The following is a 46,787-nucleotide window of genomic DNA, read 5'->3' as shown; positions in this document are numbered from 1 at the left end:
CAGCAAACAAACACCAAGATATTCGTGCTGCTTTATGTTGGACGAAAGAAATTGCGGAATTAGCGCGTCAACATAATGATGCAAATATAATTTCTATTCCGGCACGTTATACATCTATCCAACAAGCTGTGGAAATGGTAGCTACTTTTTTAAACACCGATTTTGAAGGCGGAAGACACGCAAATAGAGTAAATAAAATTGCTTGTAAATAATGTTTTTTAAAAATTACTTTTAGGAATTCCGTCAGTATTGGCGGAATTTATATTTTATATTATTTTTTTCAATGACCGCAATCCAATTCATACAGAACCAAACCAAAATTGCTGTAAAAAGCATTGAAGTTACCATACAATTACTTTCAGACGATTGTACGATTCCGTTTATTTCTCGTTACCGAAAAGACCAAACTGGAAATTTAGATGAGGTGCAAATTGAAACCATTTCAAAATTAAACAAGCAATTTATTGAAATTGTAAAACGAAAAGAAAGTGTTTTAAAATCGATTGAAGAACAAAATGTCCTTTCACCCGAATTGAAATCTAAAATTGATGCTAGTTATGATTTACAAGAAATAGAAGATTGGTATTTACCCTACAAAAAGAAGAAAAAAACCAAAGCAGATACCGCGCGTGAAAACGGATTGGAGCCATTAGCGAAAATAATTATGTCTCAACGAAATGACGACATTGAATTTTTAGCATCGAAATATTTAAACGAAAAAGTTATTAATGAAGACGAAGCCCTTCATGGCGCTCGAGATATAATTGCCGAATGGATAAACGAAAATATTTTCATTCGAAAATCGTTACGAAGAACCTTTCAGCGTAAAGCCGAAATTACCACTAAAGTAGTAAAAACCAAAAAAGACGATGAAGCAGCTCAAAAATTTAATCAATATTTTGATTGGTCTGAAAACGTAAGTAAAGCACCATCACACCGATTATTAGCGATGTTACGTGCTGAAGCTGAAGGTTTTATCAAGTTGAATGTCGGTTTAAATGACGAAGACAAGAAAGAAGTAATTCGTTTTATGGAAGACAATTTAATTAAAACTAATAACGAAAGCGGCGAACAAATTGAAAAAGCCATAAAAGACAGCTATAAAAGATTATTAGAACCCGCTATTTCAAACGAAACGTTGCAAGAAGCAAAAACCAAAGCCGATATAAAAGCGATTGATGTTTTTGCAGAAAATTTACGTCAGTTATTATTGGCGCCGCCTTTAGGAGAAAAACGTATTTTAGCCATTGACCCAGGTTATAAAAGCGGTTGTAAATTGGTTTGTTTAGACGAAAAAGGCGATTTATTAAATAACGAAACGGTTTATCCGCACGCGCCACAAAACGACAGCGCTATGGCGATGAAAAAAATTCGTTCGATGGTAAATGCGTATAATATTGAAGCTATTTCAATTGGAAACGGTACAGCATCACGCGAAACAGAATTTTTCATCAAGAAAATTGCTTTCGACAAACCACTTCAAGTGTTTGTGGTTTCAGAAGCGGGCGCCTCAGTATATTCTGCGAGTAAAATTGCGCGTGACGAATTTCCAAATTATGATGTAACGGTTCGTGGCTCGGTTTCTATTGGAAGACGACTTTCAGATCCGTTAGCGGAATTAGTAAAAATCGATCCCAAATCAATTGGAGTTGGGCAATACCAACACGATGTGGATCAAATCAAATTAAAAGAGCAATTAGACGCGGTGGTAATGAGTTGTGTAAACGCTGTTGGCATTAACGTAAACACCGCCAGTAAATCGTTGTTGAGTTATGTTTCTGGAATTGGTGAAAAAATGGCTGAAAACATTGTGGCATTTCGCACAGAAAAAGGTCCTTTTGAAGACAGAAAACAACTAAAAAAAGTGCCGCGTTTGGGCGAAAAAGCGTACCAACAAGCCGCCGCTTTTATCAGAATTAAAGACGGAAAAAACCCGTTAGATAATTCGGCAGTGCACCCAGAAGTCTATGCAATTGTTGAAAAAATGGCTAAAGATTTAGGTATAAAAACAAACGAATTAGTTGCGAATAAAGAAAAAATAGCACAAATTTCTCCTGAAAAATACATTACTTCTGAAATTGGAATTTTAACACTTAAAGACGTTTTAAAAGAATTAGAAAAACCAGGATTAGACCCAAGAAAAGCCGCTAAAGTTTTCGAATTTGACCCGAATGTTCGAACAATAAAAGATTTAAAAACAGGTATGATTTTACCTGGAATAGTAAATAATATTACTGCTTTTGGCTGTTTTGTGGATATTGGCACAAAAGAAAGCGGTTTGGTGCATATTTCGCAATTAAAAGCAGGTTTTGTTTCCGATGTAAACGAAGTTGTAAAACTACACCAACACGTGCAAGTAAAAGTCGTTGAGGTAGATGAGGCCAGAAAGCGAATTCAGTTGACTATGATATTTTAAAAAAAAAAACCAAATTCTAATTTTACTTGGAATTTGGAATTTTTATATTGGAATTTTTTAAAATTTATTCTTTTGTTTCTTCTTCTTTTTTAGCTACTGGCGTTTCGTCTTCACCTTTTGCTGCTTTTTTAAATTCCTTGATACCACCACCAAGTCCTTTCATTAATTCAGGAATTTTTTTACCTCCAAAAAATAAGACAACAACAGCAATAATAATAATCCACTCCGTTCCACCAATGGCTCCTAAAGTTATATATAAAGAATTCATGTTTTTAAATTTTAAATTTATACTACAAAGGTACATAAAAAATTAAAACACAAATAAGATTATTCTTTTTTTATCGGCGCATTTACTAATTGACAAATTGCCTAATTGTATTATATTTGTATAAAATCAAGAGATATGTCTCAAAAAAGGTTAAAATTTCAGGCGCTAAAACAAAAATTAGTAAGCAAAAGACGTTTCATTATTTATAATGAAGACACTTTAGAAGAATCATTTTCATTAAAACTTACCTTAATGAATGTATTTGTAGCGTCTTCTTTAAGTGCTATTTTAATTGTTTTTGTCACTACATTCATCATTGCTTTTACACCTTTACGGGAATATATTCCGGGTTATGCTTCTACACAATTAAAAAAACAAGCTGCGGCTTTAACCATAAAATCAGATTCGTTACTAAAAGTTACAAAAGCAAATAACGCATACATTCAATCTGTTAAATCTGTTTTAAATGGCGATTTAGAATATGCCAAATTAAACAAAGATTCCATTAAAGTGGCAGCAAATGCTACAGAAAAAGTTGATGTAAAAGTCTCGGAAAAAGAGTTGCGACTTAGAAATGAAGTACAAAAACTCACTCCAAAAAAAGCTAAAAAATAAATCCGACTATTATGTCATTAAAAGCAGTTGCAGCTAAAATACTCGCCAGATATTCGCACTTTCAAACTCAAAAATGGGCAAATTCTCCTGTTGCTACTCAAGAAAAGGTTTTTCAATCATTATTAAGTCAAGCGAAAAACACGCAATTTGGAAAAGATCATGATTTTTCTAATATCAAATCATTTGAAGATTTTGCCAAACAAGTTCCAGTTCGAGATTACGAACAATTTAAGTCGTATATTGATAAAGCTGTTGCCGGCGAATCGGATATTTTATGGATTGGAAAACCTTTATATTTTGCCAAAACATCTGGAACCACATCTGGCGCTAAATTCATTCCGCTAACAGCAGAATCGATGCCTTTTCATATTCAAGCTGCTAAAAACGCTATTTTAAGTTACATTCACGAAACAGGAAAAGCTGATTTTGTGGATGGAAAAATGATTTTTTTACAAGGAAGTCCAGAAATGGAAGAAAAAAACGGAATCAAATTAGGTAGACTTTCCGGAATTGTTGCGCATTATGTGCCCAAATATTTACAAAAAAACCGATTACCAAGTTGGAAAACCAATTGTATTGAAGATTGGGAAACAAAAGTCGACACGATTGTAGAAGAAACACTTCATCAAAACATGACGGTGATTTCAGGCATTCCAAGTTGGGTACAAATGTATTTTGAAAAGTTAAAAATAAAATCGAATTTGCCTGTTGGCGAGTTGTTTAAAAATTTCAATTTATTCATTTATGGCGGCGTGAATTATGAACCTTATCGTGCTAAATTTGAACAATTAATTGGCAGAAAAGTAGATTCAATTGAATTATTTCCTGCTTCCGAAGGGTTTTTTGCCTATCAAGATTCGCAAACCGAAAAAGGCATGTTATTATTATTGAATTCAGGAATTTTCTACGAATTTATTAAAGCAGACGAATTTTTCACCGAAAACCCTAAACGCCTCACAATTAGTGAAGTAGAAATTGGTGTAAATTATGTTTTAATTATTTCTACCAACGCCGGACTTTGGGCATACAATATTGGCGATACAATTGCGTTTACTTCTACAAAACCATATCGCATTATTGTTACCGGAAGAATCAAACATTACATCTCTGCTTTTGGCGAACATGTGATTGGAAAAGAAGTGGAAAACGCATTGCAAAATGCCGTTTTAGGAACAAACATAAGCGTAAACGAATTTACCGTAGCGCCACAAATTAATCCAAAAAGCGGTTTACCGTATCACGAATGGTTAATCGAGTTTGATTCGGAACCAGAAGATTTGGAAACTTTTGCATTAAAAATTGATACAGCAATGCGCCAACAAAATGTGTATTACGACGATTTGATAAAAGGCAACGTGTTGCGAACAATAATAATTACGAAAGTGGCAATAAACGGTTTTCAAAACTATATGAAATCCATCGGAAAATTAGGCGGACAAAACAAATTACCTAGATTAAGTAACGATAGAAAAATTGCTGATTTTTTAACGATGTAAATGAAGAAATTATTAACTTTCTATACACAAAAAGCGAACGAAAACGGACTAAAGAATAAATTTATTACCTTTGTTGGTGATATAATAGAAATTAATGAGAGACATTAAAAACATTTCGCGTTCTCGGGCGCAAGAATCGTCGGCTGCTATCGAACGATTGTACATTACCATGCGGCACTTATTTAACAGAGGTTTTTACAAACCAATGGGTGTTTCAGGCGAAACTTTACGTGAAGCCTTATTATCCTTACGACCAGAAATTTACGGATCCATTGCAGAAGAAAAAGTAGAGTTAAACGGATTATTATATGTGATAGAGCGGTTACCAATTGGCATAGAGCAATGTCGTTATATCAATTTAACTTCGGATGAAGGGTATGCGAATTCGCACTTTAAAGCCATCGTTCCTCCAAAAAGAAGAAGAAATTGTTATCGTATTGACGACGAACAAATGAATATTGAAATTACTCGAGGACGTTCAGACATTTACGATATTTTAACGCATTTAACGTTTATTTTCATCGAATCGCACAAAATTAAAGACCGTGTTTTAATTGACGATGAAGGCATGGTGTCTCGCGATTGGCAAAAATTAGCTCAATTTGCACTTCAAACTAAAAAATTAACGCAAGTTGAAAGAGAAATTGCAATATCGCACGCGGCCAATGTGTTAGGAAGAACCTTTGCAGAAGTCCAAGACATTTATGAAGGTTTTGCCACAACTGAAGCACCAGAACGTTTTTTACAAATTATATATTGGCTAGGAAAAATTGCAATTGAAGAAATTGTAGATAATAACAAACGCACCATTACTTTTAGTCCGATTTTAAGAGAACGATTAGGACATCATATTTATGGTGAAATTTGGGCCAACAATATCAAACAAACGCTTAGTAAAAACAATTTATTAGAAAGACCTATTCATGTGATTAGTGCAAATATGCATAGTGTGATGAATTCGATTTTTGCACCTGCAGTTTTGGCTACAAAATATAAAGGAAAAGAAGCGTTTCAAATTTATGAAGATTTAAGTTCGTCTTCACACAAAGACTTACGAAAAAAAGTAGAGGATGTGGCTTTGCAAAATGGCATGATTTCATTGCCAGACACTTCAGGAACCAATATTGATGTACAAATTTTTGATACCGCAAAATTTGATTGGAAAAAAACAGCCTTTCCAACAGTTGCTTCAAAAGAAAATCCCGTTCTTATTGTAATGGATTATGCTTTTGGCGAACAGGCGTACGAAACTATCGACGAACTTTTAAAACCTTATAAAGTTAATAAAACCAAGACATTATTAAATGTAGAATCGGTTTCTATAATGGGTAAAGCCGGAATTTTAGAAGGCGGCAAAGGAGACATTATGATTCCTAACGCACACGTAAATGAAGGCACAGCAGATAATTATCATTTCGAAAACCAACTTACAAAAGAAATGTTCGAAGGAAATGGAATACCTGTTTTTTCAGGCCCAATGATTACAGTTTTAGGGACTTCTTTACAAAATAGAGATTTACTAAAATTTTTCCACGAATCCACTTGGGAAGCCATTGGTTTAGAAATGGAAGGATCGTATTATCAAAAAGCCATTCAATCCGCTTCAAGAATTAGAAAAAGCATAAACACAAATGTAAAAGTAAGATATGCCTATTACGCCTCAGACAATCCATTAGAAACAGGAAGCACATTGGCTTCTGGCGGTTTAGGAACTACTGGCGTAAAACCAACATATTTAATTACCATTAAAATATTAGAACAAATTTTTAACGTAAACTAAGAACATGAGCACAAATTCTCAAGAGCAGGAAATTGATTTAAGCCAAATCGGAAAAAGTATTTCAAAAGGGCTTAAAAAAGTAATAAACAAGTGTTTCGACTTGTTATTTTTTATACAAAAGAAACTACTAATTGTATTTGTTTTATTAGTTATTGGTGGTGGTTTAGGTTTTTATGTAGACAAAGAACCTAACTATACAAGTGATGTTGTGGTGATTCCTAATTTTGGGAGTAACGATTATTTGTACAATAAAATAAATTTAATTTCTTTAAAATTAAAAGAAAAAGACGAAGCCTTTTTTACTAAAATAGGAATTAAAAATATTGAAGATTTTATCTCTATTGAAATTGAACCCGTAAACGGAATTTATAATTTTATTAATTCAGATAGTCAAAAAAACAATTTTGAACTCGTTAAATTAATGGCAGAAGATGGCGATTTAGAAAAAATTATTGAGGAAGAAACTACAAGTAAAAACTACTATTTACATGGCATAAATATTAAAACCGCTATAGCTTACCAGCAAAAAGACTTAATTGATCCTTTATTAAATTTTTTACAGCAGTCGGAATATTTTATTAAACTTCAGAAAATTCATCAAAATAATTTAGAAGAAAAATTAGCATCTAATAAGTTATTAATCACTCAGATTGATCAAATTATTTTAAGCTTAAGTCAAAACAAAACAGGAAGCAGTGTTTCAATATCTGAAAACACAGGTATAAATGATCTTATTCAAAAAAAGGACAATTTAATTTTTGAAAACCAAAAATTAGCCACCAACCGATTGGAATTTGAAAAAATAATTAAAGATCAAAATATAATAGGAAACCAAATGAACAATAAAGGTGCAAACAATAAAATGAAATTTATTTTACCAATATTGTTTGTTTTGTTTTATTTATTAGGGCACTGGTTTTCAAAAGCATATAAACAACAAAAACAACGCATTCAAGCATAATGAAAAATATTTTAGTTACAGGCGGAGCCGGATTTATTGGAGCGAACTTTGTTCCTTATTTTATAGTAAATAATCCGGATTATCATTTAATAAATTTAGACGCATTAACTTATGCAGGAAATTTAGAAAACATATCAGAAGTGGAAAATCATGAACGTTATACCTTTGTAAAAGCGGATATTGTAGATGGAGAATTCATAAAAAACCTATTCGATAAATATCAATTTCACGATGTAATTCATTTTGCCGCAGAAAGTCATGTTGATAATTCAATTTCTGGTCCAGAAGCGTTTATTAAAACCAATGTTTTAGGAACATTTAATTTATTAGACACAGCCAGAAAACTTTGGATGACAGCACCTAATCAATACAACCCAGAATTTGTAAACGCCCGTTTTCATCATGTTTCTACTGATGAGGTTTATGGAACATTAGGCGAAACAGGTTTATTTGAAGAAACTACGCCTTATGCGCCAAACAGCCCATATTCAGCATCAAAAGCAGGTTCAGACATGATTGTTCGAAGCTATTTTCACACCTATGGAATGAATGTGGTAACCTCAAATTGTTCCAATAATTACGGTCCAAAACAACATAACGAAAAGTTAATTCCCACTATTATTCGTAAAGCATTAGCTGGAGAAAACATTCCAATTTATGGAGACGGAAAAAATGTACGCGATTGGTTATATGTTTTAGACCATTGTAAAGGAATTGAATTGGCTTTTAAAACCGGAAAATCTGGAGAAACGTATAATATTGGAGGAAGAAACGAACGTAATAATTTACAAATCGTAGATACTGTTTGTACTATTTTAAACGATTTAAAGCCTAAAGCAACAGGAAAATATCAAGATCAAATTACATTTGTAACAGACCGACCAGGACACGATTTACGTTACGCAATTGATGCTACAAAAATTGAAACCGAGTTAGGTTGGAAAGCAGACGAAAACTTTGAAACAGGAATTAAAAAAACAATTGAATGGTATCTTGGTAAATTTGCCAATTAGCCGATTCATCAATGTGCCAATTCTTTAAGTAGAAATTAATGGCAAATTGACACATTGAATATTGAAAATTAACTATAAAAGCCATGATAACATTTAGAGAAAAGTACCACAACAATTTAATTTTATTGAAAACTTTTGATTTTGCTAAGAAAGTTGTTCAATATACAGAAAAACTAGAAGGACAGAAAAGATATGTAATTGCAAATCAATTATTAAAATCAGGAACTTCTATTGGAGCCAATATAAAAGAAGCTCAAAGCGCGGAAAGCAAAGCAGATTTTATTCATAAAGTTAAAATTGCTATGAAAGAAGCAGACGAAACAGAGTTTTGGTTATTTTTATGTAATGAATTAGAAAATTATCCAAAATCTGACGAATTATTGAATGATGTTTTGAAATATTAAAGATTACCAATAAGATAATTGCAACATCTAAAAACAAATAAATTAGCCGATTAATTGACTATTCGAAAACATTGGCTTATTGAATATTTACAAATTGATAATTAAATTGGCACATTGGATATTGCCTAATTGACAAATTAAGATTATGAAAGGAATTATACTAGCCGGTGGCTCAGGAACACGTTTACATCCTTTAACTTTAGCGGTAAGTAAACAATTAATGCCAATTTACGACAAACCCATGATTTATTATCCATTATCAACTTTGATGTGGGCAGGAATCAACGAAATATTAATTATTTCTACACCGCACGATTTGCCTTTGTTCCAACACTTATTAGGCGACGGAAGTAGTTTAGGATGCAAATTTGAATACGCAGTACAAGAGCATCCTAACGGTTTAGCCGAAGCATTTATTATTGGAAAAGAATTTGTGGGTAACGATAAAGTAGCTTTAGTTTTAGGCGACAATATTTTTTACGGAACAGGATTGGCCGAATTATTACAAGCAAACAATAATCCAGACGGTGGAATTGTTTACGCTTATCATGTACACGATCCTGAACGTTACGGCGTAGTAGAATTTGACACAACCGGAAAAGTGCTTTCAATTGAAGAAAAGCCAACAAGGGCAAAATCAAATTATGCAGTTCCGGGGATTTATTTCTACGATAATTCTGTAATAGAAATTGCGGCAAATATACAACCAAGTCACCGAGGCGAATTAGAAATTACCGACATCAATAAAGCCTATTTAGAACAAGGAAAATTAAAAGTTAGTATTTTAGACAGAGGAACTGCTTGGTTAGACACGGGAACATTTCAGTCGTTAATGCAAGCCGGACAATTTGTTCAAGTGATTGAAGAACGCCAAGGATTAAAAATCGGAGCCATTGAAGAAGCAGCATATAAAATGGGCTTTATCAATGCAGATCAGTTGAAAAAACTAGCCGAACCTTTATTGAAAAGCGGTTACGGAACGCATTTAATGAGTATTATTTAATTCTCAATTTGTCAATTAGCGAATATGTCAATTAATTAGTTGTACGTGAACATTGGCACATTGAACATTGACACATTGAACATTGACACATTGAACACATGAAATTTATAGAAACAAAATTAAAAGGATGTTATGTCCTTGAGCCAAATATAATAAAAGACGAACGCGGTTACTTTATGGAAAGTTTCAATGAGAAAACATTCTGCGAAGGCGTGGGTCAAAAAGTAACTTTTGTACAAGACAATCAGTCGTTTTCTACAAAAGGCGTGTTACGGGGTTTACATTATCAAACCGGAGAACACGCGCAAGCTAAATTAGTACGCGTTTTACAGGGTGAAGTATTAGATATTGCGGTTGATTTAAGACCTAATTCACCGACTTTCGGACAATATGAAACGGCGTTTTTATCTGGAGAAAATCAAACTCAATTTTTTATTCCACGAGGTTTTGCCCATGGTTTTTTAGTTTTGAGCGAAACAGCGACTTTTTTTTACAAATGTGATAATTTTTACAATAAAGAAAGTGAAGGCGGATTGATATACAATGATGAAACCGTAAATATCGATTGGAATTTTCCAATCGAACAACTAATTATTTCAGAAAAAGACCAAATATTACCCACTTTAGTTAACGCAAAAAAAGCATGGTAGTTTTAGTAACAGGCGCAAATGGACAATTAGGACAAGCTATTCAGTCGATTGTAGGTAATTATCCTTCAGTTGACTTTGTGTTTTGTTCGTCAGTAGAATTAAATATTACTGATAAATCCAATTGTGAAGCTGTTTTCGAAAAATATAAACCACAATTTTGCATTAATGCGGCGGCTTACACAGCTGTTGATATAGCGGAATCAGAACCAGAAAAAGCATTTGTTATAAATGTAACTGGTGCACAAAACCTAGCGGAGGTTTGTAAAACGCATGACACCATTTTATTACATGTTTCAACCGATTTTGTTTTTGACGGATTAGCAACTCAACCTTATTCAGAAGAAGCCATTCCTAATCCAACAGGTGTATATGGAGTAACCAAATTACAAGGCGAACAAGCCATACAAAACACTTGGGAAAAGCATTTTATAATAAGAACCTCTTGGGTATATTCTCAATTTGCCAATAATTTTATGAAAACCATGTTGCGATTGGCATCAGAAAGAGATAGTTTATCTGTAGTTTCAGACCAAATCGGAACACCTACAAATGCTATAGACTTAGCGGAAACTTTAGTAAAAATAATACAATATTGTCATGCTGAACTTGTTTCAGCATCTAACTACGGAATTTACAACTTCAGTAACGAAGGTCAATGTTCTTGGTACGATTTTGCCAAAGAAATATTTAAAGTGAATAACATTTCCATAAATTTACAACCTATATCAACATCCTCATATCCTACACCTGCTAAAAGGCCAGCATATAGTGTTTTGGACAAAAGTAAAATAAGAAGTGTTTTTGGTATTAAAATTAAGAATTGGGAAGCAAGTTTAGCGTCAATTAGCAGTTAAAAACATAATAATTCGTCGTTACATTATCAAAAAAACATAATAATTAGTTATTATATTATCAAAAAAACATAATAATTTGTTATTTATAAAAAATTAATCTACATTTGTCGTAAATTTTTGCAATAATGATAGTTAGACAAATTGAAAACCAGGTAAAAGACAAACTTTTTAATAAAAAAGCAATTCTAATTTTTGGTGCCAGACAAGTTGGTAAAACATCATTTATAAAAAAAATTGTAAATGAGGAAAAGCATATTTGGTTGTCTGGAGATGAGCCAGATGTACAACAACTATTAGAAAACATCACAAGTGAACGAATCAATCAATTAGTTGGCACAAACAATATTTTAGTGATTGACGAAGCTCAAATGATTTCAAATATTGGCTTGTTAATTAAACGAATTGTTGACAATTCTAACCACATTCAGGTAATTGCCACAGGAAGCAGCGCTTTTGAATTAGCCGATAAAACCAAAGAATCTTTAATAGGCAGAAAGTTTGAATTTCAGTTGTTTCCGATATCATTTAGTGAAATGGTGCAGCATTCTGATTGGTTAACGCAAAAAAGAACGGTACAACATTATTTAGTAAATGGTTTATATCCAGAAGTAATAAACGAAAAAGGAAACGAAATAGCAGTATTAAAAGATATTTCAGAATCTTTTTTGTTTAAAGACGTATTAAATTTTGAAGGCATAAAAAAATCTAACCTCATTTATCGTTTAACTCAAATGCTAGCTTTTCGTATTGGTTCTGAAATTAATTATAGTTCTTTGGCTACAGAATTAGGAATAAACAAATTAACAGTAGAAAAATACATAACTATTTTAGAACAAAACTTCATTATTTTCACCTTACATTCTTTTAGTAATAATTTAGATAATGAATTAAAAAAAGGCAAAAAAATATATTTTTGGGACGTAGGAATTAGAAATGCTTTGATAAAAAACTTCACTCCAATAGAATTAAGAAACGATGTTGGTGCCTTGTGGGAAAATTTTGTAATTGTAGAAATGATAAAACAAAATCGTTATCAGAACAAACATTCCGAATACTATTTTTGGAGAACTACTCAACAACAAGAAATAGACTTAATTGAAGTAAACAATCAAAAAATTGTAGCTTACGAAATAAAATATAATCCCAAACAAAAAGCCAAATTTTCTAAAACCTTTATTAATAATTATAAACCAACAGAAAGTAAAGTAATTAATTTCGATAATTTTTTTGAGGTTATCATGTAATCACCTAAATTTACAACCCATTCCAACATCCGCATATCCCACACCCGCAAAAAGACCAGCGTATAGTGTTTTGGACAAAAGTAAGATTAAAAGTGTTTTTGGTGTTGATGCGAAAGATTGGAAGGAAAGTTTAATAAAAGTAAAATGAAAATAGTAGTAACAGGAGGAGCAGGCTTTGTAGGTTCTACATTATGTTTGCAGTTAAGAGAGAAATATCCACATTACGAAATTGTGGCTTTTGACAACTTAAAAAGAAGAGGTTCAGAGCTAAATTTAATTGATTTTCAAAAAAATGCGATTGATTTTATTCATGGAGATATTAGAAACAACGAAGATTTGCACGCTTTGGGAAGTTTTGATGTTTTAATTGAAGCTTCCGCAGAGCCATCTGTTACGGCAGGATTGGATTCGGACCCTACTTATGTTATTAATAATAATTTATATGGTTCCATTAATTGTTTTAATGCTTGTATAAAAAATAAAGCAAAATTAATTTTTCTATCTACAAGCCGAGTGTATCCCATTGAAACGATTGAAAACGCACTTTTTGATGAAGAAGCAACTAAATTTTTATTTAAAGATAGTCAAATAATAAAAGGTATTTCTTCCAAAGGTATTTCTGAAGAATTAGCTCTTGAAGGCGCACGTTCTTTTTATGGAACAACCAAATTAAGCTCAGAATTATTTATACATGAATACGCCGCATTTTACGGATTAAAAGCAGCTGTAACTAGATTTGGAGTGATTGCTGGCCCAAGACAAATGGGAAAAACAGACCAAGGCGTTGTTACGTTGTGGATGGCAAAACATTATTGGAAACAATCGTTAAAATATATTGGGTATGGAGGCAAGGGCAAACAAGTTAGAGATTTATTACATGTGGATGATTTAGTGGAACTAATTGATTTTCAAATTCATAACATTGAAAAATTTGTTGGAAAAGTTTATAATGTGGGCGGCGGATTACAAAACAGCGCTTCTTTACAAGAAATGACAGCAATTTGTGAAAAAATCACAGGGAATAAAATTAAAATTGACGAAGTTGCCGAAACCAGAACCGCAGATTTAAGAATTTTTATCACAGATAACACAAAAATTGAAACTGAAATTGGCTGGAAACCAAAAAAATCAGTGGAAACTATTTTTAAAGACATTTATCTTTGGATTCAAGAAAATGAAAAACAGTTAGAATCAATTTTGAAGTAAGATGAAAAATAAGATAAAATATTGTCTAGTATTTGTTTTTTTTATAATTAAAACATCGTTTTCTCAAAACACAAACATTGTAAACTGCTCATCAGTTTATTCTAATATTGTAGAATACAATACAGGAGAAATTTTTGTTGTATATAATTTTAGTTCTAATCAAGTTACTTCTAAAATTGTTGAGAATACAGAAAACAATAATTTATTAGATGTTTTTGCAAAAGTAAAAATATATCCAAATCCAACGGTAAGTGTAATATACTACAGTTTACCCAATGGTTTTTCATTTGAAAAGCTTGAATTACATGATCAGTATCAAAAAATTATTTTTTCATCAACAGAAAATACAAAACAAATATCATTGGAAAATTTCCCTTCAGGGATTTATTATATTATGTTTAATGGCAACAAAGAACACAATTATAAAATCATAAAAAATTAAAATGATGAGAAAATTAATTTTATTTCTTTTATTTTCAGTAATTACTTATGCTCAAGTTCCTCAAGGAATGAGCCATAGGGGAATAGCTTACAATACAAGCGGAGTAGTTTTACAAAATACTAATGTTGCAATTAGAGTTAGAATTTTAGAAGGAAGTGCTTCAGGAACAATTGTTTATGAAGAAAAACACAATAAAACTACTAATGGGACCGGGCAATATAATTTTAATATAGGGCAAGGCACACAACAAGGCACTAATACTTTTAGCAGTATTAATTGGGGTGTTATTACTAAGTTTTTACAAATTGCGATTGATCCAAACAATGGCACAAATTATTCTGTTGTTGGCACTAGTCAATTAATGAGTGTTCCTTATGCTTTGTATTCTGAGAAATCAAATGTAAATAAGAGTATTGGAACTGTTAAAACAATTCAAGAATTAAAGAGTTTTGTAGATTTTAATCCACAACAAGACTCTCCAGTTGTTTTTGTTCAAGGTTACTCTTCACCAAGTGATGGCGGTGGAGGAATGTTTATTTATAAAAGATATTCCGAAATGGGTTTAAATCCGGCAAATGCTCCATTATATACTAACGACCCAAGAAAACCGTTAAATGATGACGGAATTTTTGTTGATTCATATCATGGTAGCTTTAGCCCAAAAGGAATTTGGATTAGACAATTTAATGGAGATATTGATATAAGGTATTATGGTGCTTTTCCCGGTGGAGCAGATATAACTACAGAAATTCAGAAAGCGATTAATTATGCTGGAAAATCAACACAAGATGTATCTACTAGACCGTATGGCTATGGAAATGGAAATACTGTTTATATACCGAATGGTTCATATCTGGCTAGTCAGATAACATTAAAATCCGGTGTTAATTTAAAGGGATCTTCAATGTTTGAAACTACAATTGTTAGTGCAAATGATAGTAATGGAGCTTTGTTTATTAAAGAATCTGGTTATTTAAGAAATATAAACATTTCAAATTTGACAATTTTAGGAACTGCAATAAATTATAATGGTGGTGGTTTTAATATTAAATCGTGTTTCAATTTTGATTCTGAAAATCAATTGGGTGGAATTTGGGATTCTACATTTAAAAATTTAACAATTCAATTCTTTACAGGGCATTCATTTTATTTTTCTGCCGGAGGGGCTGGTAGTTTCCAATCAGTAAATCAGTTTATAACAATGGAGAACGTTAGTGTTGAAAGCGTTGGACAAATAAAAGCGGTTGAAACAAATTTTAATAATCAATATCATGCATTAATATTAAGGGGTTCAACTAATCAGTTTTTATTTAATAATTGTAGGTTTGATGGAGGTTCTTATTTATTTGGGAATGGTTCTCAAACACCCCTTTATAAAGTTAATGGTATAGTAGTTTATATTGGTGGAATTGAAGGAACATTATTTAATCCAGGGATAATTAAATTTAATACATGTACAATTCAAAATGGTCAAGAAGGTGTATTTATACAATCTTCAAATAATATTAATCTAGATACATGTTGGTTCGAATTTTTTGAAAGAGCAGTAGTTGTAAAAGGAGAAAACAGGGTTTCTAAAGCTATTAATATTTCAAATTGTTCTTTTTTAAATTCATCGGGGAGATACGGTGTCTTACCAGCTGATTCTGGGTCATTGTTAATTGTAAACAAATCAAAAGTTAACTTTACTAACAATTATATTGTTAACAGTAAGAATCCATATGAAGATTATACTAATGATCCATCAAATGAAAAACATAAATTGATAACTCTAGATCCATATCCTTCTGATAATTATGGGATAAATTCTTCAGGAAATTATTTTGAAGACACAAGAGCTAATGCTGATAGTAAAGAATTAGGAACAACATTTGGGGTAAAAAAGGATTTAGATGTAACAAATAGTTCTTCTAATTTAATTGATATTGAAGGAGCTAAAGCGATATATTTAAAAAACACTTCAGGTTCATTAAAAACCATTAAAGAAATTAAATCATCCATTTCTGCGGGTGAAATTTTCTTTATCAGAGCAGATCAAGGATCAATAAAACTTGATGAAACAAAAAATATTTATTTAGGTAACATGAATGGTGTTGCTGGGGGAAACAATACAGGTTCATTAACATTGTCAAATGGTAGTGTGGCTTTATTTATTAAGATTGATGAAATAGTTACAATAAACGGGGTTACTTATAAAGAAACATATAATTTGGTTTCTTATAAAATGAAAAATTAATTTAATATTATTATGAGGAATAAATTTATTATTGTTGACTTTTCTTTAGCAATCCTATTTATAATATATTTTTTTTACATTTTTGTTGGAACTACATCTAATATTCCAATTAATGATGATTATTCGGTCTTGGATAACTTTACCGATATTGTAAACGCAGATTCTTTTTTTGAAAAAATAAAACTGTTTTTTAAACAGCATAACGAACACAGAATTTTATATGATAAATTATGGTTTTTCATCGATTATAAATTATCTCAACAGGTAAATTTCAATCATTTATCATTAATTGGTAATTTATCATTATTGGGTATTTTTATTTTCTTCCTATTAAAGTTTAAAGAAAAAGCAGAAAACACAATTTATTTGTTTCCATTAGCAGTTTTGATTTTTAATTTTTCTTTTCATGAGAATCTTACTTTTGCAATGGCAAATTTATCTAATTTTACAGTTGTTTTATTCTCATTACTATCTCTACATTTTATAACTAAACCCAACATTACCAAAAAGAATTTTATCTTAACTATTTTATTTTTAATACTTGCTATTTTTACTCAAGGCGCTGGTTTGTTTCTTATTTTAATTTTGTCAGTTATCTTGTTTTTAAATAAAGAGAAAAAATATTTATTTCAGTTTCTAATTATTTCGGCAATATTAATTGTAATTTATTTTATCGATTACCAAAAGCCACCTAATAGTCCAGAAATAATAGAAACTTTAAGAAGTTTTAAGTTCAGATCTTTTTTATTCTCATTTTCATTTTTAGGTAACATCTTCGCCAAAAATTTAATTTTCACTAATGATATTAACGAATCATTAATGATTTCTACCGGTGTAGGCTTTTTGTTTTTTGTTTTTTATCTTTACTTGATTAAAATAAAATACTTTAGAAAAAACCTTTTTGTTTTTTCAGTAATGTCTTTATTTATTTTGATTTCATTTGTTACAGGAATAACTAGATCTCAGCTAGGTATTGATATGTCTATAGCTTCAAGATACAGAATAAATAGCTGTATTTTTTTAATTTGCATGATTTTCTTTTTTATTGAAAATACTCCAAAAACGAAGATTAATTTATGGTACTTAAATTCGGTTTTATTAGTGTTTACTACTGGATATTTTTTCGCAATGAGTTTTCCACAGCAAGAATATTTAGAATTTAGAAAAAAGCAGAATTATTATGGAGTGTTAAGCTACTATAACAGGAATCACAAAAATTTAAATGGTTTTGAACAAGATTATTATAAAAACGTATTATTAAAAGCTAATGCTTCAGAAACTTATTTTTTACCAACTGAAGATTTAGTAAATAAAGAAATAAATTATTCTAATAAAATAGATGTAGACCTAAATAATTATGAAAGCAATTCTGTTTCGGGTAATATTGATAAAATTGAAAAATTACAAAACTCAGTTTATATTGAAGGGTGGGCTTTCATTGATAGTTTAAACACCAAAGACCAAGAAATAACCTTAGCTATTGAAGATACCATTCAAAACAGAAAAATATTTTTTAAAGGACAAAAATTTAAACGATATGATTTGAACCCATATTTTAAGAAAGCTAATTTAGAAAGTGCCGGATGTATTTTCAGGATTAAAAACCAAGATTTACCAGTTAACTATAATAAACTATATTTGCTTGTAGATAATAAAGGAAAAAAAAGAATTTTTAATTCAAAAAAAATTACACAATAATGAATATTTGTATTATCACCGGTTCTTCTGGTTTAATTGGCAGCGAATCTGTAAGTTTTTTTGCAGAAAAATTTGACAAAGTTATTGGAATAGACAATAACATGAGAGCCAAATTTTTTGGCGAAGACGCTTCTACGGAATGGAATACCAAAAGATTAATTGACACCATTCCTAATTTTGAACATCACCACGCAGATATTCGTAACATTGATGAATTAGAAACTATTTTTTCAAAATACAATTCTGATATTAAATTGGTGGTTCATACCGCCGCACAACCCAGTCACGATTGGGCCGCAAATGAACCAATTACCGATTTTACCGTAAATGCAAACGGAACATTGAATTTGTTAGAAATGACCAGATTGCATTGCGAAAAAGCAGTTTTCATTTTTACGTCCACTAATAAAGTATATGGCGACACACCAAATTATTTACCTTTAATTGAGTTAAACAAACGTTGGGAAATTAACGAAAAGCATGTTTATTTCAAAGAAGGAATTGATGAAAACATGAGTATTGATCATACGAAACATTCCTTATTTGGCGCTTCAAAAGTAGCCGCGGATGTTATGGTTCAAGAATATGGCAAATATTTTGGAATGAATACGGGTGTTTTCAGAGGTGGCTGTTTAACAGGACCAAATCATTCAGGAACACAGTTACATGGTTTTCTTTCTTATTTAATGAAATGTGCTATTACAGGAGATAAATATACCGTTTTTGGATACAAAGGCAAACAAGTTAGAGATAACATTCACAGTTGGGATTTAGTAAATATGTTTTGGCATTTTTATCAAAACCCACAACAGGGCGAAGTATATAACGCTGGTGGAGGAAGACATTCTAACTGTTCTATGGCAGAAGCCATTGAAATGTGTGAAAAAATTACAGGCAAACCAATGAATTATGAATATTCTGAAACGAATAGAATAGGCGATCATATTTGGTGGGTAAGCGATGTAAGTAAATTCAAATCACATTATCCAGAATGGAATTGGAAGTATGATATTACTGATATTTTAACTCAGATATACGAAAATATGTCTAAAAGAAATCATTAGTCTATGAAACTAAGTATTGTAATACCCGCATACAATGAAGAAGAATCGATTTCTGAAACTATAGAACAAATTGAAGCAGCCTTTTCAAAAGTAACTATTGAGCACGAAATTTTTATTGTTAACGACAACTCTAAAGACGGAACTTTAAAAGTTTTAGAAGCGTTAGCACAAAAATATCTTGCAGTTAAATACGAAACCAATTTAGGACCCAATGGTTTTGGATATGCCGTTCGTTATGGATTAGATCGTTTTTCTGGGGACTGTGTGGCAGTTATGATGGCGGATTTATCCGATTCTCCAAATGATTTAATACTATATTACAACACAATGGTAGAAGGAAATTATGATTGTGTGTTTGGAAGTCGCTTTATAAAAGGTGGTAAAGTGGTTGATTATCCATGGGTTAAAAAAATTATCAATAGAGTTGCTAATTTTATAATTAAAATGGTAATGCGAATTAAGTATAACGACACTACAAACGCATTTAAATTATATAAAAGAGAAGTAATTGAAGGCGTAAAACCAATTTTATCACCTCATTTTAACTTAACAATAGAATTACCTTTAAAAGCAATAATTAGGGGGTATACCTATACGGTAGTGCCCAACTCATGGACCAACAGAAAATATGGAGAATCTAAACTTAAAATAAAAGAAATGGGAAGCCGTTATTTTTTTATTTTAGTATATTGTTTCGTTGAAAAATACTTTTCAAGAGGAGATTTTAAAAGAAAATAAAATATTTTAATAAAAAACGCGTTATATTTAAAATTACATTTTTAAATTTGCAAAAAAACAATTAATATGAAAACAAAAATTATAACTATTTTACTAGTAGTAAGTACAATATTCGGTTGTAAAAACGAGAGTAATAATGAGAAATCCAATGTTGATAATAATAAAACAGAGATTAATAAAAATTTTAAAGTTACTTTAAATGTAGTAGTAAAAAAAGATGATAGTTTTCAGGTTTATTATACTGAAAAATCTTCAAGTGATTTTAACGAGAAAGAGTCAGTTTGGGTTGAAGTTAAAGGAGGTGAAAACCCACAGGATATAGTTTTCAATATACCAGAAGATGTTATTCCGACTATGTTTAGATTAGATTTTGGTGTTAATGATAACCAAGAAGATATAAAACTTAACGGTGTAAATATTGAATATTTAGGGAAATCATTTAAATCAGAAATTCCTCTATTAGCAAATTACTTCAGACCGGCAGAACTTTCTACTTCAGTAGATTTTAAAACGGGAATTATAAAAGCAATATTTAAAGACGGAAAAAGACAAGAACCAGCTTTATACCCTCACGAAACGGTATTGCAACCAGAAATTGAAAAATTAGTAAAATAATAACATACATTTAATATTGGTAATGCTATTCTTAGAAATCAAGAATAGCATTATTATTTAATAAAAACATTTATTTATGCGTAGAATAAAAATATTGTTTTTTTGGATTTTTATTAATAAAAACAATGTTAGTTTTTTCGAATTAATAAAATTTTTATTTAAGCCAAAAGTTGCTACTATTGCTAGTAAATTTATTAAAAAAATTACTCATAATGAAGATTTCGAAATCACTTTTACTAATTTAAATAAGAAGTTATTTTGGCCTTCTAAGTTCTCTATATCAAGGCTAAATCAAGTAGTTGCAGAATCATTTGATGCCGAAGATTGGCATTATTATCAAAAAGAACATACCGAAATTAATACCGGCGAAATTATTTTAGATATTGGCACCGCAGAAGGACTATTACCTATATCTGTTATTGATAAATGTGAATATATTTACATGATCGAACCTAGTAAATTGTTTTGTAATTGTTTGAATAAAACATTTTCTGAGTACAAAGGAAAAACCACTATTTTTAATGTAGCTGTTGGAAATAGTGACGGGACAATTAATTTTGATGAAAATTCATTAGATGGCATGATATCAAATGTAAATTCAGCCACTACTCAAGAAATAGCAATACATAAAATTGACACGCTTTTTAATAAAAACCAACCAATTACTTATTTGAAAGCGGATATTGAAGGTTTCGAGTTAGAAATGCTAAAAGGCGCAGAACAGACAATAAAAAATAACAAACCAAAAATCGCCATTACCACTTATCATACTCAAAACAACCCAAAAGAAATAATAGATTTAATTAAAAGTTTTGTCCCAGAATACAACTATTACGTGAAAGGAATTTATGAGCAAACGCCAAAACCAGTATTAATTCATTTTTGGATATAAAAAGTATGATTAAGAACAAGCTCACATCATTCATTTTAAATAAAAAAAAAACCAACTTTTTTATTTATGGATTTGGACAAGTTTTTAATCTCTTAAGTCCACTTGTAGTAGCGCCAAAAATTATTTTAATTTGCGGCGAAGCCGGATTTGGAAAAGTAGGATTAGCATTTGCCTTTTGCTTATTTTTGATGCTAATTGTAGACTATGCTTTTGATATAAAAGGCACTAAAGAAGTCTCCGAAAACAGAAACAGCTCACAAAAATTACAAAAAATCTTAAATACTGCAATTTTTACAAAGTTAATTTTGTTTGTGTTTGCATTACTAATTTCTGTGGCACTTATTTTTTCTATTGATTTTTTTAATCAAGAAAGAGATTTGTTTTTATTTGCCTTAACCATTGTTTTTGCACAAGTTTTTAATCCAGTTTGGTTTCTTCAGGGTATAGAAAATTTTAAGTTAGTTAGTTTTTTAAACATATTTTCCAAAACCATTTATGTTATTCTGGTTTTTTGTCTTGTAAACCACAAAAACGATTATATTTATGTAAATTTTTTCCTTGGAATTAGTTCCTTCATATTCAATTTTTTTGGACTACTACTCATCAAGAGAAAATATAATTTTCAAATTGTTTTGCCAAATTATTTAGTGGTTAGGAAAATAATTCAAAATGACTTTTCGTTTTGTGTTTCACAATTGTTTTTATCAGTCAGACAATTGTCCCCGCTAGTACTTACTAGTTTTTTTCTAGGGTTCTCCATTGCAGGACAATACAAAATCATGGAACAAATCATTAGTTTATGTAGAACTTTTTTACAAGTTTTCTTAAAGTTTTTTTACTCAAGTGCTTGTTTAAAATACATAAACAACCCACAAAATGGTTTGATGTATTGGAAAAAATACAGTCTGATTTCTGCCTCCATAATAAGCTTTTTTTTGCTTGGCATTTTTCTTTTTTCAGACCAAGTGCTTCGTTTTTTTCAATTATCAAACACAGCAATTTTCCAATTAAGCACATTGTTTAAAATTTCCTTGCTTGTTTCTTTATTAATGTCTGTAACACTTCCATTAGAACAATTAATGTTTATAAAGGAAAAACACGCTAAATATATTAAAACGACTATCTTTGTTACTTTAGTTAATATAGCTTTAATAGTGTTTTTTGTATATCAATTTCAGTTAAAAGCCATTGTTTTTTCTCTTATTATTGCAGAATTACTATTTATACTATTTTATTATATATTTACAAAGGCAACATTAAAGTCAAAATTTTAATAAAACAGTCAATACTTATTCCCTAACATGAAAATTGATAAAGATTTTACAAGTAAAATTTTATTTTTAATATGTATCGTTGTTTCATTAATCCCAAATTATGAATTAACGTTTGCAATTTGGTTTATCACTTTTTTAGTTACTATTAATAAAAACTATTCGTTAACTATTTTTAAATACGTTGCTACATTTTCTGCAATTCTTCTTATCGCCTTTTTATCTTCGTTATTTTATCAACCTAAACTTTTCCTTTTTATAAGAGATATTACTTACATGATTAAACCTATTATTGGTTTATTATTAGGATATCAAATTTTTAAAAACGAAAAAACATTACGTTTAAATTATTTTATATATGTTGGCTTAATTATAGCGATCATCCACATTGGAACTATTTTTATTGCTTTTCTACAAGTTAAAAGTTTAAACCTTATTTTATTAAGAGAAAAAGGAGGTTATTTCAGTGACTATGAAATTTATGTCATTATAATGCTAATTTTTCATAAAGAGTTAGACATTACAATTTCTAAAAAACGCATCAACTATATTTTGGCAGTTGTGGTTTTATCGAGCATGCTTTATGCGGCTCGAACAAATATGATTCAGTTTGTTATTTTGTTTTTAGCGATGAAAGGCTATTTTAAATTAACAAGAAAATCACTAACTATTTTATTTACGATTTTTAGTTTAACAGCCGTATCCTATTTTGCCATCGTATCTTACAATCCAAAAAGAGGCGGCAAAGGATTAGACGCGTTTCTTTATAAAGTAAAAATAGCACCAGAAGAAGCATTTAAGACTAAAATTAATAAAAACGATTGGAAAGATTTTAATGACAATTACAGATCATTTGAAAACATTATAACTGTTCAGCAAGTTTCTCACGAAGGTTCATTGGCAATATTATTTGGTGAAGGGCTAGGTTCACGTTTAAATTTAGGAAGAAAAGTACACACTAATGATGGAGAATTTGTTCAATTTATTCCATATGTTCATAATGGTTTTATGACGGTTTTCCTTAAGTCAGGAATTTTAGGGGTGCTTTTTTTAATCTTTTTTTTAATTTTACTTTTCAAACAACCCAAAACGAATAACCCAAAATTACTTTACATTAATTATTTATTAATTGGCACAAGTGTGTTTTTGATTATTTCTAATTGGGTGTTTTTAGGATTGTATTTAAAATTAGATAATAAATCCATAATCATTGGTTTTTTAATTGCTTTGAAAGAAGTAATTGCAAAACAATCTTATACTAATTTAATTGAAAAATAACCACTCAAATAAAACGAAAGTGTTAGTGGATTGCCATGTTTTTGACGGAAAAGCACAAGGCACTACAACTTATTTAAAAGGTATTTATTCAGAATTAATTCTGGATGCAAATATTTTGTTTTATTTAATTTCATTTCATCCGGATACTTTAAAAAGTATTTTTGGTCAAAGAGAAAATGTTATTTATTTAAAATATCCTTCTAAAAATAAATTTAAAAGACTCATATTCGATATTCCTTCAATAATAAAGAAACATTCCATTGATTTTGCACACTTTCAATACATAGCACCGCCCATAAAAACATGTAAATATATAGTTACAATTCATGACGTGCTGTTTTTAGATTATCCGAAATTCTTCCCATTAGCTTATCGAATAAAAAATAAAATTTTGTTTTATTTGAGCGCTAAAAAAGCTGATTTTGTTTTAACGGTTTCGCAATACTCAAAAGAAAGATTAATACAACATTTTAAGTTAAAAAATATTTATGTAACACCAAATGCAGTAGATGAAGTTTATTTTGAATTGTATAATAAAGAGGCAATTCAAAAAGACATTTTCGAAAAACATAAAATCCAAAATTATTTTTTATTTGTAAGTAGAAGAGAGCCCAGAAAAAACCACTTAAATTTACTTAAATCATTTGTAATTGATGGTTATTATAAAAAGCATCAACTGGTTTTCGTAGGGAGTAAAGATATTCAAGATGTAGCATTTGAAAAATATTTTTACAGCTTATCAAGTGAAATTAAAAAAACCGTTTTTTTTTTAGAGAAAGTAAATTTCAAAGAACTTCTTTCTTTAACTCGAGGCGCTACAATTTCTATTTATCCTTCTTTTGCGGAAGGTTTCGGAATTCCGCCACTGGAATCAATTGCCGCTAATATTCCAACAATTTGTTCCAACAAAACAGCAATGTCAGAATTTACTTTCATGCAAGATTTTTTATTTGACCCTAATTCAATTGACGAAATTAGTCAGAAAATTTCTTTCGCAATATCGCAATTTTCAGTGGAAGAAATCAGAGAAAAAGTTAAGTCGAAATATTCTTGGAAAATTTCTGCTACAGTTTTAAGTAACATTTTGAAAAATAATTAGAATGTTTTTTTAAAAACACTATTTTTGTCTCAATTACCCATTCAAATGAAAATAGGAATTTTAGGAACCCGAGGCATACCCAATAATTATGGAGGATTTGAGCAATTTGCCGAATTTTTCGCCACGTATGCCGCAAAAGAAGGTCATGACGTGTTTGTGTATTCTCCTCATAATCACGCTTATTCAGGGGCAACATTTGAAAACGTACATCTAATTAAATGTTACGATCCAGAACACAAAATCGGAACTGTTGGTCAATTTATTTATGATTTAAATTGTATTCTGGATTCTCGAAAAAGAAATTTTGATATTATACTACAATTAGGTTACACTAGTAGCGCTTTTTGGTATGGATTACATCCAAAAAACAGCTTAGTAATTACTAATATGGATGGGTTAGAATGGAGACGAAGTAAATACAATAAACCCGTTCAAAAACTTTTGAAGATTGCCGAAAAATGGGCGGCTACAAAAAGCGATTATTTAATTTCAGACTCTTTAGGCATTCAAGAGTATCTTTTAAAAACGCATAGCAAGAAAAGTGAATACATTGCTTATGGCGCACATAATTTTGATACACCAAACGAAGAAATTTTAAATAGTTATAAAGTTGAAAAATATCATTTCAACATGATAATGGCGCGTTTCGAACCAGAAAATAATTTAGATATGGTTTTGGATGGTGTGATGTCAAGTAAAGATGAAAAACCAATTTTAGTTATTGGAAACCATAACACAAAATATGGGGAATACTTAAAAAATAAATTTTCATCATGTAATAAGATTAAGTTTTTAGGGGCAATTTACAACTTAAATCATCTAGATAATTTAAGATATTTCTCCAATTTATATTTTCATGGTCACACAGTGGGCGGCACAAATCCTTCTTTACTTGAAGCAATGGGGTCTCAAGCTTTAGTGATTGCACATAACAATCATTTTAATAAAGGCGTCTTGGAAAACAACGCCTATTACTTTAATTCAGCAGATGAGGTAAAAAAAATAATTGATACCATAAAAAAAATTGATAACTTGCAATATGTTAAAAAAAATTATGCCGCAATTGCCGAAAAATTTAATTGGATTAAAATAAATGAAGAATACATACAGTTTTTTACTAAATGTTTGGCAAGAAATGCTTCTAGAACAAAAGCTAAATAAGTCATTTTTACCTTTTTTGTTGCTTCTTATTTCTTTGCCAACACTTTTGTCAATAAATTCTATTAGCACAGCAATTTTCATTTTCTCGGTTTTGTTTTTTAATAAAAAAAATAAAATTACACTTCAAAACGCTTTAATATTTCCAATTTTATTATTTATTTGGATGGCCTGTTCATATTTTTGGTCAATTGATAAAGCGGTTACAATACCAGCTATTTTCAAAGAAACGCCATTATTTTTTATTCCGGTTTCGTTTTTAATTATGAAGCCCTTCAATAAAAATCAAGTTCATAAATTAATAAAATATTACAGCTATGCTATGGTGTTTTATGCCAGCTTTTTTCTTTTAAGAGCATGGGTTAGATATATGATTTCAGGAGACCAAAGGGTATTTTTCTATCACGGAGAATATGACGATGATTTTGGTTTGGTGCCAAAATTATTAAACGCCATACACGTATCTGTTTACATGGCTGTGGCATTTTTTTACTTCTTAAATCAGGAAATAAAAAAGAAAATAGATGTAATATGCACATCAATTCTTTTTGGCTTTATTTTTTTATTGTCTTCCAAAAACATAATTATTGTGTTTGTGTTTTTAATTGGTCTTCATTTTTTTTATTTTTCAAAATCGTCAAACAAAATGCGATTGAGAAATTTAATTATTTTAACTTTAATTTTAGTAGCGGCATTTAGTTTTAGTAAAATAAAAAACAGATTTTTAGTCGAGTTTCAATCCAATACCAAAACCAGCGTAAGTCATAGTGTATACAATGAGGCAGATGAAGGCGTTAATTATGTAAGCATATATGAAGCTTGGAACAACGAGAAATTTTCACATGGTGATTATTTTCCAGGTACTGCTTTCAGGGTGTATCAATTCCGAATGTTTTTAGAAATTTTTAGCGAAGAGTCATTGTTTTGGAAAGGATTAGGTTTAAGCGCCTCACAAGTTAAACTTATAGAAAAAGAGAAAAAATACAATCTTTATCCAGGATATGGATCTTTTAATTTTCACAATCAATATGTTCAAAATTTTGCTGAATTAGGCTTTTGTGGTTTTGCACTATTGATTATAATGTTGATTCTAAACATAAAAACTGCAATTACACATAAAAATTTTATACATATTTCTTTTGCAGTTCTAATGATAAGCTTATTTTTGACAGAGTCATTCTTATGGAGACAAAAAGGGGTGTTGTTTTTTATATCTTTATATTGTTTGTTTCAAATCAAAGAAGACAAAAATGCCTTAAAAATCTAAAATTAATGAAAAGAATATTAATAACAGGAGCAGCAGGATTTTTAGGCTCTCATTTATGCGATCGCTTTTTAGCCGAAGGCTATTTTGTAATGGGAATGGATAATTTAATTACGGGAGATTTAAAAAACATTGAGCACTTATTTAAAGAAAAAAACTTTGAGTTTTATCATCATGATATTACTAAATTTGTTCATGTTCCAGGTAATTTAGATTATATTCTTCATTTTGCTTCTCCAGCGAGTCCTATCGATTATTTAAAAATTCCTATTCAAACTCTAAAAGTTGGCTCTTTAGGAACACACAATTTATTAGGATTAGCCCGAGTTAAAAAAGCAAGAATACTTATCGCTTCAACTTCAGAAATTTATGGTGATCCATTAGTGCACCCTCAAACAGAAGAATATTATGGAAACGTAAATACCATTGGTCCACGCGGCGTATATGATGAAGCCAAACGTTTTCAAGAATCAATTACAATGGCATATCACACGTTTCATGGCGTGGAAACCAGAATTGTCCGAATTTTTAATACTTACGGGCCAAGAATGCGATTAAATGATGGGCGAGTAATTCCTGCATTTATTGGTCAAGCATTGCGCGGGGAAGATTTAACGATTTTTGGAGACGGAAGTCAAACCCGCTCATTTTGTTATGTTACAGATCAAGTCGAAGGTATTTATAGATTATTACTTTCCGATTACCATTTGCCTGTAAATATTGGAAATCCAGAAGAAATCACTATTTCTGATTTTGCAGAAGAAATTATCAAATTAACAGGGACAAATCAAAAAGTAATCTACAAAGATTTACCAGTAAACGACCCTATGCAACGCCAACCAGACATCTCAAAGGCAAAGAAAATTTTAGGATGGACGGCTAAAGTAAAAAGAGAAGAAGGCATGAAAATAACTTACGAGTATTTTAAATCGCTTTCACCAGAAGAATTAGCTAAAGAAGAACACAAAGATTTTTCAAAATACATTTATTAGTTTGAAGTTAAAAACAGGAAGATATTCAGGATTTATTAGACCGCTAATTGCTTTTATAGATTTATTATTAATTAATCTATTAATTTTAGTCTGTCTTCGTTCCGCTATGAGTAATTTTGGTTATCATACTATTTTGTCGTTTTCTTGGATAGTTATTTCTTATTATTCAGGGTATTATGAAGTATATAGGTTTACTAAAGAAATTACCATCTTAGGAAAACTTCTAAAGCAGTTCGTTTTTATCAGTTTAATCACATTCGCATACGTTGGTTATAAATATAAATATGTAACGCCAGATGAAGTTTGGAACTATATTGCTTTTTCCTTTATTTCTGTGAGCTTTGTAAAATTTTCAATTTTTTTTCTCCTAAAAAAATATCGGTTATTATATGGAGGGAATATAAGAAATGTGATCATTTTAGGATATGGAAAAGACGTAGAAGAATTAAAATTATTTTTTACTACCAAACCGAATTATGGGTATAATTTAATGAACGTTTTTAGTTTAAAAATAAATAAAAAAGAAGAAATTAAAGCGTGTTATGAGTTTATAACCAAAAACAAAGTAGATGAAATTTATGGCTCATTAAATACGCTCAACAGCACTGATTTACAAGGACTAATACATTTTGCAGACAACAATCTTAAAACAATAAAATTGCTCCCAGACAGCAAAAACAGAATGTTACGTAACTTAGCCGTTGAATACTATGGTTATGTGCCAATTATTTCGTTAAGAACCATTCCATTAGATAAAGTAATCAATAAAAGAATCAAACATTTTTTTGATTTTGTGTTTTCATTACTTGTAATTTTATTGCTTTTGTCATGGTTAACGCCTTTAATAGCCTTACTAATAAAAATGGAATCCAAAGGCCCAGTTTTCTTTAAACAAAGAAGAAACGGATTGAACTATAAAGAGTTTTATTGTTATAAATTTAGATCTATGCGATTAAATTCTAAAGCAGATTTAGAACAAGTTCAAAAAAACGACCCAAGAGTAACTAAATTTGGAAAAATATTAAGAAAATATAGTATTGATGAGTTGCCACAATTTTTCAACGTAATATTAGGAGATATGTCTGTTGTAGGACCAAGACCTCATATGGTTAGTCATACGGAAATGTATGCAAAAAGTATTGATAAGTTTATGGTTAGACACTTTATTAAACCTGGAATTACTGGTTTAGCACAAATAAACGGCTGCAGAGGAGAAGTAGAAACCGAAAAAGACATTATAAATAGAGTTAAATTTGATATTTTTTATCTAGAAAATTGGTCTATTTTGTTAGATTTAAAAATAATACATAAAACAGTTATTAATACTATTAAAGGCGAAGATAAAGCCTATTAACTTTAATTTAAAGAAAGCAAAATTCTTATAAAAAGACTTCTTATTTTTAAATTAAAAGAAACTATTTTTGCACCAATAAAAAACAACACACACCATCATGAATATTTTACTATTAGGATCTGGCGGAAGAGAACACGCTTTTGCTTGGAAAATGACTCAAAGCCCATTATGTAGTCAACTTTTTGTGGCACCGGGTAATGCTGGAACCGCAAAAATAGCTACAAATATTTCAGTAAATCCAAACGATTTTGAAACAATCAAACAATTTGTTTTAACAAATACAATCAAAATGGTAGTGGTTGGCCCAGAAGACCCTTTAGTAAATGGTATTTATGATTTCTTTAAAAATGATACTCAAATTTTACATATTCCAGTAATTGGCCCTTCAAAGTTAGGTGCGCAATTAGAAGGGAGTAAAGAATTTGCTAAAGAATTTTTAGTAAAAAACAATATTCCAACTGCAAAGTACGAAAGTTTTACTTCTGAAACAGTTGAAAAAGGATATGCTTTTTTAGAAACATTATCTCCGCCATATGTTCTAAAAGCAGATGGTTTAGCCGCCGGGAAAGGCGTGGTAATTCTAAATGATATACAAGACGCAAAAGATGAATTGAAAGCCATGTTAGTAGATGCAAAATTTGGTTTAGCTAGCGCAAAAGTCGTAATTGAAGAGTTTTTAGAAGGAATTGAATTAAGTTGTTTTGTCTTAACTGACGGGAAAAATTATAAAATTTTACCCACAGCAAAAGATTACAAAAGAATTGGCGAAGGTGATACTGGGTTAAATACAGGCGGAATGGGCGCCATTTCTCCAGTTCCTTTTGCAGATGCAACTTTAATGCAAAAAATTGAAAAACAAATTGTGATTCCTACCATCACGGGTTTAAAAAACGACAATATTGAATACAAAGGATTTGTATTTATTGGCTTGATAAAAGTTGGCGACAATCCGTTTGTAATTGAATATAATGTGAGAATGGGTGATCCAGAGACAGAAGTAGTTATCCCAAGAATAAAAAGTGATTTAGTTGCTTTGTTTCAAGCAGTTGCGACAGAAAAATTAGCCGATTTTGAATTGGATTTAGACGAAAGAACAGCAGCAGCTGTTGTAGTTGTTTCGGGCGGCTATCCTGAAGAATTTGAAAAAGGCAAAGAAATTTTTGGTTTAGACGATAAAACAGATTCTTTAATTTTTCACGCAGGGACCAAAGAAGAAAACGGGAAAATTTTATCTAACGGGGGACGAGTATTAGTAGTAACATCCTTCGGAGAAACACATACGCCAGCAACAAAAAAATCTTATCAAACCATAGAAAACCTAAAGTTTGATAAGATGAATTATAGAAAAGATATAGGATTCGATTTATAATAGAACCTATTCTTTTTATTTAGTTAAGAAAGAGTGTGCTGAAGTATCTTGTTCATCAGCTCCAGATTTTTTGAAAATCTGTAATTGTTTTGTCCAGAAAAATGCCCAATAACAACAAGTAAAAATAAATACCCAATTGATTATATTTGCCACCCACCAATTTGTTAATTCTATACTTCTTAAAAAGTCCATTGGTACAAAAAGTACTTCAACAAATAAAAATTGTATTGCTTCGAAAAATGCTTTCATTTTATTATTATATTTACACTACAAAAATATAAAATATATTTATGATTGCAAGTCTTTTTAGTAAAACTCGACCAATAAATTACATATTAATATTAATAATGCTGTTTTCTTGCTTTTTTGTGTACCAATTTCAGGTTCCAAATGAAGATTTTACATCAGGCGATCTGTTTTCAAAAATTGGCGTTTTTGTGTTGCTTTTGCTTTCGTTTTTTCTGGTAAATTTTATTTCACTTAAAAACACCTTAACTCAAAACGATAATTATGCAATACTATTTTTTCTTGTGTTTATTTTATTATTTCCTACGGTATTAAATAACATTAAAGTTGTGCTATCAAATGTGTTTTTGTTATTGGCTTTAAGAAGGTTAATTTCTTTAAAAACATTAAACTCATCAAAGGAAAAAATATTTGATGCTTCTTTCTGGATTTTCCTTTCTGCTATTTTTCACTTTTGGAGTATTTTGTATATTATTTTAGTTTTTATTTCTATTATTTTTCACTCGGGGAAAGAATATAAAAACTGGATTTTACCATTTGTTTCATTTCTTTGTGTTTGGATTTTATATATTGCTACCAGCTTAATATTATTTGATAACTATTCCATTAATAAAGCTGTTTTTCAGGTAAGTTTTAACTTTTTTGAATTTAAAAATATGTATCAAAACATGGCGTTTTCCTTATTTGTTTCTATTTCTGTATTATTTTTTGCTTCACAAACAATTGACTACCAAAACAAACCTTTAAACATGCAGGCATCTTATAAACAAGTTTATTTTGCTTTTCTTTTAGCTTTGGGGATTTATGTTTTTTCAGCAAATAAATCTAATGATTTATTGATGTATACTTTTGCTCCACTAGCTATTTTAGGCGCAAATATGTTTGAAAAAATGAAGAATTCTATTTATAAAGAAGTGTCTTTATATTTGTTATTTGGCGTGGGATTGTTTTTCTTTTTTGCTCAATTATAATTTGTTTCCATACGCTAAATCACCAGCGTCACCTAAACCTGGTATAATGTAGTTTTTTTCATTTAACTTGTCATCTAATGAGGCTACCCATAAATGGCAGTTTTCTGGCAAATTTTCTTCCAAGTATTTAATGCCTTCCGGAGCAGCAATAACAACAGCAATATGGATTTCTTTTGGCTGTTGTGTAGCTAAAATTTTATTTAAAACTGCAACTAATGATTGTCCGGTTGCTAACATTGGGTCTACTAAAATTAATGTTTTATTGGCCATATTTGGCACAGCTTGATATTCCACTAAAATATCGAAATTTTCATCCGAATTATAATGATTTCTGTAAGCCGAAATAAAACCATTTTCCGCAGCATCAAAATAGTTTAAAAAACCTTGATGTAATGTCAAACCCGCTCTCAGAATTGAACACAATACTATTTTTTCTGCTATTTCTGAAGTATTTTTTATACCTAACGGAGTGGTTACAGCTACATTATTATACGTTAGTTTTTTACTAATTTCATAAGCCATTATCTCGCCAATACGCTCCATGTTTCTCCTGAAACGCATGCCGTCTTTTTGAATGGTTACCTCTCTAATTTGACATAAAAACTGGTTTAAAAGGCTGTTTTCTTCGGAAATATAATGAATGTTCATGTGAGATAATTTGTAATTTATGGTTAAAAGTACAAAAAATCCTTATTTTTGTAAATTAAATTAAAAATTATGTTTGCAGAATTCGCCTTTCCCATTTTTGAACAAGCTATAAAAGCGTATCACGTCATTGATGATGTATATCAGCCAGTAGTTAATCCTTATGAAAAAGGGTCAGTAGAACATTTATTGTTTGCCAAAAACTGGGTGGATACAGTGCAATGGCATTATGAAGATATTGTGCGCGACCCAAATATTGATCCCGTTGCTGCGTTAGATTTAAAACGCAAAATTGATGCTTCTAACCAGGTTAGAACTGATATGGTGGAATATATTGACGGTTATTTTTTACAAAAATACGCACACGTTCAAGTGAAACCAAATGCCAGAATTAATACAGAAAGTCCGGCTTGGGCAATTGATAGATTATCTATTTTAGCCTTGAAAATTTACCACATGAGTGAGGAAGCTACTCGCGAAGAAGCCACGTCAGAACACCGAGCAAAATGCCAAGAAAAATTAAATGTATTGTTAGATCAAAAAAATGATATGTTTATTTCCATTAGTCAATTAGTGGAAGATATTGAAAATGGCGACAAATTCATGAAGGTGTACAAACAAATGAAAATGTACAACGATGCGGATTTGAATCCAGTTTTATATCAAAATAAAAAATAAATGTCTTCTCACATTTTAGTTATTCGGCTTTCAGCTATGGGCGATGTCGCTATGACCGTTCCTGTACTGAGCGCTTTTTCTTTGCAATATCCCAACGTGAAAATCACAGTAGTTTCTCGACCGTTTTTTAAACCGTTTTTTGACGATATTGAAAACATAACTTTTTTTCCAATTGATTTAAAAGAAAGACACCAAGGTTTTTTAGGACTTTTGCGTTTATTTTCTGATTTACGAAAACTCAATATTGATGCCGTTGCCGATTTACATAATGTCTTACGATCAAAAATTATCACTACACTTTTCGCTTTGAATGGCAAAAAAGTAGCCGCTACAGATAAAGGAAGAATAGACAAAAAAGCACTTACAAAGTTAGCCATCAAAAACATTTCTCCAATAAAATCAATGTTCGAACGACATGTTGAAACGTTTGAAAATTTAGGTTTTCAAATCAATTTAAATACTCCCATGTTTCCTGAAAAAGCGATTTTATCTGAAGAAATAATAAAAATTACGGGTAAAAAAGCAGAAAATTGGATTGGAATAGCACCTTTTGCACAATACGAAAATAAAGTCTACCCAACAGATTTGATGCAACAAGTAATAGATGATTTAGCAAAAAATACTTCAAATAAAATTTTATTATTTGGTGGCGGAACAGAAGAAATTAAGCAACTAAATCAGTTAAAAAACAACCATGATAATGTACTTGTTTTAGCTGGAAAAACCAACTTGAAAGCAGAATTAGCCATTATTTCTAATTTAAATATTATGCTTTCTATGGATTCTGGAAACGCGCATATTGCGGCTATGATGGGCATTAAGGTAATCACACTTTGGGGCGCCACACATCCATTTGCAGGATTTCAACCATTCCATCAACCTGATGATTTTAGTTTGACTTCAGATAGAAAACAATACCCTTTTTTACCTACTTCGGTGTACGGAAATAAAAAAGTAGCAGGTTATGAATATGCGATGCGAACGATTTTACCTTCTCAGGTTATAGAAAAAATAAATTCCAATCTTAACTAAATAAAATTGGAATTTGGAATTTTTTATTTGGAATTTCAACAATTAAATATCATCAAAATTAATTTTAATTTCAGAGGATGTTGGTACCGCTTGACATGCTAAAACCAATCCTTCAGCTACTTCATTATCTGTTAAAATTTGGTTTTTCTTCATGGTAGCACTTCCTTCTGTAACCCTACAAATACAGCTACTACAAATACCGCCTTGGCAAGAATAAGGCACATCTAAACCTTGTTTTAAAGCCGCTTCTAAAATGGTTTGTTTCTGACTCATTTCAAAAGTAACTTCGTCTGCATCAACAGTAATTGAAATGTTTGTATGGCCTTCATTTACAGCATCAATTTTCTTTTCTGAAGCAGACGAAGTGCCAAATAATTCAAATTTAATGTCTTTTTCAGCTACATTATTTTCTTTTAAAGTCGCCGTAACTACTTGTATCATGGCTTCTGGTCCGCACAAGTAAAACTTAGAAAAGGTTTTATCAGCATGTTTGGTTTTTAAAACAGCATTTACAATTGACTTGTCAATTCTACCAAATAATTCCCCAGCAACATTAGCTTGACTGTACACAAAATGCACAAAAAACCGCCCTAAATTTTTTAATTGAAGTTCATGTAACTCGTCATGAAAAATAGTTTCCGATTCGTCTTTATTACCATAAAATAAAACAAAAGTACTATTTGGTTCTTCTTCTAACATGCTTTTTGCAATCGATAAAACAGGCGTAATTCCGCTACCAGCAGCAAATGCGGCATAACTTTTTTGATGCTCATGTTTGGCTTCAAATGTAAATTTTCCTTCGGGAATGCTTACTTCTAACAAATCGCCTACAGCTAATTTTGTGTTGGCAAATCTTGAAAAAGCACCGCTTTTTACCTCTTTTATAGCAATTCGCATTTCACCACTTTTTGGTGAAGAACAAATAGAATAAGCTCTACGAAGTTCTGTGCCGTCTAAAGTAAGTTTTAAGGTTACATATTGACCTGCAATAAATTGGTAAGCTGATTTTAGTTCTTGTGGAATATTAAAAACGATGGAAACCGCATTTTTTGTCTCTCGTTTGATTTCTTTTATTGCTAATTTATAAAAATCCATGTTATATATTATTTTGTAAACAACGCCTTTAACTCCGTTGCTTCGCTAGGTTTCATTTTTCCAGCTAATACTAAGCTTAATTGTTTTCTTCTTAGTGCAGCGTCGTAACGTTCTATTTCTAATTCGGTTTGTGGTTCAATGGGTGGCACTGGAATAGGTCTTCCGGTTTCATCAACGGCTACAAAAGTATAAATGGCTTCGTTGGCTTTGTTTTTAATGCCTGATTCTCTGTCTTCAATCCAAACATCAATAAAAATTTCCATTGAAGTATTGAAGGTTCTCGATACTTTAGATTCTACTGTAACCACGCTTCCTAACGGAATAGCTCTATTAAAAGCCACATGATTTACCGAAGCCGTAACGCAAATTCTTCTCGAATGACGGCGCGCAGTAATACTAGCGGCTCTATCCATACGAGCTAATAATTCGCCACCAAATAAATTATTCAGCGGGTTGGTTTCACCAGGCAACACTAAATCGGTTAGTGTAGTTACGGAATCTGAAGGATATTTGTTTTGCATTATTTTTTTTACAAAGATACTAACTCTGAATTAAAAAAAGGGCATAAAAAAATCCCAAAATTGGGATTAGTCTATAAGTAACCAAGCGTCGACGCTATCTTTTGATTTTATTTGAATTTTTAAATTCTGAGCTTCATTTAAATTAGAAAAACTCCCAAAAGCAACAGGTATCAAACCATATTTGTTTTCAGTTAACAAATGAGCTTCAAAACCTTGTGAAAGTAAATCATTCATGGCTTTTGTAGCGTTTCGTTTGCTTCTGTAAGCGCCCGCTATCACGTGGTATTTTCCATTATGCGTTGTTTCTAAAGTTAAATCAACTGCGTTTATTGGATTTGGAATTACAAAAGTAGCCTCTTGAATTCTTTGATTTATTTTTTCTTGTACCGTTTTTTCTACAATTATAGTTTGTTGGTTAATTGTATAATCATAATACATTTTGTAACCATACGTTCCCGCAGAAGCAAAAACAGCTACTGCCGCAGCGTATTTTAACCAATTACTTGAGCGATTTTTACCATTTATTGGAATAACCGGCGTGTCTTTTTCAGCACTTTCTTCTATTGAAATTGGTGCTTCTATTATAGACTCAGTTAGTGAAGCAACATCAGTAAGTATTTGATTGGCTCTTGCTATTTCTGGCGAATTAAAACCAGCCAAACCAAAAGAATCTGTCAAATAATTAATAGCTGTATTGGGTTTGAAAACAAAATTATGTTCGGAATTGGAAAAAATTTCACCAATATTTTCTAACACTAAATGTTCTTTATTTTCTAATTTCTCTAACCAAAAACCAACTTGCGTTTGAATGCTATTTAACGCTTTTTCATAGCTAATTTTTTCTTGTAATGCGATATGATTGGCCAATAAACCATCATTATTTTTTATGTTCGAATTAAAAGAAATTACTTTTTTCGGCGGCGCAAATGAATTTTGTCCCACAATTACTTGTGCAGATTGCCATTCGCATAAGAAAGCTCCAAAGCCAGGAACGCCCACGCATTGGTATCTGTACAACAATTCTGAAATGTGTTTTTCTATCTTCATATAGGCAAAATTAAGAATTCAAGCCCAAAAACAAAATTTTATTAACAATTTTTATTAACAATATTAAAATTATTTTTCTTCGTTTTACAGAATGTCATCAAAATATTAAAAAAATAAATATATTTGTAAATTATATTATACGCCATGTTACATAACGAATTATTTTACACGCTAGCGCTCTTAAAAGTGGAAGGTATTGGTGACGTTGTTGCCAAAAAACTCATTAAGCACTGTGGTTCACCCTCAGCGGTTTTTCAAACTCCAAAAAAATCATTGGTTGCCATTGAGGGAATTGGTCATTATCTTTACAAAAATTTACAAGAAAAAGCTGTTTTTCAATTGGCCGAAAACGAACTTCGTTTTATAGAAGACGAAAACATTTCTTATACTACTTTTGAAGAAAATTCTTATCCAGAACGCTTAAAACATTGCGCAGACGGACCAATTATTTTGTTTCAATCTGGGGCTATTGATTTGCAAAATAAAAAATTAATAAATATTGTTGGAACCCGACAAACTACGCCCTATGGAATCGATTTCACAAAAAAACTAATATCAGATTTAGCGCCTTTAAACCCCGTTATTGTTAGCGGTTTTGCTTATGGTGTGGACATTGTAGCGCACCAAGCTGCCATCCAAAATGACTTACAAACTGTTGGTGTTTTGGCTCATGGTTTAAATCAAATTTATCCAAAATCACATAAAAAGTATGTTTCTCAAATGGAACAAAACGGCGGTTTTATGACCGAATTTTGGAGCACCAGCAATCCAGAAAGAGAGAATTTTATCAAAAGAAACAGAATCGTTGCGGGTATGTGTGAAGCTACAATTGTTATTGAAAGTGCAGAAAAAGGCGGTTCGTTAATTACGGCCAGCATTGCAAATGACTATAACCGAGATGTTTTCGCTGTTCCGGGGAGAGTTTCTGATAAATTTAGCCAAGGGTGTAACAATTTAATCAAAACGCAACGCGCGCATTTATTAAACAGTGCGGCTGATTTGATTTATATTTTAAATTGGGATATTCATTCAAAAAAAGAAAGCAAATCCGTGCAAAAACAATTGTTTGTTTCCTTAACGGAAGACGAGCAAAAAATTTATGATTATTTAGTAAATAAAGACAATGAACTAATGGATATTATAGCTTTAGATTGCGACTTTCCTATTTTTAAAATTTCATCTTTGTTACTAAATATGGAGTTAAAAGGCGTCATTAGACCTATGCCAGGCAAGTTGTTTGAAGTGGTGTAGGTTAAGTCGAAAGTTTAAAAGTCATAAAGTCAAAAGAACAAACACGGAATTTAAAGACACATAATTAAACAACAGAAACTAATTTACACTATTTTAAAAAAACTTTTTAAATAACAACAATATAGACTTTTGACTTGACGACTTTTAAACTTTCTACATAGTTACAAACCCTAATTTTTCACGGACTCTTTTCAAAACGCTATCGGCAACTTTTCCAGCTTTTGCTGCGCCTTCAAAAAGTAATTTGTCTACTTCTGCAGGATTGTTTATGTAGTGATTATATTTTTCTCTTTCGGTTTTAAAGTTGTAAGCAATTAAATCAAATAGCGCTTGTTTGGCGTGTCCAAAACCATAATTTCCAGCTAAATATTTTGCTTTTAAATCTGCTGTTTCTTCTGGAGAAGCCAATAATTTATACAAACCAAACACATTACAAGTAGCTGGATTTTTTGGATCTTCTAAAGGTGTGCTATCGGTTTCAATGCCTTTTATTTGTTTCAATAAAGCTTGATCATCCAGAAAAATATTGATAAAATTATTTCGCGATTTACTCATTTTTTGCCCGTCTGTTCCAGGAATTAACATCGTTTCTTCACTGGTTTTTCCTACCGGTAACACAAAAGTTTCACCCATTTGATGGTTAAAACGGGAAGCCACATCTCTAGTAATTTCAATATGTTGCATTTGATCTTTTCCAACAGGCACAATTTCGGCATCGTACAGTAAAATATCGGCAGCCATTAACATCGGATAAGAAAACAATCCTGCATTTACATCTTCCAACCTATCTGCTTTGTCTTTAAAAGAATGGGCTAATGTCAAACGTTGAAAAGGGAAAAAACAACTCAAATACCATGACAATTCTGCGGTTTGTGGCACATCTGATTGTCTGTAAAAAACCACTTTATTAGTATCTAATCCACACGCTAACCAAGCGGCAGCTGTGCTATAGGTGTTTTGTTTGAGTTCGATTCCGTTTTTAATTTGCGTAATCGAATGCAAATCGGCAATAAATAAAAACGAGTCATTCGCAGGATTATTTGCCATTTGTATAGCTGGAATAATTGCGCCTAATAAATTTCCTAAATGTGGCGTTCCTGTGCTTTGAACACCTGTTAATATTTTTGCCATATTGAATGTTGTTTTTGCAAATGTAAGTTTTTAAGTAAAAAGAGCCAAGTAAAAAGGTGCAACTAAAAAAGAATAAGTTTTTTAAAATTGTTTACTTTTGAAAATCGAATACAATTTAAGAAATGAATTTATTTAAATATCCGTTTTGGTTGCTGTACCGTATCTGGTTTTACCTATTGGTATTGTTGCCAATAATAGTATTATTTCCACTCATACTAATTAGCATTTTAAGCGAAAAAACATACCCTTTGTTTTTTAAAATTGCACGATTTTGGGCGCGATTTATATTAATTGGAATGGGTTTTAGATATTCTATAAAAGGCACTGAAAATTTTGAAGCAGGTAAAAGTTATATGTTGGTAGCCAACCATACTTCTATGGCAGATGTTATGCTGATGCTATTGGCCGTAAAAAACCATCCATTTGTTTTTGTAGGAAAAAAAGAATTGGTTAAAATTCCCATTTTTGGATTCATTTACAAACGTGTTTGTATTTTGGTTGACCGAGAAAATAGTAAAAGTAGATTTGCTGTTTTTGAACGCGCGCAAAACAGAATTCAACAAGGATTGAGTATTTGTATTTTTCCTGAAGGCGGCGTGCCCGATGAAAGTGTGCTTTTGGACGAATTTAAAGACGGCGCTTTCCGAATTGCAATAGAACACCAACTTACAATAATTCCCGTGACTTTTTACGACAACAAAAAACGCTTTTCCTATACTTTTTTTAGTGGTTCGCCAGGAAAAATGAGAGCGAAAGTGCATGCGCCCATTTCCACAATAGGAAAAACTATGAATGATAAAAATCTTTTAAAACAAGAAGTTAGAGATATTATTTTAACGGAACTTCAAAAATAATAAGCAAAAAAAACGCCCTAAAAGGCGTTTTTATTATGGTACAACAACTGAAAATTCTTCATAAAGATTAACTCCGTTGGCGTCTTTACCTTTCCAAAACTTTAAAAGATAAGTGCCTGAAGTAGCTGGTTTAAATCTTAAAATTTCCGTTTGCAATTGATTGAGTAAAGGCAAACATCCTTGTTCTTCTATCACGTAATTTAGTACAGCAATAGTTCTATTAAAATCGTCTTTAGTGTAATAAAAACCTTCAAAACCATGGCAACTAGAAGGTCTTGAATAGGTAACTTCTATTTCGTTAATAGTATTTACTGTAAAAGTTGTCGGCAAAACAACCGATTCTACGGGAACTAATTCTAAATGAACTCTTGGCCCATCATATTCTTGTGTACATGAAATAGAAAATACAAAAATACAGATAAGTGCTATTAATTTTTTCATAATAAAACTTTTTAAATAATTTGAATAGTCAATTTGATTTTAATCAAAAAACCATCCTAAAAAGAATGATTTGTTGTATTATGCGTTTTGTTCTTTTAGGAACTCTTTAATTTTAACTTCTAACTCATCCATTAATTCTGGATTGTCTTTGATAAGTTGTTTTACACCATCTCTTCCTTGTCCTAATTTGGTTTCGCCATAACTAAACCAAGAGCCACTTTTCTTGATAATTTCAAAATCTACAGCTAAGTCTAAAACTTCACCCACTTTAGAAACTCCTTCTCCGTACATAATATCAAATTCTGCAGTTCTAAATGGCGGTGCTACTTTATTTTTTACAATTTTTACTCTCGTTCTGTTACCAATTACTGTGTCGCCATCTTTAATTTGGGAAGAACGTCTGATGTCAATTCTTATCGAAGCGTAAAACTTCAATGCGTTTCCACCTGTTGTAGTTTCAGGACTTCCAAACATCACCCCAATTTTATCTCTCAACTGATTGATAAAAAATACGGTACATTTTGTTTTATGAATGGTTCCTGTTAATTTTCTTAACGCTTGCGACATCAAACGGGCGTGTAATCCCATTTTACTGTCACCCATATCGCCTTCAATTTCACTTTTTGGCGTTAGAGCTGCAACCGAGTCAATTACTACAATATCTACAGCGCCTGAACGAATTAAACTTTCCGCAATTTCTAATGCTTGTTCTCCGTTATCAGGTTGAGAAATAATTAAATTATCAATATCAATACCTAATTTTTCGGCATAAAAACGGTCAAAGGCGTGTTCTGCATCAATAAATGCGGCAATTCCACCTGCTTTTTGTGCTTCTGCTATGGCGTGTAAGGTTAGGGTAGTTTTACCAGAAGATTCCGGTCCGTAAATTTCGATAATTCTTCCTTTCGGATACCCATTTACGCCCAATGCAATGTCTACACCTAAAGATCCTGATGAAATGGTTTCTACTTCTTCTACTGCAGAATCACCCATTTTCATTACAGTTCCTTTACCGTACGTTTTGTCTAATTTGTCTAATGTTAGTTGTAAGGCTTTTAATTTTGCTTCTTTTTCGGTGCTCATAATATTTAATTTTTCGTAAAAATACAGAATTTTTTTATTGCAACAAATTTTGTTTGTAAATTTCTTGATGCATTTCAATTAAAAAATATTTCTACCTTTGCTATCGAATTCTTCCATTTAGAATTTGTTTATTTATTTCTTTAAGTCGTGATTATCACGTCTCTAACCTTAAAATGTTTATAGCATGCAACTGTACAACACCTTAAGCGCAGAAGAAAGAGCCAAGTTAATTGACCAAGCCGGTCAACGAGTAACGCTTTCTTTTTATGCGTATGCCAAAATTGAAAATCCCACATTATTTAGAAATGAGTTGTTTTTGAAATGGAACAAATTAGATGCCTTAGGGCGAATTTATGTTGCTAAAGAAGGTATAAATGCCCAAATGTCTGTTCCGGCAGAAAACATTGATGCTTTTAGAGACACATTAGAAACCTACGATTTTATGAAAGGCATTCGTTTGAATATTGCCGTAGAACATGATGACCATTCTTTTTTAAAATTAACCATAAAAGTACGACACAAAATTGTGGCCGATGGATTGAACGACGAAACTTTTGATGTAACCAACAAAGGCGTACATTTGAACGCCAAAGAATTCAATCAAATTTTAGAAGACCCAAATACGATCGTAGTAGATTTTAGAAATCATTATGAAAGTGAAGTCGGACATTTTATAGGTGCGATTACGCCAGATGTAGAAACGTTCCGTGAAAGTTTACCCATTATCAACGAGCAATTGAAAGACTTCAAAGAAGATAAAAATTTAGTGATGTATTGTACAGGGGGTATTCGTTGTGAAAAAGCCTCTGCTTATTACAAACACCAAGGGTTTAAAAACGTTTTTCAGTTAGAAGGCGGCATTATTAACTATGCCAAACAAATTAAGGAAGAAGGTTTAGAAAGTAAATTTATTGGTAAAAACTTTGTATTCGACCACCGTTTAGGCGAACGAATTACAGACGATATTATTTCGCAATGTCACCAATGTGGCGCACCTTGTGATACGCATGTAAATTGCGCCAATGAAGCGTGTCATTTATTATTTATTCAGTGCGATTCGTGTGCTGAAAAAATGGAAAACTGTTGTTCTACAAGTTGTGTAACAACCATTTATTTGCCTTTAGAGGAACAAGAAAACCGCAGAAAAGGATTAAAAAACGGCAATATGATTTTTCAGAAAGGGAAATCACCGGCGTTAAAATTCAAACAAAATTCGGAGCGAAATATTTTTGAAGAAATCGCTCAAAAACCAGTAAAAGTTTCGGCGGTTACCCAAATTAGAAAGCGAAAATTAACCACAGAAAGAAAAATATATATTGGCAAAGGCCAACATTATTTTACCAAAGCACAAGTAGGCCAATTTTTAATAGAAAACCAAGAATTAAAAACAGGAGATACCATTTTTATTTCAGGACCTACAACCGGAAATGAGAAAATGCAAGTGGGGACAATGTTAATTAACGGAATCGAAGACACCTTAGCCAAACCTGGTGATAAAGTAACTTTTGTAGTCCCATTTAAAATTAGAGAATCAGATAAAATATATAAAATATAATTGAAATTCATAAGAAAATGAAACCTGTTGCGTTATAATGATGTAACAGGTTTTTTTGTTTGTAACAACTTGAAAAACCAAAAGTTTAAATTCAGTCAAAAAAATGCTATCTTTACACTCAAAATAATAGTTGAAAAGTAGTTTCAATTTTTTGAGGCGATCAATATATATAAATTATGGCATGTACAAGTTGTTCAACTTCCGATGGTGGTGCACCAAAGGGGTGTAAAAATAATGGGACTTGCGGCACCGATAGCTGCAACAAATTAACAGTTTTCGATTGGTTAGCCAATATGACGTTACCAGGCGGGCAAGCACCGTTTGATTGTGTAGAAATACGTTTTAAAAACGGTAGAAAAGAATTTTTTAGAAACACCGAAAAACTTACTTTAAGCATCGGCGATGTAGTGGCTACAGAAGCTTCTTCTGGTCACGATGTGGGTTTGGTGTCTCTAACTGGCGAATTAGTTCGTGTTCAGATGAACAAGAAAAACGTAAAAGACAACGCCGAAATTCCTAAAGTATACCGCAAAGCGACTCAAAAAGACATCGATATTTGGCATGGCGTTAGAAATAAAGAAGACGGCATTCAAGTTCGTGCGCGTGAAATTGCCATAGCGATTAAATTAGAAATGAAAATTTCGGATATCGAATTCCAAGGCGATGGTTCAAAAGCTACGTTTTATTATACTGCAAATGACCGTGTAGATTTCCGACAATTGATTAAAGAATACGCTGGCGAATTTAAAATCCGTATAGAAATGAAACAGGTTGGTTTCCGTCAAGAAGCTGCTCGTTTAGGCGGAATTGGTTCTTGTGGACGCGAATTATGTTGCTCGTCTTGGTTAACAGATTTTAGAAGCGTAAATACTTCAGCAGCACGATACCAGCAATTATCTTTAAATCCACAAAAATTAGCAGGGCAATGTGGAAAGCTTAAATGTTGTTTAAATTACGAATTAGACACGTATTTAGATGCACTAAAAGGCTTGCCAGACATGGACACAAAATTACTTACCGATAAAGGCGATGCGTATTGCCAAAAAATAGATATTTTCAAAAATTTAATGTGGTTTTCTTACGCAAACGCTCCAGCTCATTGGCACACGCTAACCGCAGAAAAAGCCAATGAAATTGTTGCCATTAACAAACAAGGTAAAAAAATCGCACAATTAGAAGACTTTGTAGAAGAAGTTTCAACCCTAAATGTGGAGAAAAAATTCGAAAATGTTGTAGGGCAAGATAGTCTAACACGTTTTGATCAACCTAAAAGAAAACCAAACAATAATAATAAAAGAAAAAAGAAACCGTTTAAGAAAAATGAATAATACTTTTTTTAAAATAGTAAGTTTTTTCTTGATTTTTGTGGTAATTTCTTGCGACAAAAAACAAGTTTTTGATGAATATTATGCCTTTGATGGCACTTGGAAAAAAAACAAAAAAGCCGCTTTTACTTTTGAACAAAAAGACACCACAAGCGTATATAATTTATATTTAAACGTTAGAAACAACAACGAGTATCCATATAATAATTTGTTTTTAATAGTATCGTTAAATCAGCCAAACGGAAAAGTACTAGTAGATACTTTAGAATACCAAATGGCAAATCCGGACGGTAGTTTATTAGGAACTGGTTTTTCAGATGTAAAAGAAAGCAAACTGTGGTACAAAGAAAATTATAGTTTTGAAAAAGCCGGGAAATATACGGTAGAAGTTGAACATGCTGTTAGACAAACAGGAAAAGTACAAGGCGTAAAAGACTTAACCGGCATTACAGATTTAGGATTTAGAATAGAAAAAAGAAAATAAAGATACAAATGGCAACTAACAACACCCAAGTCAGTTATTCAGATTACGTTAGAAAATTTTGGAAATTATTCGGTTACACTTTTGGTGGCCTTTTATTGTTTTTTCTTTTGGCATCGTGGGGATTTTTCGGAAAAATGCCTTCGTTTGACGAATTAGAAAATCCAGATACCAATATCGCGACAGAAATTATTTCTTCAGACGGCGTTACTTTAGGAAAATTTTATAAAGAAAACAGAACACCGGTTAAATATCAAGATTTACCAAAACATTTAGTAGATGCTTTAATAGCTACAGAAGACGAACGTTTTTACGAACATTCTGGTGTAGATGCAAGAGGAACATTAAGAGCCATTTCCAGTTTAGGAGGAAGCGGCGGAGCAAGTACAATCACCCAGCAATTAGCCAAAAATTTATTTCATGGTGAAGGCTCTAAATTTTTACCATTTCGTGTCATTCAAAAATGCAAAGAGTGGATTATTGCTACAAAATTAGAACGTCAATATACCAAACAAGAAATTATAGCATTATACCTAAACAAAGTAGATTTTGTAAATAGCGCAGTCGGCATTCGTTCCGCTTCAAAAATCTACATGAATAAAGAACCTAAAGATTTAACTTTAGCAGAAAGTGCTTTATTTGTTGGAATGCTAAAAAACCCAGCATTATTCAATCCTACCAAAGAAAAAAGAAAAGAAAGAGTATTTAAACGTAGAAATACCGTTTTAGACCAAATGGTAAAAAACAAGTATTTATCGGAAGCAAAGGCAGCAGAATTGAAGCGAGTTCCTGTAAAAATAAACTTCAAACCAGAAAGTCATGCAGAAGGAACGGCTACGTATTTTAGAGAATACTTACGGGAAAGTTTAAAACCTATCATCAAAGCCATTGAAGACGAAAAAGGAGAAGAAATTGATTTGTACACGGCTGGTTTAAAAATTTATGTTACTATCGATTCGCGCATGCAACAATATGCCGAGGAAGCTGTAGAAGAGCATTTATCGAATTTACAACCCGAATTCAATCGCCGTCAAAAAGACAATCCAACCGC

At 31.2% G+C, this 46,787-nt stretch carries 47 protein-coding genes; 38 read left to right on the top strand and 9 right to left on the bottom strand.

The window, feature by feature from the left end; genetic code table 11:
• Both ACIQ2I_RS00450 and ACIQ2I_RS00445 read left to right on the top strand, forming a co-directional pair.
• The coding region (locus ACIQ2I_RS00450) for an RpiB/LacA/LacB family sugar-phosphate isomerase (protein ID WP_396180470.1) at nucleotides 1–212 on the top strand (212 nt) is incomplete at its 5' end.
• A 71-nt stretch (nucleotides 213–283) separates the two neighbouring features.
• Nucleotides 284–2,416, top strand: coding sequence for a Tex family protein (locus ACIQ2I_RS00445; protein WP_396180469.1), 2,133 nt, complete (start codon nucleotides 284–286; stop codon nucleotides 2,414–2,416).
• A 64-nt stretch (nucleotides 2,417–2,480) separates the two neighbouring features.
• On the opposite strand, the gene ACIQ2I_RS00440 is transcribed toward ACIQ2I_RS00445, so the two are convergent.
• Nucleotides 2,481–2,684: a twin-arginine translocase TatA/TatE family subunit gene (locus tag ACIQ2I_RS00440; protein WP_396149275.1), complete on the bottom strand. Its 204-nt coding sequence runs from the start codon at nucleotides 2,682–2,684 to the stop codon at nucleotides 2,481–2,483.
• 135 nt (nucleotides 2,685–2,819) lie between these two features.
• Between ACIQ2I_RS00440 and ACIQ2I_RS00435 the strand changes: the two genes are divergently transcribed.
• From ACIQ2I_RS00435 to purD, 27 genes are all read left to right on the top strand, one after another.
• Nucleotides 2,820–3,299: a peptidase gene (locus ACIQ2I_RS00435; protein ID WP_396180468.1), complete on the top strand. Its 480-nt coding sequence runs from the start codon at nucleotides 2,820–2,822 to the stop codon at nucleotides 3,297–3,299.
• Between the two features lie 11 nt (nucleotides 3,300–3,310).
• Complete coding sequence (locus ACIQ2I_RS00430) at nucleotides 3,311–4,795, top strand: GH3 auxin-responsive promoter family protein (protein WP_396180467.1); 1,485 nt, start codon at nucleotides 3,311–3,313, stop codon at nucleotides 4,793–4,795.
• A gap of 94 nt (nucleotides 4,796–4,889) precedes the next feature.
• The gene (locus ACIQ2I_RS00425) at nucleotides 4,890–6,575 is read left to right on the top strand and encodes a DUF6909 family protein (RefSeq protein WP_396180466.1); all 1,686 of its coding nucleotides are present in this window, start codon (nucleotides 4,890–4,892) and stop codon (nucleotides 6,573–6,575) included.
• A gap of 4 nt (nucleotides 6,576–6,579) precedes the next feature.
• Nucleotides 6,580–7,536, top strand: coding sequence for a hypothetical protein (locus ACIQ2I_RS00420; protein WP_396180465.1), 957 nt, complete (start codon nucleotides 6,580–6,582; stop codon nucleotides 7,534–7,536).
• Nucleotides 7,536–8,549: a dTDP-glucose 4,6-dehydratase gene (gene rfbB, locus ACIQ2I_RS00415; RefSeq protein WP_396180464.1), complete on the top strand. Its 1,014-nt coding sequence runs from the start codon at nucleotides 7,536–7,538 to the stop codon at nucleotides 8,547–8,549. The genes ACIQ2I_RS00420 and rfbB overlap by 1 nt, the downstream gene beginning before the upstream one ends.
• 83 nt (nucleotides 8,550–8,632) lie before the next feature.
• Entirely contained in the window at nucleotides 8,633–8,953 is a 321-nt protein-coding gene (locus tag ACIQ2I_RS00410) for a four helix bundle protein (RefSeq protein WP_396180463.1), read from the top strand.
• 145 nt (nucleotides 8,954–9,098) lie between these two features.
• Complete coding sequence (gene rfbA / locus ACIQ2I_RS00405) at nucleotides 9,099–9,956, top strand: glucose-1-phosphate thymidylyltransferase RfbA (RefSeq protein WP_396180462.1); 858 nt, start codon at nucleotides 9,099–9,101, stop codon at nucleotides 9,954–9,956.
• A gap of 98 nt (nucleotides 9,957–10,054) precedes the next feature.
• Nucleotides 10,055–10,606: a dTDP-4-dehydrorhamnose 3,5-epimerase gene (rfbC, locus tag ACIQ2I_RS00400; protein ID WP_396180461.1), complete on the top strand. Its 552-nt coding sequence runs from the start codon at nucleotides 10,055–10,057 to the stop codon at nucleotides 10,604–10,606.
• Nucleotides 10,600–11,460, top strand: a complete 861-nt coding sequence (gene rfbD / locus ACIQ2I_RS00395; RefSeq protein ID WP_396180460.1) for a dTDP-4-dehydrorhamnose reductase — start codon at nucleotides 10,600–10,602, stop codon at nucleotides 11,458–11,460. The genes rfbC and rfbD overlap by 7 nt, the downstream gene beginning before the upstream one ends.
• Before the next feature lie 125 nt (nucleotides 11,461–11,585).
• On the top strand, nucleotides 11,586–12,704 hold the full coding sequence (locus ACIQ2I_RS00390; protein WP_396180459.1) for an ATP-binding protein: 1,119 nt from the start codon (nucleotides 11,586–11,588) through the stop codon (nucleotides 12,702–12,704).
• Nucleotides 12,688–12,852 (top strand): sugar nucleotide-binding protein, encoded by a 165-nt coding sequence (locus ACIQ2I_RS00385; RefSeq protein ID WP_396180458.1) that lies wholly within the window; start codon nucleotides 12,688–12,690, stop codon nucleotides 12,850–12,852. Before ACIQ2I_RS00390 ends, ACIQ2I_RS00385 begins: the two co-directional genes overlap by 17 nt.
• Nucleotides 12,849–13,910: an NAD-dependent epimerase/dehydratase family protein gene (locus ACIQ2I_RS00380; RefSeq protein WP_396180457.1), complete on the top strand. Its 1,062-nt coding sequence runs from the start codon at nucleotides 12,849–12,851 to the stop codon at nucleotides 13,908–13,910. Before ACIQ2I_RS00385 ends, ACIQ2I_RS00380 begins: the two co-directional genes overlap by 4 nt.
• A 1-nt stretch (nucleotide 13,911) precedes the next feature.
• Nucleotides 13,912–14,352, top strand: a complete 441-nt coding sequence (locus tag ACIQ2I_RS00375; RefSeq protein WP_396180456.1) for a T9SS type A sorting domain-containing protein — start codon at nucleotides 13,912–13,914, stop codon at nucleotides 14,350–14,352.
• 1 nt (nucleotide 14,353) lies between these two features.
• Nucleotides 14,354–16,588, top strand: a complete 2,235-nt coding sequence (locus tag ACIQ2I_RS00370; protein WP_396180455.1) for a hypothetical protein — start codon at nucleotides 14,354–14,356, stop codon at nucleotides 16,586–16,588.
• 12 nt (nucleotides 16,589–16,600) lie between these two features.
• Nucleotides 16,601–18,286, top strand: coding sequence for a hypothetical protein (locus tag ACIQ2I_RS00365; RefSeq protein ID WP_396180454.1), 1,686 nt, complete (start codon nucleotides 16,601–16,603; stop codon nucleotides 18,284–18,286).
• On the top strand, nucleotides 18,286–19,350 hold the full coding sequence (locus ACIQ2I_RS00360; RefSeq protein ID WP_396180453.1) for an NAD-dependent epimerase/dehydratase family protein: 1,065 nt from the start codon (nucleotides 18,286–18,288) through the stop codon (nucleotides 19,348–19,350). The genes ACIQ2I_RS00365 and ACIQ2I_RS00360 overlap by 1 nt, the downstream gene beginning before the upstream one ends.
• A 3-nt stretch (nucleotides 19,351–19,353) precedes the next feature.
• On the top strand, nucleotides 19,354–20,088 hold the full coding sequence (locus tag ACIQ2I_RS00355; RefSeq protein ID WP_396180452.1) for a glycosyltransferase: 735 nt from the start codon (nucleotides 19,354–19,356) through the stop codon (nucleotides 20,086–20,088).
• A 66-nt stretch (nucleotides 20,089–20,154) separates the two neighbouring features.
• Complete coding sequence (locus tag ACIQ2I_RS00350) at nucleotides 20,155–20,703, top strand: hypothetical protein (RefSeq protein ID WP_396180451.1); 549 nt, start codon at nucleotides 20,155–20,157, stop codon at nucleotides 20,701–20,703.
• Nucleotides 20,704–20,779: 76 nt separating this feature from the next.
• Nucleotides 20,780–21,595 carry an FkbM family methyltransferase gene (locus tag ACIQ2I_RS00345; protein WP_396180450.1) on the top strand — a complete coding sequence of 272 codons (816 nt, stop codon included), beginning with the start codon at nucleotides 20,780–20,782 and terminating at the stop codon, nucleotides 21,593–21,595.
• Nucleotides 21,596–21,600: 5 nt separating this feature from the next.
• Nucleotides 21,601–22,869 (top strand): lipopolysaccharide biosynthesis protein, encoded by a 1,269-nt coding sequence (locus tag ACIQ2I_RS00340; RefSeq protein WP_396180449.1) that lies wholly within the window; start codon nucleotides 21,601–21,603, stop codon nucleotides 22,867–22,869.
• 27 nt (nucleotides 22,870–22,896) lie between these two features.
• Nucleotides 22,897–24,144, top strand: coding sequence for a hypothetical protein (locus ACIQ2I_RS00335; RefSeq protein ID WP_396180448.1), 1,248 nt, complete (start codon nucleotides 22,897–22,899; stop codon nucleotides 24,142–24,144).
• Complete coding sequence (locus ACIQ2I_RS00330) at nucleotides 24,134–25,243, top strand: glycosyltransferase family 4 protein (protein ID WP_396180447.1); 1,110 nt, start codon at nucleotides 24,134–24,136, stop codon at nucleotides 25,241–25,243. Before ACIQ2I_RS00335 ends, ACIQ2I_RS00330 begins: the two co-directional genes overlap by 11 nt.
• 24 nt (nucleotides 25,244–25,267) lie before the next feature.
• Entirely contained in the window at nucleotides 25,268–26,404 is a 1,137-nt protein-coding gene (locus ACIQ2I_RS00325) for a DUF1972 domain-containing protein (protein WP_396180446.1), read from the top strand.
• Entirely contained in the window at nucleotides 26,337–27,668 is a 1,332-nt protein-coding gene (locus ACIQ2I_RS00320) for an O-antigen ligase family protein (protein ID WP_396180445.1), read from the top strand. Before ACIQ2I_RS00325 ends, ACIQ2I_RS00320 begins: the two co-directional genes overlap by 68 nt.
• A 5-nt stretch (nucleotides 27,669–27,673) precedes the next feature.
• On the top strand, nucleotides 27,674–28,657 hold the full coding sequence (locus tag ACIQ2I_RS00315) for a UDP-glucuronic acid decarboxylase family protein (RefSeq protein WP_396180444.1): 984 nt from the start codon (nucleotides 27,674–27,676) through the stop codon (nucleotides 28,655–28,657).
• Between the two features lies 1 nt (nucleotide 28,658).
• Nucleotides 28,659–30,011: an exopolysaccharide biosynthesis polyprenyl glycosylphosphotransferase gene (locus tag ACIQ2I_RS00310; protein WP_396180443.1), complete on the top strand. Its 1,353-nt coding sequence runs from the start codon at nucleotides 28,659–28,661 to the stop codon at nucleotides 30,009–30,011.
• 97 nt (nucleotides 30,012–30,108) lie between these two features.
• On the top strand, nucleotides 30,109–31,380 hold the full coding sequence (gene purD / locus ACIQ2I_RS00305; RefSeq protein ID WP_396180442.1) for a phosphoribosylamine--glycine ligase: 1,272 nt from the start codon (nucleotides 30,109–30,111) through the stop codon (nucleotides 31,378–31,380).
• Between the two features lie 15 nt (nucleotides 31,381–31,395).
• Here the strand turns inward: purD and ACIQ2I_RS00300 are convergent, their stop codons facing one another.
• A complete protein-coding gene (locus ACIQ2I_RS00300; RefSeq protein ID WP_396180441.1) occupies nucleotides 31,396–31,629 on the bottom strand; it encodes a uracil phosphoribosyltransferase in 234 nt (77 codons plus the stop codon).
• A 41-nt stretch (nucleotides 31,630–31,670) separates the two neighbouring features.
• Between ACIQ2I_RS00300 and ACIQ2I_RS00295 the strand changes: the two genes are divergently transcribed.
• Entirely contained in the window at nucleotides 31,671–32,597 is a 927-nt protein-coding gene (locus ACIQ2I_RS00295) for a DUF6427 family protein (RefSeq protein WP_396180440.1), read from the top strand.
• On the opposite strand, the gene upp is transcribed toward ACIQ2I_RS00295, so the two are convergent.
• On the bottom strand, nucleotides 32,592–33,245 hold the full coding sequence (gene upp, locus ACIQ2I_RS00290) for a uracil phosphoribosyltransferase (protein WP_396180439.1): 654 nt from the start codon (nucleotides 33,243–33,245) through the stop codon (nucleotides 32,592–32,594). The genes ACIQ2I_RS00295 and upp overlap by 6 nt on opposite strands.
• A 69-nt stretch (nucleotides 33,246–33,314) precedes the next feature.
• Between upp and ACIQ2I_RS00285 the strand changes: the two genes are divergently transcribed.
• Together ACIQ2I_RS00285 and ACIQ2I_RS00280 are read left to right on the top strand one after the other, a co-directional pair.
• Nucleotides 33,315–33,920, top strand: a complete 606-nt coding sequence (locus ACIQ2I_RS00285) for a DUF4254 domain-containing protein (RefSeq protein ID WP_396180438.1) — start codon at nucleotides 33,315–33,317, stop codon at nucleotides 33,918–33,920.
• A complete protein-coding gene (locus ACIQ2I_RS00280) occupies nucleotides 33,921–34,952 on the top strand; it encodes a glycosyltransferase family 9 protein (RefSeq protein ID WP_396180437.1) in 1,032 nt (343 codons plus the stop codon).
• Between the two features lie 42 nt (nucleotides 34,953–34,994).
• On the opposite strand, the gene ACIQ2I_RS00275 is transcribed toward ACIQ2I_RS00280, so the two are convergent.
• The 3 genes from ACIQ2I_RS00275 to ACIQ2I_RS00265 all read right to left on the bottom strand — a co-directional run bounded on the left by ACIQ2I_RS00275 (nucleotide 34,995) and on the right by ACIQ2I_RS00265 (nucleotide 37,615).
• A complete protein-coding gene (locus ACIQ2I_RS00275) occupies nucleotides 34,995–36,047 on the bottom strand; it encodes a 2Fe-2S iron-sulfur cluster-binding protein (protein ID WP_396180436.1) in 1,053 nt (350 codons plus the stop codon).
• Nucleotides 36,048–36,055: 8 nt separating this feature from the next.
• Nucleotides 36,056–36,568, bottom strand: a complete 513-nt coding sequence (locus ACIQ2I_RS00270; protein ID WP_396180435.1) for an acyl-CoA thioesterase — start codon at nucleotides 36,566–36,568, stop codon at nucleotides 36,056–36,058.
• Nucleotides 36,569–36,634: 66 nt separating this feature from the next.
• Nucleotides 36,635–37,615 (bottom strand): SPOR domain-containing protein, encoded by a 981-nt coding sequence (locus ACIQ2I_RS00265; RefSeq protein ID WP_396180434.1) that lies wholly within the window; start codon nucleotides 37,613–37,615, stop codon nucleotides 36,635–36,637.
• A 144-nt stretch (nucleotides 37,616–37,759) separates the two neighbouring features.
• On the opposite strand from ACIQ2I_RS00265, the gene dprA reads away from it, so the two are divergent.
• Nucleotides 37,760–38,866, top strand: coding sequence for a DNA-processing protein DprA (dprA, locus tag ACIQ2I_RS00260; protein WP_396180433.1), 1,107 nt, complete (start codon nucleotides 37,760–37,762; stop codon nucleotides 38,864–38,866).
• Between the two features lie 153 nt (nucleotides 38,867–39,019).
• On the opposite strand, the gene trpS is transcribed toward dprA, so the two are convergent.
• A complete protein-coding gene (gene trpS / locus ACIQ2I_RS00255) occupies nucleotides 39,020–39,997 on the bottom strand; it encodes a tryptophan--tRNA ligase (protein WP_396180432.1) in 978 nt (325 codons plus the stop codon).
• A gap of 122 nt (nucleotides 39,998–40,119) precedes the next feature.
• Here trpS and ACIQ2I_RS00250 point away from each other — a divergent pair, with 122 nt between their 5' ends.
• Nucleotides 40,120–40,851, top strand: coding sequence for a lysophospholipid acyltransferase family protein (locus tag ACIQ2I_RS00250; protein ID WP_396180431.1), 732 nt, complete (start codon nucleotides 40,120–40,122; stop codon nucleotides 40,849–40,851).
• Between the two features lie 33 nt (nucleotides 40,852–40,884).
• Here ACIQ2I_RS00250 and ACIQ2I_RS00245 read toward each other — a convergent pair whose 3' ends face one another.
• A complete protein-coding gene (locus ACIQ2I_RS00245; RefSeq protein ID WP_396180430.1) occupies nucleotides 40,885–41,292 on the bottom strand; it encodes a hypothetical protein in 408 nt (135 codons plus the stop codon).
• 78 nt (nucleotides 41,293–41,370) lie between these two features.
• Entirely contained in the window at nucleotides 41,371–42,375 is a 1,005-nt protein-coding gene (gene recA / locus ACIQ2I_RS00240; protein ID WP_396180429.1) for a recombinase RecA, read from the bottom strand.
• A 184-nt stretch (nucleotides 42,376–42,559) separates the two neighbouring features.
• Between recA and ACIQ2I_RS00235 the strand changes: the two genes are divergently transcribed.
• The 4 genes from ACIQ2I_RS00235 to ACIQ2I_RS00220 all read left to right on the top strand — a co-directional run.
• Nucleotides 42,560–43,930 (top strand): rhodanese-related sulfurtransferase, encoded by a 1,371-nt coding sequence (locus tag ACIQ2I_RS00235; RefSeq protein WP_396180428.1) that lies wholly within the window; start codon nucleotides 42,560–42,562, stop codon nucleotides 43,928–43,930.
• Nucleotides 43,931–44,106: 176 nt separating this feature from the next.
• Entirely contained in the window at nucleotides 44,107–45,258 is a 1,152-nt protein-coding gene (locus tag ACIQ2I_RS00230; RefSeq protein WP_396180427.1) for a stage 0 sporulation family protein, read from the top strand.
• On the top strand, nucleotides 45,251–45,739 hold the full coding sequence (locus tag ACIQ2I_RS00225; RefSeq protein WP_396180426.1) for a gliding motility lipoprotein GldH: 489 nt from the start codon (nucleotides 45,251–45,253) through the stop codon (nucleotides 45,737–45,739). Before ACIQ2I_RS00230 ends, ACIQ2I_RS00225 begins: the two co-directional genes overlap by 8 nt.
• Before the next feature lie 8 nt (nucleotides 45,740–45,747).
• A partial coding sequence (locus tag ACIQ2I_RS00220) for a transglycosylase domain-containing protein (RefSeq protein WP_396180425.1) occupies nucleotides 45,748–46,787 on the top strand: 1,040 nt, incomplete at its 3' end.

The sequence above is a fragment of the Flavobacterium sp. genome, from assembly GCF_044368995.1.
Lineage (GTDB): Bacteria > Bacteroidota > Bacteroidia > Flavobacteriales > Flavobacteriaceae > Flavobacterium.
The sequence above is the reverse complement of the archived record's forward strand: the minus strand, read 5'-3'. Positions and strand labels throughout refer to the sequence as shown.

Bases quoted from the DNA above. Each gene is read 5' to 3' on its own strand.
- ACIQ2I_RS00345 (WP_396180450.1), top strand. From the start codon at position 20,780: ATGCGTAGAATAAAAATATTGTTTTTTTGGATTTTTATTAATAAAAAC.
- ACIQ2I_RS00425 (WP_396180466.1), top strand. From the start codon at position 4,890: ATGAGAGACATTAAAAACATTTCGCGTTCTCGGGCGCAAGAATCGTCG.
- ACIQ2I_RS00235 (WP_396180428.1), top strand. From the start codon at position 42,560: ATGCAACTGTACAACACCTTAAGCGCAGAAGAAAGAGCCAAGTTAATT.
- ACIQ2I_RS00230 (WP_396180427.1), top strand. From the start codon at position 44,107: ATGGCATGTACAAGTTGTTCAACTTCCGATGGTGGTGCACCAAAGGGG.
- ACIQ2I_RS00360 (WP_396180453.1), top strand. From the start codon at position 18,286: ATGAATATTTGTATTATCACCGGTTCTTCTGGTTTAATTGGCAGCGAA.
- ACIQ2I_RS00340 (WP_396180449.1), top strand. From the start codon at position 21,601: ATGATTAAGAACAAGCTCACATCATTCATTTTAAATAAAAAAAAAACC.
- rfbC (WP_396180461.1), top strand. From the start codon at position 10,055: ATGAAATTTATAGAAACAAAATTAAAAGGATGTTATGTCCTTGAGCCA.
- ACIQ2I_RS00365 (WP_396180454.1), top strand. From the start codon at position 16,601: ATGAGGAATAAATTTATTATTGTTGACTTTTCTTTAGCAATCCTATTT.
- purD (WP_396180442.1), top strand. From the start codon at position 30,109: ATGAATATTTTACTATTAGGATCTGGCGGAAGAGAACACGCTTTTGCT.
- ACIQ2I_RS00265 (WP_396180434.1), bottom strand. From the start codon at position 37,615: ATGAAGATAGAAAAACACATTTCAGAATTGTTGTACAGATACCAATGC.
- ACIQ2I_RS00225 (WP_396180426.1), top strand. From the start codon at position 45,251: ATGAATAATACTTTTTTTAAAATAGTAAGTTTTTTCTTGATTTTTGTG.
- ACIQ2I_RS00380 (WP_396180457.1), top strand. From the start codon at position 12,849: ATGAAAATAGTAGTAACAGGAGGAGCAGGCTTTGTAGGTTCTACATTA.
- ACIQ2I_RS00435 (WP_396180468.1), top strand. From the start codon at position 2,820: ATGTCTCAAAAAAGGTTAAAATTTCAGGCGCTAAAACAAAAATTAGTA.
- ACIQ2I_RS00295 (WP_396180440.1), top strand. From the start codon at position 31,671: ATGATTGCAAGTCTTTTTAGTAAAACTCGACCAATAAATTACATATTA.
- ACIQ2I_RS00445 (WP_396180469.1), top strand. From the start codon at position 284: ATGACCGCAATCCAATTCATACAGAACCAAACCAAAATTGCTGTAAAA.
- ACIQ2I_RS00335 (WP_396180448.1), top strand. From the start codon at position 22,897: ATGAAAATTGATAAAGATTTTACAAGTAAAATTTTATTTTTAATATGT.
- ACIQ2I_RS00320 (WP_396180445.1), top strand. From the start codon at position 26,337: ATGAAGAATACATACAGTTTTTTACTAAATGTTTGGCAAGAAATGCTT.
- ACIQ2I_RS00280 (WP_396180437.1), top strand. From the start codon at position 33,921: ATGTCTTCTCACATTTTAGTTATTCGGCTTTCAGCTATGGGCGATGTC.
- ACIQ2I_RS00285 (WP_396180438.1), top strand. From the start codon at position 33,315: ATGTTTGCAGAATTCGCCTTTCCCATTTTTGAACAAGCTATAAAAGCG.
- ACIQ2I_RS00250 (WP_396180431.1), top strand. From the start codon at position 40,120: ATGAATTTATTTAAATATCCGTTTTGGTTGCTGTACCGTATCTGGTTT.
- ACIQ2I_RS00390 (WP_396180459.1), top strand. From the start codon at position 11,586: ATGATAGTTAGACAAATTGAAAACCAGGTAAAAGACAAACTTTTTAAT.
- ACIQ2I_RS00410 (WP_396180463.1), top strand. From the start codon at position 8,633: ATGATAACATTTAGAGAAAAGTACCACAACAATTTAATTTTATTGAAA.
- dprA (WP_396180433.1), top strand. From the start codon at position 37,760: ATGTTACATAACGAATTATTTTACACGCTAGCGCTCTTAAAAGTGGAA.
- ACIQ2I_RS00275 (WP_396180436.1), bottom strand. From the start codon at position 36,047: ATGGATTTTTATAAATTAGCAATAAAAGAAATCAAACGAGAGACAAAA.
- ACIQ2I_RS00270 (WP_396180435.1), bottom strand. From the start codon at position 36,568: ATGCAAAACAAATATCCTTCAGATTCCGTAACTACACTAACCGATTTA.
- ACIQ2I_RS00375 (WP_396180456.1), top strand. From the start codon at position 13,912: ATGAAAAATAAGATAAAATATTGTCTAGTATTTGTTTTTTTTATAATT.
- ACIQ2I_RS00430 (WP_396180467.1), top strand. From the start codon at position 3,311: ATGTCATTAAAAGCAGTTGCAGCTAAAATACTCGCCAGATATTCGCAC.
- ACIQ2I_RS00350 (WP_396180451.1), top strand. From the start codon at position 20,155: ATGAAAACAAAAATTATAACTATTTTACTAGTAGTAAGTACAATATTC.
- upp (WP_396180439.1), bottom strand. From the start codon at position 33,245: ATGAACATTCATTATATTTCCGAAGAAAACAGCCTTTTAAACCAGTTT.
- ACIQ2I_RS00315 (WP_396180444.1), top strand. From the start codon at position 27,674: ATGAAAAGAATATTAATAACAGGAGCAGCAGGATTTTTAGGCTCTCAT.
- ACIQ2I_RS00245 (WP_396180430.1), bottom strand. From the start codon at position 41,292: ATGAAAAAATTAATAGCACTTATCTGTATTTTTGTATTTTCTATTTCA.
- rfbB (WP_396180464.1), top strand. From the start codon at position 7,536: ATGAAAAATATTTTAGTTACAGGCGGAGCCGGATTTATTGGAGCGAAC.
- rfbD (WP_396180460.1), top strand. From the start codon at position 10,600: ATGGTAGTTTTAGTAACAGGCGCAAATGGACAATTAGGACAAGCTATT.
- trpS (WP_396180432.1), bottom strand. From the start codon at position 39,997: ATGGCAAAAATATTAACAGGTGTTCAAAGCACAGGAACGCCACATTTA.
- ACIQ2I_RS00355 (WP_396180452.1), top strand. From the start codon at position 19,354: ATGAAACTAAGTATTGTAATACCCGCATACAATGAAGAAGAATCGATT.
- ACIQ2I_RS00370 (WP_396180455.1), top strand. From the start codon at position 14,354: ATGATGAGAAAATTAATTTTATTTCTTTTATTTTCAGTAATTACTTAT.
- ACIQ2I_RS00420 (WP_396180465.1), top strand. From the start codon at position 6,580: ATGAGCACAAATTCTCAAGAGCAGGAAATTGATTTAAGCCAAATCGGA.
- rfbA (WP_396180462.1), top strand. From the start codon at position 9,099: ATGAAAGGAATTATACTAGCCGGTGGCTCAGGAACACGTTTACATCCT.
- ACIQ2I_RS00300 (WP_396180441.1), bottom strand. From the start codon at position 31,629: ATGAAAGCATTTTTCGAAGCAATACAATTTTTATTTGTTGAAGTACTT.
- recA (WP_396180429.1), bottom strand. From the start codon at position 42,375: ATGAGCACCGAAAAAGAAGCAAAATTAAAAGCCTTACAACTAACATTA.
- ACIQ2I_RS00440 (WP_396149275.1), bottom strand. From the start codon at position 2,684: ATGAATTCTTTATATATAACTTTAGGAGCCATTGGTGGAACGGAGTGG.